Origin of the sequence: Mesorhizobium sp. LNJC394B00 (assembly GCF_000502555.1) — a bacterium.
GTDB lineage: Bacteria > Pseudomonadota > Alphaproteobacteria > Rhizobiales > Rhizobiaceae > Mesorhizobium.
Genome location: NZ_AYWH01000017.1, coordinates 1 through 45,247, shown reverse-complemented (window position 1 = coordinate 45,247; position 45,247 = coordinate 1). Strand labels below are relative to the sequence as shown.

At 59.1% G+C, this 45,247-nt stretch carries 39 protein-coding genes and 5 pseudogenes; 11 read left to right on the top strand and 33 right to left on the bottom strand.

Annotated elements, in window-relative coordinates:
• Positions 1–227: 227 nt before the first annotated feature.
• The 11 genes and pseudogenes from X751_RS136100 to X751_RS136135 all read right to left on the bottom strand — a co-directional run bounded on the left by X751_RS136100 (position 228) and on the right by X751_RS136135 (position 10,250).
• Positions 228–1,019: a hypothetical protein gene (locus X751_RS136100; protein WP_023690711.1), complete on the bottom strand. Its 792-nt coding sequence runs from the start codon at positions 1,017–1,019 to the stop codon at positions 228–230.
• A 395-nt stretch (positions 1,020–1,414) separates the two neighbouring features.
• Positions 1,415–1,657, bottom strand: a pseudogene (locus X751_RS1000000168280) (HlyD family type I secretion periplasmic adaptor subunit); the annotation flags it as partial.
• Positions 1,632–3,574: pseudogene (locus X751_RS1000000166475) on the bottom strand (type I secretion system permease/ATPase). The pseudogenes X751_RS1000000168280 and X751_RS1000000166475, both read right to left, overlap by 26 nt.
• Before the next feature lie 398 nt (positions 3,575–3,972).
• Positions 3,973–4,947 carry a LysR family transcriptional regulator gene (locus X751_RS136105; RefSeq protein ID WP_023685036.1) on the bottom strand — a complete coding sequence of 325 codons (975 nt, stop codon included), beginning with the start codon at positions 4,945–4,947 and terminating at the stop codon, positions 3,973–3,975.
• A gap of 64 nt (positions 4,948–5,011) precedes the next feature.
• Positions 5,012–5,800 carry an ABC transporter permease gene (locus X751_RS136110; protein WP_023687364.1) on the bottom strand — a complete coding sequence of 263 codons (789 nt, stop codon included), beginning with the start codon at positions 5,798–5,800 and terminating at the stop codon, positions 5,012–5,014.
• A gap of 3 nt (positions 5,801–5,803) precedes the next feature.
• A pseudogene (gene nodI, locus X751_RS01000000164475) lies at positions 5,804–6,660 on the bottom strand (nodulation factor ABC transporter ATP-binding protein NodI).
• Between the two features lie 54 nt (positions 6,661–6,714).
• A pseudogene (locus tag X751_RS136115) lies at positions 6,715–6,948 on the bottom strand (carbamoyltransferase N-terminal domain-containing protein); the annotation flags it as partial.
• Positions 6,949–6,985: 37 nt separating this feature from the next.
• The gene (gene nodS, locus X751_RS136120; RefSeq protein ID WP_023746298.1) at positions 6,986–7,615 is read right to left on the bottom strand and encodes a nodulation methyltransferase NodS; all 630 of its coding nucleotides are present in this window, start codon (positions 7,613–7,615) and stop codon (positions 6,986–6,988) included.
• A 13-nt stretch (positions 7,616–7,628) separates the two neighbouring features.
• Complete coding sequence (nodC, locus tag X751_RS136125; RefSeq protein ID WP_023687361.1) at positions 7,629–8,987, bottom strand: chitooligosaccharide synthase NodC; 1,359 nt, start codon at positions 8,985–8,987, stop codon at positions 7,629–7,631.
• Between the two features lie 13 nt (positions 8,988–9,000).
• The gene (gene nodB / locus X751_RS136130) at positions 9,001–9,660 is read right to left on the bottom strand and encodes a chitooligosaccharide deacetylase NodB (protein ID WP_023685030.1); all 660 of its coding nucleotides are present in this window, start codon (positions 9,658–9,660) and stop codon (positions 9,001–9,003) included.
• Positions 9,657–10,250 carry a NodA family N-acyltransferase gene (locus X751_RS136135; protein ID WP_023685029.1) on the bottom strand — a complete coding sequence of 198 codons (594 nt, stop codon included), beginning with the start codon at positions 10,248–10,250 and terminating at the stop codon, positions 9,657–9,659. Before X751_RS136135 ends, nodB begins: the two co-directional genes overlap by 4 nt.
• Positions 10,251–10,487: 237 nt before the next feature.
• Between X751_RS136135 and X751_RS136140 the strand changes: the two genes are divergently transcribed.
• On the top strand, positions 10,488–11,513 hold the full coding sequence (locus tag X751_RS136140) for a LysR family transcriptional regulator (RefSeq protein ID WP_023746297.1): 1,026 nt from the start codon (positions 10,488–10,490) through the stop codon (positions 11,511–11,513).
• A gap of 598 nt (positions 11,514–12,111) precedes the next feature.
• Here X751_RS136140 and X751_RS136145 read toward each other — a convergent pair.
• Together X751_RS136145 and X751_RS136150 are read right to left on the bottom strand one after the other, a co-directional pair.
• Entirely contained in the window at positions 12,112–13,143 is a 1,032-nt protein-coding gene (locus tag X751_RS136145; protein WP_023703127.1) for a LacI family DNA-binding transcriptional regulator, read from the bottom strand.
• Between the two features lie 304 nt (positions 13,144–13,447).
• The gene (locus tag X751_RS136150) at positions 13,448–14,776 is read right to left on the bottom strand and encodes a dicarboxylate/amino acid:cation symporter (protein WP_031209948.1); all 1,329 of its coding nucleotides are present in this window, start codon (positions 14,774–14,776) and stop codon (positions 13,448–13,450) included.
• A gap of 1,137 nt (positions 14,777–15,913) precedes the next feature.
• On the opposite strand from X751_RS136150, the gene nifA reads away from it, so the two are divergent.
• The 3 genes from nifA to X751_RS1000000166470 all read left to right on the top strand — a co-directional run bounded on the left by nifA (position 15,914) and on the right by X751_RS1000000166470 (position 20,187).
• Positions 15,914–17,680: a nif-specific transcriptional activator NifA gene (nifA, locus tag X751_RS136155; RefSeq protein WP_023703128.1), complete on the top strand. Its 1,767-nt coding sequence runs from the start codon at positions 15,914–15,916 to the stop codon at positions 17,678–17,680.
• 232 nt (positions 17,681–17,912) lie between these two features.
• The gene (hisC, locus tag X751_RS136160; protein WP_031247381.1) at positions 17,913–19,052 is read left to right on the top strand and encodes a histidinol-phosphate transaminase; all 1,140 of its coding nucleotides are present in this window, start codon (positions 17,913–17,915) and stop codon (positions 19,050–19,052) included.
• Between the two features lie 88 nt (positions 19,053–19,140).
• Positions 19,141–20,187, top strand: a complete 1,047-nt coding sequence (locus X751_RS1000000166470; RefSeq protein ID WP_084558351.1) for an LLM class flavin-dependent oxidoreductase — start codon at positions 19,141–19,143, stop codon at positions 20,185–20,187.
• 588 nt (positions 20,188–20,775) lie between these two features.
• Here the strand turns inward: X751_RS1000000166470 and X751_RS136170 are convergent.
• The 17 genes from X751_RS136170 to X751_RS136250 all read right to left on the bottom strand — a co-directional run bounded on the left by X751_RS136170 (position 20,776) and on the right by X751_RS136250 (position 35,951).
• Complete coding sequence (locus X751_RS136170) at positions 20,776–22,668, bottom strand: ABC transporter ATP-binding protein (protein WP_023746295.1); 1,893 nt, start codon at positions 22,666–22,668, stop codon at positions 20,776–20,778.
• Positions 22,668–24,536 (bottom strand): ABC transporter ATP-binding protein, encoded by a 1,869-nt coding sequence (locus tag X751_RS136175; RefSeq protein ID WP_023712675.1) that lies wholly within the window; start codon positions 24,534–24,536, stop codon positions 22,668–22,670. Before X751_RS136175 ends, X751_RS136170 begins: the two co-directional genes overlap by 1 nt.
• A gap of 85 nt (positions 24,537–24,621) precedes the next feature.
• Positions 24,622–25,515, bottom strand: coding sequence for an SIR2 family protein (locus X751_RS136180; protein WP_023712674.1), 894 nt, complete (start codon positions 25,513–25,515; stop codon positions 24,622–24,624).
• A gap of 32 nt (positions 25,516–25,547) precedes the next feature.
• Positions 25,548–25,760: a putative nitrogen fixation protein NifT gene (gene nifT / locus X751_RS136185; protein WP_023672220.1), complete on the bottom strand. Its 213-nt coding sequence runs from the start codon at positions 25,758–25,760 to the stop codon at positions 25,548–25,550.
• Positions 25,757–26,077, bottom strand: coding sequence for a nitrogen fixation protein NifZ (locus X751_RS136190; protein WP_023703134.1), 321 nt, complete (start codon positions 26,075–26,077; stop codon positions 25,757–25,759). The genes nifT and X751_RS136190 overlap by 4 nt, the downstream gene beginning before the upstream one ends.
• A 98-nt stretch (positions 26,078–26,175) precedes the next feature.
• Entirely contained in the window at positions 26,176–26,370 is a 195-nt protein-coding gene (locus X751_RS136195; protein ID WP_023672218.1) for a 4Fe-4S dicluster domain-containing protein, read from the bottom strand.
• 31 nt (positions 26,371–26,401) lie between these two features.
• Complete coding sequence (gene nifB / locus X751_RS136200) at positions 26,402–27,880, bottom strand: nitrogenase cofactor biosynthesis protein NifB (protein WP_023703135.1); 1,479 nt, start codon at positions 27,878–27,880, stop codon at positions 26,402–26,404.
• Positions 27,881–28,253: 373 nt separating this feature from the next.
• Positions 28,254–28,568 carry a hypothetical protein gene (locus X751_RS136205; RefSeq protein WP_023672216.1) on the bottom strand — a complete coding sequence of 105 codons (315 nt, stop codon included), beginning with the start codon at positions 28,566–28,568 and terminating at the stop codon, positions 28,254–28,256.
• Between the two features lie 51 nt (positions 28,569–28,619).
• Positions 28,620–28,919: a ferredoxin family protein gene (locus tag X751_RS136210; protein WP_023712673.1), complete on the bottom strand. Its 300-nt coding sequence runs from the start codon at positions 28,917–28,919 to the stop codon at positions 28,620–28,622.
• Positions 28,920–28,930: 11 nt separating this feature from the next.
• Complete coding sequence (locus X751_RS136215; RefSeq protein ID WP_023712672.1) at positions 28,931–30,238, bottom strand: FAD-binding protein; 1,308 nt, start codon at positions 30,236–30,238, stop codon at positions 28,931–28,933.
• Positions 30,239–30,248: 10 nt separating this feature from the next.
• Positions 30,249–31,358 carry an electron transfer flavoprotein subunit alpha/FixB family protein gene (locus X751_RS136220; RefSeq protein WP_023685019.1) on the bottom strand — a complete coding sequence of 370 codons (1,110 nt, stop codon included), beginning with the start codon at positions 31,356–31,358 and terminating at the stop codon, positions 30,249–30,251.
• A 17-nt stretch (positions 31,359–31,375) separates the two neighbouring features.
• Positions 31,376–32,227 (bottom strand): electron transfer flavoprotein subunit beta/FixA family protein, encoded by an 852-nt coding sequence (locus X751_RS136225; RefSeq protein ID WP_023672212.1) that lies wholly within the window; start codon positions 32,225–32,227, stop codon positions 31,376–31,378.
• Positions 32,228–32,410: 183 nt separating this feature from the next.
• On the bottom strand, positions 32,411–32,791 hold the full coding sequence (gene nifW, locus X751_RS136230) for a nitrogenase stabilizing/protective protein NifW (protein ID WP_023687348.1): 381 nt from the start codon (positions 32,789–32,791) through the stop codon (positions 32,411–32,413).
• Positions 32,788–33,996, bottom strand: a complete 1,209-nt coding sequence (gene nifV / locus X751_RS136235; protein ID WP_023712671.1) for a homocitrate synthase — start codon at positions 33,994–33,996, stop codon at positions 32,788–32,790. The genes nifW and nifV overlap by 4 nt, the downstream gene beginning before the upstream one ends.
• Positions 33,997–34,021: 25 nt before the next feature.
• The gene (gene nifS, locus X751_RS136240; protein ID WP_023685015.1) at positions 34,022–35,188 is read right to left on the bottom strand and encodes a cysteine desulfurase NifS; all 1,167 of its coding nucleotides are present in this window, start codon (positions 35,186–35,188) and stop codon (positions 34,022–34,024) included.
• Between the two features lie 15 nt (positions 35,189–35,203).
• The gene (locus tag X751_RS136245; RefSeq protein WP_156935585.1) at positions 35,204–35,575 is read right to left on the bottom strand and encodes a hypothetical protein; all 372 of its coding nucleotides are present in this window, start codon (positions 35,573–35,575) and stop codon (positions 35,204–35,206) included.
• 55 nt (positions 35,576–35,630) lie between these two features.
• Positions 35,631–35,951, bottom strand: a complete 321-nt coding sequence (locus X751_RS136250; RefSeq protein ID WP_023672207.1) for an iron-sulfur cluster assembly accessory protein — start codon at positions 35,949–35,951, stop codon at positions 35,631–35,633.
• A 500-nt stretch (positions 35,952–36,451) separates the two neighbouring features.
• Here X751_RS136250 and hemP point away from each other — a divergent pair, with 500 nt between their 5' ends.
• From hemP to X751_RS136265, 5 genes are all read left to right on the top strand, one after another.
• Positions 36,452–36,592 (top strand): hemin uptake protein HemP, encoded by a 141-nt coding sequence (gene hemP / locus X751_RS1000000167290; protein ID WP_023687345.1) that lies wholly within the window; start codon positions 36,452–36,454, stop codon positions 36,590–36,592.
• 30 nt (positions 36,593–36,622) lie between these two features.
• Positions 36,623–37,714, top strand: a complete 1,092-nt coding sequence (locus tag X751_RS136255) for a hemin-degrading factor (protein ID WP_023712668.1) — start codon at positions 36,623–36,625, stop codon at positions 37,712–37,714.
• An 844-nt stretch (positions 37,715–38,558) separates the two neighbouring features.
• Positions 38,559–39,776: a cytochrome P450 gene (locus tag X751_RS136260; RefSeq protein ID WP_031209857.1), complete on the top strand. Its 1,218-nt coding sequence runs from the start codon at positions 38,559–38,561 to the stop codon at positions 39,774–39,776.
• Between the two features lie 40 nt (positions 39,777–39,816).
• Positions 39,817–40,008, top strand: a complete 192-nt coding sequence (locus X751_RS1000000166465) for a ferredoxin (protein WP_081725572.1) — start codon at positions 39,817–39,819, stop codon at positions 40,006–40,008.
• A 329-nt stretch (positions 40,009–40,337) separates the two neighbouring features.
• Positions 40,338–40,949, top strand: a complete 612-nt coding sequence (locus tag X751_RS136265) for a nitrogen fixation protein NifQ (RefSeq protein ID WP_023687343.1) — start codon at positions 40,338–40,340, stop codon at positions 40,947–40,949.
• 1,918 nt (positions 40,950–42,867) lie between these two features.
• On the opposite strand, the gene X751_RS136270 is transcribed toward X751_RS136265, so the two are convergent.
• Complete coding sequence (locus X751_RS136270; RefSeq protein WP_023702834.1) at positions 42,868–43,110, bottom strand: hypothetical protein; 243 nt, start codon at positions 43,108–43,110, stop codon at positions 42,868–42,870.
• A gap of 22 nt (positions 43,111–43,132) precedes the next feature.
• On the opposite strand from X751_RS136270, the gene X751_RS136275 reads away from it, so the two are divergent.
• Positions 43,133–43,801: a hypothetical protein gene (locus X751_RS136275; RefSeq protein WP_023702833.1), complete on the top strand. Its 669-nt coding sequence runs from the start codon at positions 43,133–43,135 to the stop codon at positions 43,799–43,801.
• A 55-nt stretch (positions 43,802–43,856) separates the two neighbouring features.
• Here the strand turns inward: X751_RS136275 and X751_RS01370 are convergent, their stop codons facing one another.
• Positions 43,857–44,060 (bottom strand): DUF6471 domain-containing protein, encoded by a 204-nt coding sequence (locus X751_RS01370; RefSeq protein ID WP_023698275.1) that lies wholly within the window; start codon positions 44,058–44,060, stop codon positions 43,857–43,859.
• Positions 44,061–44,150: 90 nt separating this feature from the next.
• Between X751_RS01370 and X751_RS1000000166455 the strand changes: the two are divergent.
• Positions 44,151–44,621, top strand: a pseudogene (locus X751_RS1000000166455) (IS1595 family transposase); the annotation flags it as partial.
• A gap of 332 nt (positions 44,622–44,953) precedes the next feature.
• Here the strand turns inward: X751_RS1000000166455 and X751_RS136280 are convergent.
• Positions 44,954–45,154, bottom strand: coding sequence for a hypothetical protein (locus X751_RS136280; RefSeq protein WP_023746293.1), 201 nt, complete (start codon positions 45,152–45,154; stop codon positions 44,954–44,956).
• Positions 45,155–45,247: the final 93 nt, after the last annotated feature.

Here is a 45,247-nt window from a genome sequence, read left to right as displayed (position 1 = left end):
GCTGAAGGTTTGGAAGGGATTCATCGTGGTCGGCCGCAAGGGCCCGAACAGGCTCCCGCCTCCACACCTTCAGTGGGATTTCGGTGCACGACCAGCGCGACGCGCAGGGCTTCGTCACTGTACACGCTGACTGCTCCCGGGCGCCCCGGCCCATGGCAAGTAGCGGAAACGGGAAAGCGCCCGCCCAGGGGGGCGGGGCGGGCGCGGTTCCGTATGGGTTTTCTGGATCAAACGAAGGTGAAGTCGGACGCGGTCAGGCCCAGGTCTGCCACGGTGACCACACCGCCCAGGTGGGCGAACTCGTGCGCGCTGCCGTCGGCGGTGACATAGGCCAGAGTTGCGAGTCTGTCGGTGTAGCTGCTTTGGTAGACAATGATGTCGCCGGCGTGCTCGCCGGAGATCGCACTCGCCGCCTCATTAGCAGAGTTGAAAGATTCGCCAGTGATCACCACGACGTGTTCGCCGTTCGCACCCGAGGCCGCACCGCTGTAGAAGCTGCTCACCGGGTAGCCGGACTGTATGCTGGCGTTGTTGACGAAGTTCGCGCCAAAACCATCGTTGTAGAGGCCCACCGCATCGAAGGCGAACTTGTCCTCCGCCGGGTTGAAATCGGTGATAGTGGTAATGTCCGACGTCGACCCGACAACCCCAGGCACCGGATTGTGGAACTGGAACACGAACGTGTCACTGTCGCTGCCCCCGGTCAACGTGTCCTGGCCGTCACCCACGTAGAGGACATCCTGGCCGGGTCCGCCGCTGAGCCTGTCATTGTCCTCACCGGAGACGCGCGCGTTGAAGCGGCCGTTGTCGCCGGAGAGATCGTCCCAGCCATCTCCGCCGAAGATGCGGTCGTTACCCTTGCCGCCGATGGCTCGGTCACTGCCCGCGCCACCCGAGATCTCGTCGTTGCCGCCACGACCGTCAAGCCAGTCACCGCCCTGGTAACCCTCGATCCAGTCAACACCCTCGGTGCCGAGGAGTGTTTCGGAACTCGGGCCACCTTCGATAATCTTTGCCATTGAAAATACTCCTAGTGATGCCCCTGCCTGACGCGTTCATATTCGTCATCGGACAATTTGAGAAATCGATTGCTTGGATAGGCATACATTTACGAAATGGATGCATTCTCGTTCACTTCGCGCTTCTGCTGAGCAGTTGCGGGCTCGCAGGCGGCGGGGACGCGCCCAGGCAATCGGCCCGAACATTCACACTCAAAGAACGGTCCAGGAAACTTTGTAACCGGTCGTTCTGGTTGGGCCGCCCTCGGAAGAACGGGCATGGGGCTGTGTTGCCGAGTTGCGCCGGCACTGCCCATTGCGAGCAATGGAACGTTAGGGAGCGCGTTCGCGCGAGCCGAGATCGGAACCGACAGGCGCACCAGGTAGTACGAAATGCCGGGTTTTTCATCCGTCGCCAGATCGGCTGCGATCCGGCTTTCGCGCACCAGGATTTCTCCGACCACCCCGCCAGTCGGGTGCTGTATCTTCTCACTAGGAAACGACGACAAAGTGTCCGGACGCTACAACCGCACCGGAGAGATTCGTGAAGGTCGCCCAGGCTCCGGCTCCTCCCACAAAGATCACGCTCGCCAGAAGGCCCGCCACCAGGTGCCGGCGAATGGACTCGAAACGTCATTGTTCTGATGAATGCCGGACACCGGGATCCTCCATGTCAGCGCGCTCTGCCACGTGATCCTGTGTAGACTCGATGGCCTTCAGGACTTTGGAACGCGCACCGAATGATCGCTGCCGTCCACCTTCCATCACCAACACCAAATCCACGGCGCGGATGGCGCTCGGCCGATGGGCGACGACAACCGCAATGCCCTTGCGCTCGCGCACGGAGGCGATCGCATTAACGACTGCAGCCTCGCCTTCCGCGTCGAGATGGGCATTGGGTTCATCCAGCACGACAAGGAAAGGGTCTCGATAAAGGGCCCGGGCAAGACCGATAAGCTGACGCTGCCCGGCGGAAAGTGCCGATCCGGCCTCACCAATCGGAGTTTCGTATCCGTGCTCAAATCGGAGGATCAGTTCGTGCGTGCCCGCTGCTTTCGCCGCGGCGACAATAGCCTCAGGGTCAGGATCATCTTCAAAACGAGCGATGTTTTCGGCAATGGTGCCNGCTTTCGCCGCGGCGACAATAGCCTCAGGGTCAGGATCATCTTCAAAACGAGCGATGTTTTCGGCAATGGTGCCATCGAACAATTCAACACCTTGTGGCAGATAGCCGATGTGACGGCCTAGTGCTTCCCGGTCCCATTGATCGAGGCTTGCGCTGTCGATGCGAACCTTCCCGGCGACCGGCGTCNTGACGGCCTAGTGCTTCCCGGTCCCATTGATCGAGGCTTGCGCTGTCGATGCGAACCTTCCCGGCGACCGGCGTCCATGCGCCGACGATGGCGCGCGAGAGTGTCGACTTGCCCGAGCCCGACGGGCCGATGACCCCGAGTGCGCTTCCCGCCTGAATGGCAAACGCAATGCCGGTCACGGTCGGCTTGCTTTCACCGGGCGGAACGATTGTCACGCTTTCGAGGCGCAGTTCGCGTTCAGGTGCAGGCATTAGCATAACAGGAGCGGTTTCAGGAACCTTTTCCAAGAGGTCCTCCAGCCGCGCCCAACCCTGGCGCGCCATGAGGAAGGGTTTCCAGCTTGAAATGGCGAGGTCGACCGGAGCCAGCGCACGCCCCATCATGATCGAACTGGCAATCATGACCCCGGCCGTAGCCTCTTCCCTGACGACAAGGTACGCACCGACGGCAAGAATGGCCGATTGCAGCAGCACGCGCAGCGACTTTGAAATGGCACCCAGCCCACCTGCCACATCCCCAGCTTTCCGGTTGGCGGCCAGACACTTGGCATTGGCCTTTTGCCATCGGGCAGCGATCCGCTTTCCAAGACCGAGAGCTTGCACGACCTCGGCATTGCAACGCGCTGCTTGCAGCAGACCATTGCGTGCCATGTTGTGGGCAACGGTATCGCTTATCGGCCCTNTCGGCATTGCAACGCGCTGCTTGCAGCAGACCATTGCGTGCCATGTTGTGGGCAACGGTATCGCTTATCGGCCCTTGCGAGAGAGTGTTGGCAAGGAGTGTCAGAGATGTGAGACCGACCGCCCCGATAAGTGCCGTCATGCCGATCCAGAAATGAAGGAGGAAGCAAATGCCAAGATAAAACAGCATCCATGGCAGATCGAAGAACGCTGTCGGACCGTTTCCACCTAAGAAGCCGCGAACATTGTCGAGATCGCGAAGCGGCTGCAAGCCGTCGCCCGGCATGCGCGTTGAAAGCGGAAGGCGAACGATCGCATCGTGAACGCGTCCGGAAAACTGTCCATCGAAACGCTCGCCAATCCGCAGCAGCACGCGGGCGCGCAAAATGTCGAGCAGGCATTGGAACGCATAAAGCCCCGCAGCAAGCACGACGAGCCCCACTAGNGTGGATACGCTGCCACTTGCCAGAACGCGGTCATAGACCTGAAGCATGAACAGCGGCGAGATGAGCGCAAGCACGTTGACCACGCCGCTGATCAACACAATGCCCCAAATCGCGGAAGTCAGAGGGAAGGGTCTCAAAGCTGAATCCTTTAAGGAATGGTTGTCACGTAAGTCTCCGGAGGCTGGCGACCCAGCTCCCTATATTGCTCCCCGACCGGCAACCGACTGCATCCGCTCGCTGGTTCAGGATCAGTGCTCCCGCCGAATATGTTTGGTCCCGGCATTTAATGGAGCGCGTCAACAACACCGTCCGGCTGAAGGTTTGGAAGGGATTCATCGTGGTCGGCCGCAAGGGCCCGAACAGGCTCCCGCCTCCACACCTTCAGGCGCGTTCATATTCGTCATCGGACAGTTGCAGAAATCGATTGCTTGGATAGGCACACATTTACGAAATGGATGCACTCTCGTGCGCTTCGCCCTTCTGCTGAGCAGTTGCGGGGTCGCAGGCGGCGGGGGATCGCCATCCATGCCTCCTCTCATAGTCGAGGGGGGGGCAGTTTCTCAATTTGGGGACAACTCAGACGTCCGGTGCTCTTAGGCAGAGGAATCATACGAGATCCCTCCTGCAACATCATTTCCCGCATCCACAGGCTTGCCGGATCACTATTGTGGAGCGCAGGCCATTGAACGGCCTCCGTGAATGCGGGAGGAAGTGGCGGCGGAAGTTTGACAATCCGCAGGGGTGTTGTTTTTGCGAAATGCTGCGCCAGCCGTAAGGGCATGGTCCCGATGCGGCTGGTGCCTGATACAACGGGCGGGATCAGGCTAAAGCCGTGTACGACAACTTCGATGCGTCTCTCGAAACCGTGCTCGAGCAAATACCATTCCTCCATGGAGAGCTGCCGGGTGTCCCCGAATTTGAACACAACCTGCCCCATCGATAAGTATCGCTCCAATGTAAGTGGCTCTGACAGCTGCTTGTTCGTGCCGCAGCCTACGCACACGAGCATATCTTCGAACAGGGCTGCGCGAGGATGTTTCGACATGAATACTTCCGGCATAATTAGAAAATCAACGTCGCCGCGCCGGAGAAGCTCCTCGGGGTCGTCGGAAATAGGGAGACATTCAAAGCGGACGGCGGGAGCTTCCCGCGCAGCACGTTCTACGATCTTCTTAAAAAATACGAGCGTGATGTAATCGGAAAGGATAATCCGGAAGCGACGATCCGATTGGGCTGGGTTGAAGGCGTCCCAGGAAATAATCGATAGCTGGATGTGCAGCAATGCCTCCCTGACTGCTGGGGCGAGCCCCTCAGCGCGAGGTGTCAAAATGAGCTCGCGGCCGCTCATCGTAAATAGCTCATCGCTGAAATAGGCGCGCAACCGAGCAACGGCGGCGCTCATTGCCGGCTGGCTCAGGTTAATACTGCGGGCCGCCGCGGTGACTTTACGTTCCCTGACCAGAGCGTCCAACACAACGAGGAGATTCAGATCGAGTCCCTTAAAACGCATGTCTTGATCTAGGCGGCGTGTGAATGGGTTGCGACCAAACATTCAATTCGAATGGTGAGTAGCGTCAACGCATCAGCCTTCGACGAAAAAGAGCAATCGAAAAGAAGAAGGGCAAAACTGTGTATATGCAAAGCGCGCCGATATGCAGGCCCATTTTGTCAATCGGACGGCCAAGCATCGCTGGACGAATGAGGTCGATTGCATGTGCGAGCGGTAATAAGGAGGCAGCATACTGAAAAGCGCCGGGCAATTGGTTGACCGGAAACATCGCGCCGCAAAGGAACAGCATGGGTGTAATAACAAGCGTATTATAAAATATGAAATATTCATAACTGGGCGCAAGCGCCGTGACGACCATCGCTAGACTCGCGAAGGCGAGGCCATTGAGAGCGATGACTGGCAGCAAGCAGAGGATGGATGGCCACGATGCGTAGCCGAGCGTGGTGGCAACAATAGTGATTGCTGTGCCCGCCATGAGGGCCTTCGTGGCTGCCCACGCCAATTCGCCGAGTAAGATATCGCCGAGCGTCAGCTGAGTGCATAGCATTCCTTCCCAGGTGCGCTGGTCGCCCATGCGGCCGAAACTCCCGTAGACCGTTTCAGCGGTCGCCGATGCCATCACGCTTGTGGCAACCATGCCAGCCGCGAGAAACGCAATGTACGAAGTGCCCTCAACAGGACCTATCATTGTTCCGATGCCAAAGCCGAGACCGAACAGATAGATCATCGGATCGGCGAGGTTGCCGAGAACCGATGCAAGCCCGATTTTCTTCCATCCAAGATAGTTGCGGCGCCAAACCGCGACCCAATTCCACGCATTGGCGGGCATGCCCGCCGCATAACGTTCGCCCATTGTTCAGTCCTCCATCTCGCGCCCGGTTAACCGCAAAAACACATCCTCGAGATTGGGGGGACGCTGCAGAAGGCGTAGACCCGTGCGCCCGCGTAGCTGCGCCAGCACCTGCTCCGGATCGGGTGCATAGCAAAAAAGCGTCTCACCGCTCACCTCGATGCGCTGTGCGTACGGCCGGATCAGCGCACCCAGTTCATGCGGATTGCCGCCGTAGACCTCCACCACGTCACAGCCGATCTGCTCGTCAATGAGTTCGGACGGGCGACCTTCGGCGATCTTGCGCCCCTCCTCCATAACGCACAGCCGATCGCACAGCCGCTCGGCCTCTTCCATGAAATGGGTAGTCAAAAGAATAGTCTTGCCCCGCGCCAGCAGCGACCGCAGCCGATCCCAGATCAGGTGGCGGGCCTGCGGATCGAGGCCGGTGGTCGGCTCGTCCATCACCAGCAAGTGCGGGTCATTGATGAGCGCACGCGCAAGCGTCAGGCGCCGCTTCATGCCGCCGGACAGTTCGGCGACGCGCGCATCCGCTTTGTTCTCGAGGCGGGCGAACTCAAGCAGCGATGGTATGACCGCATCGATCTGGCGTCTGCTCATCCGGAAGTAGCGCCCGAACACCAACAGGTTCTCGCGTACAGTGAACGCGGCATCAAGATTGTCGAACTGCGGGACCACGCCGATGCGCATACGTGCCAAACGCGCGCGCGCCGGCACTGGAGCGCCGAGCACAGTAATCTTCCCCGCATCAGGAGATGTCATGCCGAGGACNCCCCCGCCGCAACGCGGAACGACAGCCTGTCGACAACGAGCTTGTCATAAGTTTTGCTTACGTCAGTAAGGTCGATCGCTATCATGGACATGGGTTCATTTTACCGAGAGGGACGACAAAACTGGCGGTTGCTTGGTTCCCTGCCGACCTGAAACTGTGACTCGTCTTCGTCATCCCCGCCGTCGATAACGAACTGATCGACATCACAAGGATCTAGCCGCTGCTCCGCTAAAGCGGCGACAATTGCGTCGAGATTATCGATGGATTGGTATCGCGGATCGTTGTGCCGCTTTTCCTGGTCATCGCAGAAGACGAGCCGTCCATCCTGGACCAGGGCGATCGCCCCATCATGGGTCAGCTTGGTACCACAGATGCGCATAGTGTCTCCACGTTAACGGCGATAGATTCGAGATTCATCAGGAAGCGGAAATCGGATTCCGGAAACGGACGAGCAAGCAGTCTTCGTTGACCGACTCGCCCCGACACTCAAGCCGCTCTACCTCGATCAACGTTTCGTTCAGCATGGCGATGACCGGCTCAGCACCAGCGGCGTGACCCCAGCGACGGCAATTAGCATCCCTTGCCGATCCGAAGATCAGATGCCCGCCTGGCGCAAGCACCCGCACCAGGTTTTTGACGGCCGCGCGCATCTCGGCTATTTCTCCGAGGTAGTAGAGGACCTCCGCCACAACGATCACGTCAAACAACTCGTCGGTCGAAAACTGTTGAACATCGCAGACTATCCAGTTGATGCGCGACGGCTCCTTTATCCGTTGACGTGCTCGAGCAATCGCTTGCGCCACGACATCGATGACGGTGAGCCCTTGGCAGTAGGGGGCTAGTTTTTCCGTGAATGCGCCGGCAGCGCACCCGACTTCGAGGGCATTTGTAATGGAGCCTTGGGCAAGCGCCAGCTGGAGCATTTGCGTGTGGCGCTTCCGCTCGAATGGATTGCCGTCGAGGCCCCACGGATCGTCGGCGGCCAATTCCCGATCAAGCAACTGATGATTCACGTTCTGGGTCAAACTCGTGCACCTCTCGTCCATTAGGTATTTGCGATCAATCGTCGCCGCAAATGTTGTCCGACAGGACTAATTCCGAAGAATCCCGCGCAAGACTGAGCCTGCGAAGCGGAGCCGAATGGGGCGAGAGTTCTGCCCTGCTGGAACCAGTGATCGGAGCTTGGGTGGGGGCCTGTTTTCCCCCAGTGTTCGATGTAGCGACAGCAGAGCTTCGCGACAGCCAATCGCTATTGCTCAAGGTACACAGCGCGTAGGCCTTCAACGGAAGCAAGAGAAAGACGTTGATGAACGTGTGCAGCGAAAAGCCAAGAAATCGAAATTGTCGAGCACGAAATGCTACCACGCTGCATCGGAGCATGGTCATGGACACAATCATCAGTCCTGTCCACCAAGGCACAGTGCCTGTCAGTGCGAAATGTGCGAGGCCCGTTAATACCGATAGGGCGAGGAGTAGCGCGCCGAGATTCTGTCCGACCACGTCCAACGTGAGATAGCTATTTAGGCTAGGCAGCAAGCGCAGCCCAAGCAGTGTGTCCCGGAATGTGCTTCGTGCCCAACGGAGTTGTTGGCGCAGATACGGTCCGAGTCTGTTCGGAACGACTGTGGCCGCGATGGCGCTCGGAACGTATTCGGTTCGAAAGCCTGCTTTCAGCATCAGGATAGTGAGATGGCGATCCTCACCGAAGTCGCTTGGCTTGCCCCGAAAAAATTGCGACTCGTACTGGTCCAGTAACAAAAGGAGCGCAGACCGGCGGTACATGGCACATGGGCCGCAACAGCACATAACGGCACCGAAGCGAGCCTGTGCCGCGCGCTCCTCGTTGCAAGCCAGCCAGTACTCCATGTCTATCAGCCTGGTCAGCCAGCTCTCGGTTCGGTTACTGGCCGTCAACTGACCCATGACTGCGCCGACCGCTGAATCTCGCATCTTCGGTACAAGCTTGGAAATGACGTCGGGCGCGAGTACCGTGTCTGAATCAACGTTAAGCACCAGATCCCCTGATGAGCGTCGTATCGCGGCGATCTGCGCCTTGCGCTTTCCAACATTCTCGGGAAGCAAAATGATGTCGAACCTGGGGTCGCGCGCGTAGTCTTCGTGGACAGTTCCTAAGGCTTCGCGATTTCCAGAACCGTCATCAACCAAATAGACCCGAAGTCTTCCGGCGTATTCTTGGTCTGCAATGGAAGCCAGGCACTCTGAAAGCGTGCGCGGATCCTCGTTGAAGCAGGGGACGATGACATCGACGCTGGGCAGTTTGTCGGAGCCGGCGAGAACCTCCAACGCCGACGAATCCTTTGTCGGCATAGCATAAAGCCCTTGCATGCTCTTATAGGCAGTCGAGAGCAGTGCATAAAGCGAAATGGCCACAGTGCTGGTTGTACCAAGAAGAGTCATGGGATCTCGTTGTTCAGTGATGTTGAGGAAGTGAGCGGATTACAAATCCGCGCTCACGCAGTGCTGGAATCAGCCGGGACAGCGCCGTGACCGTCTGGTCGCGCATGCCGGCGTGAGCGCCCTGGCTCAACTCGCCGGGAGGGCACCCGTCGTGCAAGAGTACAATTGCGCCCGGCCGGACGGAGGCGAGCACTTTATCGATAATCGCCTCGACTCCAGGGCGAGACCAATCTCGAGGGTCGACGGACCAATGAAGGGCCGCCAGCCCGGCGATCTGTGATGCTGTGCAGACTTCTTCGCTCCAGGCGCCGTAGGGCGCGCGAACAAAGCGGACCGAGGCCTGCGGGCACGCTCTCATGATCGCGTCGTTCGCTTCAAAGACCTCACGTTGCACTTCGCCGAAACCGCATTGGTACGGATCCGGATGAGACATCGTGTGGTTGCCTACCTCGTGCCCTTCTGCGATCATCCGTTGGATTAGATATGGGTGCTCTAAGGCGTAGGCGCCGATGACGAAGAAAGTCGCCGGCACCCGCTGCTCTGCCAGCACGTCGAGAATCTCCGGTGTGAAAAGTGGATTGGGACCGTCGTCAAACGTCAGATAAACGCTTCGACGGCCGGTGCCGTCAGAGCACTCACGGCGCACTTCGTACAAGCAATCGGACCGGCTCATAGCTCTGGTCCGTTCCGATCTATCATCGTGCCCGTGGGCCATTCGCTGATCGGCCGTCCAACTGGCAGAACAATTGTGAGTGCGTCATCGATGCGTGTGGGCGGCAGGTCGAGGCGGGCCTCTGGTCGGGTGGAGCGCACGCGAATTCCCGACAAAACGGCCATAGGGCTGTATCGCCGTCCGAACCTCTCAACATGATTCCGCATCGCGTCCCTGACCGTTCCGAAAGCGAATGGAACGCCAAGCTCCTGCAGTATTGGAAGCATGACATGGATTGAATGGGCGATTCCCAGACCCTCAAGGTCCGGACGTACCCCGTACAGGCCCAGTTCAGCCACCAACAGGTCGACCGCGTCGACCTTGATGAAACGGCGCAGTATGCCCATGTGAGCCGCTACACCGCTTGAATCATAGGCGATTACGCGGAGTTCAGGCCTGGCTCCGGCCCAGCTTCGACTACCTTCGAACGGTTCTGCGTTGGACGCCCCAGTCGGCCCGTACGTATCACGAAAGAACTCGGCGAGCTTAACGTGATCGGAGAGCTGCAACTCGTTTTCCCAGCACAACTTCCACTGCACCTGATGGCGCATTCAGGACCTCTCTTCATATTGGTTTTTGCGGCCGCATTACTCGACCAAAGCGGCGTTGGTGGCTGCACTCAGCCGTTGTCGTTGGCGAAGGTGAGCCAGACGCTCTCTCGAGTTCCGGCCCGTGTCGTCGATTTGAGCTTGACGTCGCTCACTTTCCGTTCCTCTAATGCATGGCTCGTAAATTCGTAAAATTGATTGTTTGAATGATACGCATCCACACGTTGGATAGAACATGACATGCGTTTTAAAGGGCTGGATCTAAATCTCCTCGTTGTGCTGGACGCTCTGATGAGGGAGCGTAAAGTCACTGCCGCGGCTCGCAGTATCAACCTGAGCCAGCCTGCCATGAGCGCCGCCGTTGCTCGGCTACGCGCCTATTTCAACGATGAGCTATTTACGATGAACGGCCGCGAGCTCATTTTGACGCCGCGCGCCGACGGGCTCGCCCCAGCAGTCCGGGACGCATTGCTGCACATCCAGCTATCGATTATTTCCCCCGACGCCTTCAACCCGGCCCAATCGGATCGTCTCTTCCGAATCATGCTTTCCGATTACATCACGCTCGTATTTTTTAGGAAGATAGTAGAGCGCGCTGCGCGGGAAGCTCCCGCCGTCCGCTTTGAATGTCTGCCTATTTGCGACGACCCCGAGGAGCTTCTCCGGCGCGGCGACGTTGATTTTCTGATTATGCCGGAAGTGTTCATGTCGAAACATCCTCGGGCAGCCCTGTTCGAAGATAAGCTCGTAGGCGTAGGCTGCGGCACGAACAAGCAGCTGTCGGAGCCACTTACATTCGAGCGATACTTGTGCATGGGGCATGTTGTGCTCAAATTCAGGCACACCCGGCAGCCCACCATGGAGGAATGGTATTTGCTCGAGCACGGTTTCGAGAGACGTATCGAAGTTGTCGTACAGGGCTTTAGCCTGATCCCGCCCGTCCTGTCAGGCACCAACCGCATCGGGACCATGCCCTTACGGCTGGCGCAGCATTTCGCAAAAACAACACCCCTGCGGATTGTCCAACTTCCGCCGCCACTTCCTCCTCCTGCATTCACGGAAGCCGTCCAATGGCCTGAGCTTCACAATAGTGATCCGGCAAGCATGTGGATGCGGGAAATGATGTTGCAGGAGGCATCTCGCCTGGCGCCTTTGCCTGAAATCATTGAGCGTCTCGGGCACGCCGATCCGACCTTTCGTTTCTTGGTACCGACTGCCACCTCGAAATCGCGTGCGAAGTCCCGGAAGATGTTGAGCCCCACCTAATCACCGCCTGTAAGACAGGCTGATCAGCATGTTCGACAAGCGCCGGCGCGGCGCGTGTTACCTACGTTCTGGGGCTGATCTCAGGCGAGTTGCTCGTCGAGGGTGTGTGGCAGAGTGATGCCAGCTGCCTTGATTGCCCGCTTTGGCCGTAGGTGGTGACGACGCGAGCATTCTTTTCGATGGCGGCTTCTGGAGGCGGACGCGATCGCGTAGGAGCGGTTGCCCTTCGGGCGTCGGGCCTTTGGCCCGGCAGAGCGGCGCAGTTCCTTGCTAAGTGCGAGGGGCCGGAACGAGCAGAACACACGCCCGGGCTGCTACTGAATTGACTGCCGCCTCGATTTGCGTGCGAAGTCCCAGAAGATGGTTAGCCCGGTTAAATTCCTACCTTGCCGGCTGTGCCGCGGCTTTTCACGTGCAGCCAGGCGAGGAGATGGCGGTCGACGAGGTCGACCCCAAATGGACTGTGCTGGCCTCGCTCGGCTCTTGCCGTGCGGGATGATTGACCACACCCCCTGCACGAGACGTGGGGCATGTTGGCAAGTGAAGCCGGTGGAGGTTGACGCTGCGGATCTAGGCAATCCACCTCGCGCTTCCGCCTTCATATATTTTCCGGCAGATGGATGTCGAACGGCAGAAATGTCTGTCCGGGTGTTTCAGCGGTGCCGGTCTCGATAGCCCGTGTCATCAGCGTTATCAGCTCCTGGCAAAGCCGGCGCATTGGCGTGGCGACCGCCATCGTGACGATGTTATCTGCAAGCGCTGCCCGAGACTCAGGTGTGATTTCATTCACGATCGCGACGAGATCCCGACTTTTGCCCTCTTCTCGGAGCGCGGAGATCGCGCCCTCCATGCCGCCGCCGGCGACATAGAAGCCGACGAGCTCGGGCTCCCGCTGCATGAGATCAAGCGTTGCCTCGTAGGTGATCTGCCGTTTCTCGAGGTTCATGACCGGATCCAGCACCTCGAACGTGGGCGCGTTCTCACGGCAATAGGAGCGAAAGCCGACGTCACGGAGCTCGTGCCCCTGGAAACGATGGCTGCCGACAAACACCGCCACTTTGCCGGGCCGTTTTGCGACCTTGGACACCATCCAAGCGGCCGTGCGCCCCACCTTGCGGTTGTTAAGGCCGATATACCCCTGTCGCACGCCGGCGGCGAAGTCGGAAAGCAGCGAGAAAACCGGAATGCCCTTGGCCTTGAGGTCCTCAACCGCTGCTGTGATTTTCGGGTGGTCCGGTGCCACCATCGCGATTGCATGGCAGCGTGCGCCCAACTCCTTGAGCGGCGCGATCAGGTCGCTCGGCATATGTGACGGGGCGAATTCGACGAGCGGAATGCCGTGGAAGGACTGGGCCAAATTGACCGATGCTTCGACCTCGCGCGCTAAATCTTGGTAGAAATGCTGGGCCGGTTTTCTCAAGATGAAGCCCAGACGGTAGTGCGGTAGGTCTCGCCGCAACCGCTGCTTGATTAGCCCGGCAGCATGATAGCCGATCGCCTGGGCGGCGTCGTGGACCCGCCGCGCGGTCTCCTCGCGCACCGGATGGCGGGCGTTCAGAACCCGATCGATCGTTGCTACGCTGACTCGGGCTTCGCGGGCGAGATCGGCAATTGTGGGGCGCTTGGTCATAGGTCCTATTCTGATTGGTTTTTGACGCGGGCCGGCTCTCTGTCCGCCTAACGCGTTTCGGTTTCGGGTGGCAAAGTGAAGACGTCCCCATACGAATGGGCACAGCGTGTTGGACGAACATCATTGCAGACGTAAACCGGCCGGGTATACTGAAAGGCTCATTCGCTTAAAGGGCGGTGACGATTTGCACTCACACATTTAGCGCTTCTGATACATGGTCCGTGAGGAGCCGTTTAGAGGCTGCGGGTCGGTCGTTCAGTTATGTGACCAGCTAAGCGACTTCACAGGTCGTGGGCCGCCCATCTTACTTGCAGGAGGGTAGCCGGTTTGATGCCTCGGTAAGCTGATGACCGCTGAAGGCAGCTTTCATCTGTGCTCGGTCCAACTCTCCTTCCCAGCGTGCGACGACGAGGGATGCCACTGCGTTGCCGACGCAATTCGTGAGCGCCCGGCATTCGGACATGAATCGGTCGATGCCGAGTATCAGTGCCATCCCAGCAACGGGAACACTCGGAACTACCGCGAGCGTAGCCGCCAGGGTGATGAAGCCCGCACCTGTCACACCTGCAGCGCCCTTGGAGGAAAGCATTGCTACGAGCAGCAGCAGCACCTGATCGCCGATGGACAGATCCGTGTTCGTCGCCTGTGCGATGAAGAGAGCCGCTAGCGTCATGTAGATATTCGTGCCGTCCAGATTGAACGAATATCCGGCCGGGATGACGAGACCCACAACCGAACGCCTGGCGCCCGCCTTCTCCATTTTCTCCATCAGCGACGGGAGCGCCGCCTCCGAGGAGGACGTTGCGAGGACAAGCAGCAGCTCTTCTTTGATGTAACGAATGAGAGAACAAATCGAAAAGCCGTTGTAGCGGCAGACTGCGCCGAGAACCCCGAACACGAAGAGGAAGGCGGTGAAATAGAACGTCGCGACCAGCATCGCGAGGTTGACTACCGAACCGATGCCATATCTGCCGATGGTGAAGGCCATCGCGCCAAAAGCGCCGATCGGCGCGGCCTTCATCAGAATTCCGACGAGCTTGAAGACAGGCACAATGAGCGCCTGGAGGAAGGAAACGACAGGCTTGCCCGTCTCTCCGGCCATCGCAAGCGCCATGCCGAACAGAACCGAGAAGAACAGCACCTGCAGGATGTCGCCTTCCGCGAAGGCACCGACGATCGTTGGCGGGATGATGTTCATCAGGAAGCCGGTGACCGACTGCGCTTTGGCCTTTGCGGCATAGGTATTCACGGCCTGGACATCGAGCGAGGCCGGATCGATGTTCAAGCCGTCGCCAGGCTGGACGACATTGGCGACGATGAGGCCGACGATCAGCGCGAGCGTTGAGAAGGTGAGGAAATAAACCATTGCCTTGCCGGCGACCCGGCCGACCTTATGAAGATCGTTCATGCCGGCAATGCCGGTCGCAATTGTCAGGAAGATGACAGGCGCGATGATCATCTTGACCAGCTTGATGAAGGCATCACCCAGCGGCTTCAGGCTCTCGCCGGTCTCCGGATAAAAATAGCCAATTGCGACGCCGAGCGCGATGGCGGCAAGCACCTGGGCGTAGAGCTTGGTGTAGAAGGATTTGCGGGGCGCGGGACTCGCGCCGCGGACTTGTGCAGCTGACACTGTTTCTCTCTCCCTGACCGGATCGAGGTGGCGTGACTTCTCCCGGGCTTCTCCCTATCGCGGCGCTCCGGTCGAACGCTGCACCAACGCCGCCGCAATACCCATGCCAGATGAATCCGCATCACCTGAACTGACGTGGGCTCGCCAATGATGGAGGAATGCGGTGTCAGACCAGCGGGCAAGGTCGCGGTCCGAACGCCCTTGATGGTCTCTGGCAGAGTGCTGCCGGTCGATCCCTCTGGCTAGCGGTTTGCTGCACAGAGCGTGGTGGGTTCCTCGTTAGCCGGCTTTGGACCGGGCCCCATCGTGTCGCCTGTTCAAGGCCGTCCAGATGACAGGCTAACTTACCCCTGTTCGGAAGCGCTCGTTTCTGGACAGCCTACGACCGTGCAGCCACTGCAATGCACAGAATAAATTCGGACGGTCCTTTGGACGACCCATTTTGCAAATCAACGCCCGCAGCAGGGGCAGCCGTTTTCAAGCGGTCGCATCGTAATCTGTTCAGACTTTTCGATACGCTCATTGAGTGTGCCGATTTCGGCCCCAGGCTGGTGATGGTGCTGACCACGACGATGCGATTCAGAAGTTGCGAGCACCGCCTACGAAGTCGTACTCGACGCCAGCTTCGCGCCTTCACACCCGACATCGCCGCCGCCTGATCAACTCGAGAAAGATGGCGGTTGCCGCAACCGACCAGTGCCGTTGGCGGTTATTCTCGCTCCCGCCCCTCCTTCGCGGGCGCTGGTGAATGGCACGGCCCCGCATTTACACTCCGCGCGGTCAGCCGCTCGGGCAACGCATGGCCGGCCCAGGTATTTCTGCTTCAACGCAAAGATAGAACTGATGAATCCTATCATAGGCCGCGAGGTTTCCTTTCACAGATGAAAGAAAGCTCGATTGACTATGCCGCCTCGCTCCAGTCTTTTGAAAACAACGTGTGTTTGCCCGGGGCAAGCCAATAACATGGCCAAGCTTCGTGGAGGGAGTAGCCAAGCGATGCGTCAGGGCTAGACCCGCTTTGCACTCGACCACACGGCGGCGGCACGAGTTCACGTCGGAGAATATTCGCGCGTGCCCGCGACGTCGCGGGCGCACATGCCGCCAGCCTAGATTTGATGGCGCGAGATCGAGGATCACATGCACCACAACATTAGCAAGTCAGAACAGAATGCCCGCGACTGCGGCATATCGCTGCCGAATGCGATAAAGGGTTGTCCAAAGCCCGACACGAATCCTGCGAATGTGGCATTGCACGAGCGCGCGCTAACCGGCATCTTCGAAATATCGAAAGTACTCGCCGATGCCGCCCGGCTCGAACTCAAGTTGGCCAAGGTAGTCGACCTCCTGCACTCGTTTGTGCAGATGCGGCACGGCATCATCGCTCTCTGCGATGCCGAGGGCGGACTGGACATCACAGTGGCCAGCGGCTGCGGCACGAACGGCAATGAGCCCTCCCGGTCGCGCCTGCCGCGCAACGCCATCGATCAGATTGTGACGACCGACACGCCGCTCGTCGCCGACGACATAGCGATGCATCCGACCTTCACTGCCACTGATATCGAGGTGCTTGGGGCCTCCGACACCGTGTCGTTCATCGGCGTTCCCATTCGTGTTGATGGGAACGCCATAGGCGCGCTGACTTTGGACCGGGTTTTGGAAAGCAGGTCAAGCTATGGGCTCGACGATGATGTCCGGCTGCTCACCATGATTGCCAACATGGTGGGACAGACAGTCAAGTTGCATCGCTTCTCCGCGGCCGACAGCGAGCGAGCGCCGGAGCTGGAACATCGGCTGCAAACGAAATTTTCTGATGTTAAGCACCCTGCACCCCGGCGCAAAAAGGTTCACGTCGAGGGGATGATTGGTGACAGTCCGGCGATAAGCGCCCTGCTGGAGAAGATCGCGGTCGTAGCGAAGGCAAAAACCACAGTTCTGTTGCGAGGTGAGTCCGGTACCGGGAAGGAGCTGGCTGCCAAGGCAATTCACGAGTTGTCGCCGCGCGCCAAGCGGCCCTTCGTTAAACTCAATTGTGCAGCGCTCCCAGAGACAGTCCTGGAATCCGAATTGTTCGGTCATGAGAAGGGTGCCTTCACAAGCGCATTCAATTCCCGCAAGGGGCGCTTTGAGCTCGCTGACAAGGGGACGTTGTTTCTGGATGAGATTGGCGAGATCTCGGCCTCGTTCCAGGCAAAGCTACTGCGCGTGCTGCAGGAGCAGGAGTTTGAGCGCGTCGGCAGCAATCAGACCATCAAGGTCGATGTTCGCGTGATTGCCGCCACGAACAGGAACCTGGAAGAGGCGGTTGCAAGGAATGAGTTCCGCGCCGACCTGTACTACCGCATCAACGTGGTTCCCTTGCTGGTACCAGCATTGCGCCAAAGGCGCAGCGATATTCCGCTCCTCGCAGCTGAGTTTCTCAAGAAGTTCAACGACGAGAACGGCTGTACGCTCACCTTCGATCCGCGTGCGATTGAAGTGCTGATGAAATGTGAGTTTCCCGGCAACATTCGCGAGCTTGAAAATTGCGTGCACCGGACAGCGATCCTGGCCGAGGGACTGTCAATCGGGAGAAACGACTTTGCCTGCTCCCAAGGCCAATGCTTTGCCGAGGCGCTGTGGAAGTGCAGATCGGGCAAGGCCGCGCTGCAACCACCGCCGATCCTGCCGGAGTCAGCGAATTTGGCCACGCCCCCGGACGAGGCCGCCAGTTCGGCCGCGACTACAGGCCCGCTTGCCGGCGCAACCCACCCAATTGGCGCGAGGACGCCCGATATAGAGCGCGTCATTGCTGCCATGGAAAGATGTGGCTGGGTGCAGGCAAAGGCAGCGCGCTTGCTTGGGCTGACCCCGCGCCAGATTGGCTACGTGCTGAGGAAATACGGCGTCGAGATCAAGCGTCTTTGAAAGCATGACCCTGGGCATGAGCTGAGCCGCTTAGCGCCTTGGCGCCGCGCAGCGATGCAGATCCGCGTGCGCGTCAACTCGATTCGACCGAGGACAGCCTGGCTGAATTCCCATCTCAGCCGGCGCTGCGACCATTGTGTGAAAGGCAACCCTGCCATCGTCAATCCCGTCCGCCATGTTGCTCTCGTTGCGAGCTCATACGCATGCCCCCTGTACTGAAACGGAGTCAAATATGTCCGACGCAAAACTGCAAACTGTGCTTTCGGCTCTTTCGCAAGTGACACGACAGTTGGATGCTCTGCCGTCCAACGGACCAGCGCCGGACGCAAATTTTATCAAGCTGAATACGAATGAGAACCCGTTTCCGTTGCCGCCAATCATAATGCAAAGTGCAGTGGCGGCCCTCAAGCGCCAGTATCTATATCCGGATGACGATAACTTAAGATTGAGGGAAGCAGCGTCCAGCACCTATGGCGTTTCCAGGGATCAGGTCATCGCTGGCAACGGGTCGTCTGAACTGCTCGGACTGATCTACAGAGCTTTCCTCGCACCCGGCGACAAGGTTGCGATGATGTCGCCAGGGTTTTCGTTCAACCGCAAACTTGCCATGCTTCAGGGCGCTGAGTTCCTCGAAATCGGATGTCAAGCTCATTCCCTGCCAATGGAGCAATTGCTTTCCGGTGCGGCAAAAGACGCCAAGTTTATTATGTTGGCCAATCCAAACAATCCGACCGGAACATTCCTCCCGATCAGCGATATCGAATGCCTCGTAGCACAATCGGACCGCTTGATTGTCCTCGATGAGGCATACGTCGACTTTGCACCCGATCACGGACTGCGCCTCATCAACCGGTATTCGAATCTTCTGATCTTGAGGTCATTCTCGAAAAGCTATGCCGCCGCCGGCATTCGCGTCGGTTTCGGTTTCGGTCACCCTGAAATTATTGGAAGGCTGCGAAACATCCAGAACGTCTTCAACATGAACGTGATCGGGCATGCCGTTGGTATCAGCGTGCTTGCGCATCGCGGCGCCTACGCAGACAACCACAAGCACATCAAGGATGAACGAGAGCGAGTGGCAGTTGCACTATCGCAACTCGGATTTTCCGTAACACCCTCCCGCGCAAATTTCTTGCTGGCCCGTGTGCCCGCGGGACAGGACGGCTCATGGTGGCAAGCAGCATTGGAGAGGCAAAAGATACTTGTGGCGTTTTTTCCGGACAAAGGCTTGGAACACTGTATCCGCGTCAGCATCGGCACAAAAGAGCAGATGGATGAATTTCTTGCTGCCGCTGGCGACATTGCTGGAAGCTTAACGGTGCCAAGCTCCAGAGGCAGGGAAGCGTCAGGCTCTGCTTCTTCGTTACGCTGACGCTAATCGGCGATCACACACATCTCTTCCGACTTGCTGGTGATCCCAGCAAGAAAACAGCCTGCTTTTAAAATCGGGGACTTAAAGAGTGACAAACGTCTTTCCTTCAAACCTGGCTTTCGGCATCTTCGATCATTTGGATGAGGATGGCCGCGATATAGGCCGGCAGTACGAAGATCGCCTGATATTAGCAGAGGCGTGCGATCAGCTAGGGTTCTATGCCTATCATCTCGCAGAACACCACTGTACTCCCCATGGGAGAGGTCCATCGCCGAATCTGTTCTTATCGAGCGTCGCCCAGCGCACCCGGCGCTTGCGTCTCGGACCCTTGGTGATGCTGCTTGCGCTTTATCATCCGCTGCGTGCGTTCGAAGAGATCTGTATGCTGGACCAGTTGAGCGGTGGCAGGCTCGAACTGGGCATAGGGCGCGGTGCTCTCCCGACCGAATTGGGCTACTTCGGGATTGGTGCGGACGCGGTGCCGGGCCGTTATGCCGAAGCCAGCGAAATTCTTATGCAAATACTTTTTAATTCGAGGGAGGTCGGCACGCTATGCTATCAAGGCCGCCATTTTGATCTCAATGACGTTCCTTTGACGCTAAGACCTCATCAGCGTCCACATCCGCCCACATGGGTCGCTGCCAATCGACCCGAGTCCACAGCTTGGGCCGGTGCGAATGGAACAAATATCGCGTGTGTGGGACCTTCCTCTTCTGTTCGCAAAACTACTGATGCGTTCCGCGCCTATCGAGAGGACAACGCAGGCGCGGGGGATCAAGGGAGATTTGTCGGATTGCTCCGCATGGTCGTGATTGGGCGTTGTGACACACATGCCTATTCGCTCGCGGCACCTGCTTACGCACGCTGGCTCAAGAGCTTCCAATTCCTTTACGAACTTAACGCTATCCCCACTCCACCAAACTTGCCGCTGACCTTCGATGCGGCAGTCGAGAGTGAATTGTGCGTGGTAGGATCAGCAGAGTCTGTGCGAAAAGCTCTGCTAGATCAGTTGGAAGAGGCAGGTGCCAACTACCTGCTTTGTCAAATGGCATTTGGAAATCTGCCGCTAGATGCTTCCCTTTACACCGCGAGGACGATTCAGTCCGAAATCATGGCTCGACTTGGCTCACCATGAAATTCGCTGTCTGAGGTTAAATCGTTGTGCAGCGCTCTCACACTCACGTGATCGAGCGTGCACGTGGTGGGGCGGGCAATCGAGAGGAGGCCAAACTGACGACGAGCAGGCGGCACAGGTACCAGCTTGTGCGTTGGCTGGCGTCTGGGCCATCGTGTGAACATGCACGATCCTAAGGAGAGGGTAGCCGAGCGCGTCACGATGCCGGCACGCGTCTGCTCGTCGCGCTGGCGCTCCCATAGCCAGCCGCAGGAGGTTCTTCTCGCCCGGGGCGGCGTCGGTGCGGCGCCCACTAATCCAGCTTCATCAGCGGCCCGTCGGTGGCAAAGCCGTCACTCGCTACGGCGCTATTGAGGGCGCGCTCGCGAGCGGCTTTGCGACGCCCAGCCAACACCTCCAGCGAGCTCGCCCGATGATGGTGGTGCACCGCGGTCGGATACGATGCTGGAGGAAATCGTTCGCAGCCGGTCTTCACGAATTGCGAGGAGTGCTCGTTCTTGAATGGTGGCTGCTGGCCGGATGCGGTGGCCTGAGTGGTCTGCCGACACGCCCGAAAGTCAACGCCACTACCACAAGGCCGCCAAGATGTCAGGTCTGAGAGCCAGCTTGGACGGTGGTATCGTGTTCGGGAAGGTCGTCGAAGGAGGCGTAGTTGAGATAGTAGAGTTTGGAATACAGGCCGCCCATGGCTATTAACTCATCGTGGTTGCCAGTCGCAATAACTTGGCCATTCTGAAGCACGATGATGCGGTCGGCCCCCCGGACCGTGGCGAGACGGTGAGCGATGACGAGGCCAGTCCGCCCTTCAAGCAGCTTGATCAGAGCCTTCTGAATCTGCAATTCCGTGTAGCTGTCGATATTGGCGGTAGCTTCGTCGAGCACGAGGATCTTGGCGTCAGCGACGAGGGCGCGGGCGAAACTGATAAGCTGGCGCTGGCCGAGAGATAAGTTGTCGCCGCGTTCGCCAAGTTGGGTCTCATACCCGTCGGCGAGGCTCATGACGAAGTCATGCGCGCCGACAGCCTTGGCCGCCTCGATCACCTTGTCGCGCGTGGCTTCCGTCTTCTGGTATCGAATGTTCTCGAAGACCGTCCCGGTGAACAGGAATGGCTCCTGCAGCACCATGGCGACCTGGCGGCCGAGCGATTCCTGGGTGAGGTCGCGTACATCATGTCCGCCGACCAGCACCTGACCCTGCTGAACATCATAGAAGCGGTGGACCAGGGCCATCGCACTCGATTTGCCAGAACCGCTCGGTCCGACTAGTGCGACCGTCTCGCCCGGATTGACCTTGAACGAGACATTTTTCAGAACCGAACGGTTCGGATCGTAGCCGAAGGTGACGTCCCTAAACTCGACCGAGCCGTCCATTTCGGGCGAAAGCACCTCGGCATTGGGTTTGTCCTTAACATCGATCTTGACGTCGAGCACATCCGTCAGGCGCTTGCCTGAGGCCATGGCGCGCTGCATGACCGAATATTGCAGGGTGAGTGAGCGGATCGGGTCAAAGAAGCGCTGGATGTAAAATAGGTAGGCTACCAACACGCCCACATCTATACGGCTATTCATGACCATCGAGCCGCCGACCACAATAACGGCGGCCAAGGCGAGGCCTGTGATGCCATCGACGATGGGCACCATGACCAGTGCATATCTGGCAGCGATCAGGTGGGTCCTGAGGTTGGCATGGGCCCGATCGTCAAAAAGACTGAAATTCACCTGCTGGCGGTCCATTGACTGTATGGTCCGCACGCCGTGAATGGCTTCGGCCAGCGCGCCATTGACGACGGAATTGGTTTCGTGTGCAGCCATGAAGGCGTCGCGGGCACGCGGCAACCAGACAATGCGGACGATCACCAGGATCGGCAGAACCGATAGCGTCAGGAGGCCGAGGCGAAAGTCGAGCCACAGCATTACGAAAACGATGCCGAAGAGAAGCGCAACATCGCCTAGGGAATATACCGAGGTTTCCAGGAACTCCTGTATGGAGTTAACGTCGCCTTGCAGGCGCGACATCAGGCGTCCGACCTCGGTCTTGTCCATGAAAGAGAGCGAAACCTTTTGCAGATGGCCAAACATGGCGCGGCGGATGTCGAACAGGACAGTTTCGGCCATTTTCCCATCCAAGGCTTCCTGCATGTAGCCGGCGGCGAAATTGACCAAAATCGCCGAAAAAAACGCGCCGACGGCCGCAAGCTGGGCTGAGCGATCGGGCCTTGCCGGGTTCATGCCGAGGTCGATCGCGTAGCGGATGATCAAGGGGATGAGAAGCTGCGTCCCGGTGAAGATCAGCATCGCGACAATCGTGACAACTACCTTTGCCCGGTAGGGATGGACGAAGCCCCAGATGCGACGGAGGATGCTCTTGTCGAAAGCCCGGCCGAACATCTCCTCCTCGATCCGGTGCGAGCCGACGACCGCGCGCGGAGGGCGTCTCCCGTCGTCAGGTTCGGCTTCGAGTTCGCCGCGGCCCTGGTCCATCAGCGGGCGCCCCCATCCTGGCTAATAATGCTATCACCCGGGCACGTCTGGAGATCGTAAAGGGCCCTGTAGCGTCCCCGCTTCGCAAGAAGCTCTTCATGCGTGCCGCGTTCTACGATTTCGCCGTTATCGACAAAAAGGATTTGATCGGCATGCTTAAGCGCACTCAGCCGGTGCGCGATGATGATCGTCACCCGATCCTTTGCGAAGCGCCGCATCGCCGCGCGAATGCGCAGCTCGGTGCCGGCATCGATCGCGGCCATCGAGTCGTCGAAAATGATGACGGAGGGGCGCAGCATCATGGTGCGAGCAATCGTGAGACGCTGGCGCTGGCCGCCAGAGAGAGAAACGCCGCGTTCGCCCACGACCGTCTCATACCCTGCCGGGAGCCCGAGGATGTAGTCGTGGAGCTGGGCGAATTCTCCAGCGCGTTCAATTCGCTGTCTCTTCGCCCAGGGATCGCCATAAGCGATGTTGTTCTCGATCGTTGTGGTGAATAGGAACGCATCCTGCTGTACAACCGCGACCGCCTTGCGAAGGCTCTCGAGGGTGACATTGCGTATGTCCTGGCCGTCCAACGTGATGGCGCCACCGGTCACGTCGTAAAAGCGGGGGACCAGATGAGCCATCGTCGATTTGCCGGAACCCGGCGGACCGACGATCGCGATCGTCTCGCCTCTCCGGGCCTCAAAGCTGAGGTTCTTCAGAATGGCGCGGTTTTCGGCGTTGGGGTAGGCAAATGAGACATTGTGGAAGCGCAGAGTGCCGTCACTTATCTCAAGCGGTCTGGCCTCGAGAGCATCCCTGATGGTGATCTCCTGATCGAGGAGACCGAAAAGCCGCGAACCGCAGCTAGAAGCGCGGGCAAACGCATTGACCATGAGACCGATCTGGCGGACTGGCATTTGCAGCATGGTCATGAAGGTCAGGAAGGTCGCCATGGTTCCGACGCTGATCTCGCCAGCGACGAGCTTGTTGCCACCGATCCCAAGCACCAATCCCATTGCGAAAAAGTAGGACAAGGTCATCGCCGACGTGTTGGGTACGTAGATGTCAACGAGATCGTTGGCGAGGTCGAGCGCGTTCTTGGAAGCGCCGTCGAACTTCAGCATCTCATAGGATTGAGCCGCAAAAGCGCGGACCACACGGATACCTGCGAGATTTTCCTTCATCACGCGGCTTAGTACCGAAAGGCGCTCATAGAGGTCGAGCCAGGTGGCGCGCAGCCTAAGCTGTGTGGTCGATGAGCGCCAAGCGACAAAAGGCACGAAGCTGAGCGCGGCCAAGCCGAGCACGGGATCGGTCGAGATCATCATGTAAGCGCCAATCCCGATCAGCATCGTCAGCAGGAGCACCCGCATGAGCCCGGTGGAAAAATACATCCGCACGCCTTCGAGATCGAGCATTCCGGCGGTTATCAGATCGCCTGAATGGGCCCGGTCGTGAAAGGAAAAGCTTAGACGCTGGATCTTGTCGTAGTAGGCGAGCCGCAATTCGTACGCGACATGATGCCCGACGGCTTCGGCAAAATAGTTCTGCGCCATCGTGAAAACGCCGCGTAGCGCGCTGACGGCGAGCAGCAGGAGAGCCGGGGCCCAGAGCGCTTGTCCTGCCGCAGCCCCCGCGACACCGCCCCCGATAGCTGTCTGGGTCTGGTCGACAGCCCGGCCGAGAAGCTGGGGAATGAGCAACTGGAGGATTGCCGCCATGATCGTCGAGCCCATAGCGAGGGCAACCTGCCACGGATGGCGCAGATTCATACGCGTGATGCGCAACAGCGTACTCAAATCCCGGCCCCAGCGCGCCGCTTCAACATGGGCCAACGAATTCAGTGCGTTCGTTGCGCCGCTGACAGCTTCACTGTTCACGGGTGTATTCCCGACTGCATTTTGCGCCTTCGAGGAAAGCCGAAGCAGACATCATCAAAGGCATCCGCCATTGTTAATCCCGTCCTCAACCTGCAGCCGTGCCCGTTCCCACAAGCCGAGCCGCCGCTTGACTTAGTGGCATGTCGATCACCGTGATTCCGCTTGCCGCAAGAAAACGCGCTTCGTTTCTGGTCAGGGTTTCCGCGTCCATTACGGTGCAATAGGGACCGCGGGAGCGCTTCATGATCTGTCTGGCGTAGGTGCGCAGCATCTGATCGTTGAAGCGGCAGCCAACGAAGAAAAATCCACGGGTGATGCGCCGTTCCTTCACAGCGTCTGGGATCGGTGTCTGGATATCAATTTCGGACAGGACTTCGACGTAGTCGGAATCTGCGACGAGAAAGTTTTGCGCGGGCGTAATACTCCCGTGAGGTGAATAGAGAACCGTCTTGGCCCCCAATCGGGGGTCGAGCTCCCTCCCGGACAAATCGTAGGTTTTCGTCCAAATGTTGCCGATTTCATTCGCGCGCGTGACGCCTTGTATCTCAACGACGTCCGTTCGGCCGGTCTCTACCAGAGCCGTGCGCATCGCGCTGTCATACCAGCTGTCGATGATGAGGGAAAGTGGCAGCCTTGCGAGCCAGGCGTGGAAGGGGGTCGGCCCCACCGGCGCTGCGAATATGTCGGTCATCCAAGCTTGAAGCGTCCGGCGATGCCGGCGCTGTTCGATGAACTGCGCAACCGACCACATATTGGTGCGGATCCTGGAAGGCGCTGGAGCCCGTGCATTGAGTGCCGCGGCAACAACCTCCGGGGTATGCGGCACAGGCGGTTCCACACAGTTCAACTCAAGAAGACCCGGACCGAGATAGGGGATCACCTCATCGGCGGCGAGCGCTCCCTTCGCCAGGTCAAGCAGCTTTTCAGCAAAACTGTCCCGCACAATGACGAGGTGGCCCGATGTCAGGATCGTGTTCATCTCGTTTCCTCGCGACGCACCTAGGGGCAGCATCAGCCCTCTTCGGAAATCTTCCTTGCCTCGACGGTGATCGGCAGACGCGTATCATGTGGGAGATCGGGTAGGAGGAGCCGCCACCCGTTCCTGAGCGTGACCGTTCCGCCCCACAACTCTTCCTTCTCGAGTTTGATGATCGGCTCTTCGAGGTCCTTTTTGGGGACATACGCTGACAAACCAGCATCGGTCCTGCGGATCATGACTTTCATCTGGCCATCCCTTCATTGGTATTGCTTTCAGCACTGCAGGGCGCCTCGGCCTCGTCGAGGCTCATCAGTTCACGCGCTCGCATACCGACTACGGTGCCACGGTCGATCCACTCGACCGCATAGATGAAGAACTGCTGGAGAAAGGTGCCAATGTCGCGCACATATCCCTCGTCCCCCTTCCGCACGAGATTTTCGCCGATCTCCCTGCCAGGATAGGTGCCGTCATTCTTTATGTGGCGAGTGGCACGTACCCGCTCTCCCGGCATGAATCGTGGAGGCCTGCGGATTTCGATCTCCTCTTCGCGTCCGAGCGACATGTCCGTTCCCTGATTTCTCTTGCGGCTGAGATTGCGAACAAGGCGTTCCAGGCGTCCTGCGTAGGCAGCCCCCAACCATGTCGGCAGTCCAATGTCCGTTACGCAGGAACGCAGGTCTTCGGCACCGGACATACCGAGGCACATTGCTGCGCATCGAAGACCCCCTCGCATTCGGTGCACTTCTGTGACTCGATCACGTAGCTCTCGCCTTTGAACTTGATCGCGCCGGAAGGACATTCGAATTCGCAGGCGCCGCATTGGGTGCATTGGGATGCGATGATCTTGAAAGCCATTTTAACTCCTGGTCCGAATGAATGAGACAGCTCAGGCCGTCGCCGCGAGTGTGGGGGTCCCAGATGCGGCGATGTAAATCGCGCTGATTGCTGTCTCGATATAGTCATGGGCACAGGCGTCGGTGGCTCTGATTCCAGCCTCCGCGAGCTGATCCTGCGGGCAATTTCCAATCTTGGCGCACAGCACGATATCTATGCCTTGAAGCGCTGCGATGACGCCATCGAGGGCGGCTTCTGCGCCCCAGCCGCCAAGGCAATACTTGTCCACCTTCCGATGCCCGACGAAGCTGATCCCTTTCAGCGAGGCTTGATAAACCTGGAATTCCTTCGCATGGCCGAAATGCTCATTGACGCGGCCGCCGCCCTTGGTCGCCACCGCGAAGAGAAGGGACTTGCCGGGGCTCGCTGCCTTGACCAATCCGATCGCTTCTCTCCTAGCCTCGACGTGATCACGGCGCTCCTCCGCGACCAGCTCCCAATAGGCCTTGCGTTTGCTGGCATCGTAGGTGACCTCGCCGGGAATCCGGTCGACTGTGAATTCCTGGCCACGATCTTCTCCGAGCAGGCCCACGGCATCTGCCCGGCACTGCCGGCAGTGGCGCATCAACTGGGCGCCGTTTTCGACACGATCCTGAAGAGCCTTCATCTCCATTGCGTTTGGGCCGCGCTGCCCGCTCAGACCGTAGTGCGTGCCGTGGGCCGGGTCCGAAATCAGCGGCATAAGGTTGTGCAGGAACGCGCCTCGCTCCTTAATCCATCTATTCACCTCGATCAGATGCTCATCATTCACGCCCGGGATCACCACCGAGTTGATTTTGGTGAGGATGCCCCGCGCGGTCAGCATCTCCAGGCCCAACATCTGCCGCTGGTGCAGGATCCGGGTGGCTTCAATGCCGACGTAGCGGCGATGATCGTGAAAGATCCAAGGATAGATCTTTGCACCGACCTCAGGGTCGACCATGTTGATCGTGATCGTCACGTGATCGACATTCATGTCAGCAAGCTCATCGACATGGTCGGGCAGCGCCAGCCCATTCGTGGATATGCAAAACTTGATGTCTGGGATTTCCCTGGCGACCCTGGCGAAGGTCGCCTTCGTCTTCTTCCAGTCGTAGCAGGCGTCGCCCGGTCCGGCGATGCCGAGCACGGAAAGCTGCGGCACCTCATTGGCGACCGCGATCACCTTGCGTAGCGCCTGATCGGGCGTCAGCTTTTCAGAGGCCACCCCAGGCCGGCTTTCATTGGCGCAGTCATATTTGCGATTGCAGTAGTTGCACTGGATGTTGCAGCCCGGCGCGACCGCGACGTGCATACGCGCGAAATAGTGATGAGCCTCTTCTGAAAAGCAGGGGTGATCCTTGATCTTCTCCCAGACAGCCGGATCCGTGTCGTCGGGCTTTGTCGACGAGCCGCAGGACGAAGACGCGCAGCCCCCGAGTTTCATGGTGCCAAGCAACTGGTCACCGAATGTCGTGCTGAGGCTCTCAAGCGAAATTGCCGGTGCAGACATGAACGGCTCCGTTGCTGCGTGATGTCGCAGTTCAAAGCGCAAGAGCTATGCCAGCCCAAAGAGCTGTTTCGGTTCATGAATAGGCTTCCCGTGTCACATTCCTTCGGATTGCTCCGACACACCTGTCGGGCTTACGACAGTGGACAGGCAAATAGGGTCGCGAGGCTAGCAGCCTCGGGCGCGCAGAGTGTGAGCGAGACCACTCCGGGCTGCTTACGCTTGACGTCATCACGACGTCCCGAATTTCTTAACCTTGATACCATGCCGGCGCAGGGCGTAGCCGATTATCCAGGGCGTGAGGCCAGGGATACGAGCCGCCCTGGCAAAACCCAACCGGCCTTGTCAATCGCGTCGATCAGCCACTAGCGTTCCGTCAGATGCGGGCGACAAGCGGCATGGTTCGGACGCCGGCCGTAAGGGGAGATACCTTGCTGCGGAGGCGCCGATGCGACTGGCCGGCAGCCGCAATCCGCTCGATCTGGTACAGCCTGTGGTATGAGGCGGCGAGTGCCTGATTGAGGTGCGTGGGTGTTGCCGGCAGTGGCGGCAATCTCCGGCTCTCCTTCAGCGTCCAGACGACGACTTCTCCATCACCCGTCTGCAGAAACGTGGGCAGGACGTTCACGACAATTGCCCAGCGTATGGCGAGCGTAATCTCCAGCTCGCTTGGCGCGGTCAGCACCTTCACATATCGTAGAGTCCCTGAGCGCGGTATCTGCTTAGGGCATGCGTGCGCCGGTCATCCGAATTTGAAGAGGATTCCGAAACCGCCGCGTGGATAGTTCCACTCGATCTCACCAGTCGTCCCGCACAAAATACGGCAGGTGCCGCACTCCATGCAGCCGTCGGCAGTGATCTCCACTTGACCCTTGTCGTTCAACTCATAACATTTCGCCGGGCAGACGTGGGTCAGCGCGAGCAAATTCGCGCTCGGCTTCTGGTGCGGTCGCACTTTGATGTGCGGGCGGCCGGAATCCACCAAGTAGCGGTTCTGGTAAAGCTTGTCCTCGACACGTGACTTCGTCGCTGCGCTGCTCATTTCGTCTCCCCTCAGCGCCACGCCAATGCAAGGCGGACCGCGTCGCTGACCAGCCCCCAGCGCGAGCGCGCCTTGATGAAGGCCGCCGTGGTCGCCTTTTCCTTCTCGATCTTCGGCGTGCCGTCGACACGCATGAAGTTCTGCGCAGCTTGCGACATCAACCGCGGATAAGTCGTGAAATAATTGCATGAATTGGTGTGGAGCAAGGCCGGCATGTCTTTGTATTTCCTCAGGTCCTTGACCACGAAGGACTTGTCCAGCATGGCTTTGTAAAGGGCGAGATTCCGTTTGTTCATCGGACCGTTGCGGCTCTTGACCTCGACGATTGCCTCAGCCGCAATGCGGCCGGAGGTCATGGCGAGGTTCGAACCCTCGCGGTGAATGGCGTTGTTCAGTTGCGCGGCATCGCCGACCACGACCCAACCATCGCCAAAGAGCTGCGGAATAGCCTTGTAGCCGCCTTCGGGAATGAGGTGTGCGGAATATTCTTTCACTTCCGAGCCGGCGATCAGCGGCCGGATCGAAGGATGGCTCTTCAAGGCATCAAGGAGAACGTAGGGGCTCTCGACCATCGCCGCAAAATCGGAGACGAGGCAGCCAATGCCCAGTGAGATGGACTCCTTGTTGGTATAGAGGAAGCCGAGCCCGGCCATGCTGCGGGAGGTCGTGCCCACCGCCTCGATCACGCAGCCCTCATCGCCCTTTACGCCGAACCGCTGCTCAATGACCTCTTCGGGCAAGAAATGCATTTCCTTGACGGCGAGGGCCACGGTTTGCGGCTTTGGCATCTCGCGCAGGCCGGCTCGAGTGCCAAGCAGTCCGCAGACACCTTCTGCGAGAACGACCACGTCCGCGTAGATGGCTCCGCCCGCCCGGTCTGTGCGGACGCCGATCACCCTGTCATTGGCATCACGGATGAGTTCCGTCACGGTCGTCTCGCACAGAACGGTCGCGCCGGCCGCGCGCACCTTACGCGAAAACCATTTATCGAACTGGGCACGGATGATCGTGTACCGGTTGGGCTTCGCCTCATTGAAGTCGTCCGACCTATAGTGAATCCCTGTATGGGATGTGTCGTCCATCACCCAAAGCCGCTGTTCAACCAAATGCCGCTCGAGAGGCGCATCATCCCGGAAATCCGGGATGATCTTCTCCAGCATGTTCGCGTACATGATGGCACCCTGGACATTCTTGGAGCCCGGATATTCACCCCGCTCCAACTGCAGCACCTTCAGGCCATGGCTGGCCATGGTGTAAGCAGCTGCGTTTCCGGACATGCCTGCCCCAACAACAATGGCGTCGAAGTTTTCCTCGATCATGTCCATCCCCTTAGCTCGAAAGCTTATCGCGACTGTGGGGCGACAGCCGCCGGGTGAAGGCTTCCGTCAGTGCGGGCAGGAAGCGGATCGCGTCGGTGACGATTCCGAGGTGAGCGAAATCGAAAATCGGCGCGTTCGGGTCGGTGTTGATGGCCACGATGAGATCCGCCCCCTCCACGCCAACCCGATGCTGGACGGCGCCGGAAATCCCGGCCGCTATGTAAAGCTTCGGCCGGATCGTCTTGCCAGTTTGGCCGATCTGCCGATCAGCTGGCATCCAGCTCTTCTGGACCAACGGACGCGAACAGCCGTGCTCGGCGCCGATTGCTCGTGCGAGGTTCTTCACAAGCTGCAGGTTCTCCGCCGCGCCAAGACCAAGGCCTCCCGCAACCACGACGTCGGCATAGGCAAGGTTTGCCTTCGCCGACTGATTGTCCGGCAGGAAGCCGAGGACTTTGGTAGCGATCTCGTCCTCGGCAAGCGAAAGCTTGTGCCGGATGACACGCCCGACCGGTTTATCCGTCCGCTGCGGCATGGGCATGACCCTCGGCCGCACGGTCGCCATCTGCGGGCGGAAATTGAGCGTATAGATCGTGCACAACAAGGAACCGCCGAAAGTCGGACGCGTGGCGGCGAGCGAACTGTCGGTATCCACATCGAGTTCGGTGCAGTCGGCCGTGAGCCCCGTCTGCAAGGTCGTCGCCACGGAGCCGGCAAGATCCCTGCCCAGTGTGGTGGCACCGAGAAGAAGGATTTCGGGTTTGTGGGTATCGACCAGATCCGTCAGCGCCTTGGTGAAAGGTTCATTCCGATAGTCGGCGAGCAGGGGCGCCTCGGCGATGTAGACAAGGTCAGCGCCATACGCGAATGCTTCGGCAACGGCGTTCCCGACGGCCTCTCCCGGCGGTCCAAGCACGACGCCTGCAAGCTGGACCTGAAGCTTGTCTGCTAAGTTGCGGCCTTCGCCGAGCAGTTCGAATGATACCGGATGGACCTCGCCACGTTCGAGCTCGATGAAAACCCAAACGTGCCGATAGTCCTTGAAATGGGCGGGCAATTCCTTCTTTATGCCGGCGCGGCCGGCGGCAGGGCGAGGGGTTTCTCCGTTCGCGGTCGACATCGTTTTGCTCCTTGCCGTCACGCGCCGCCGTTAAAGGCGAGCTCATGTTCCAGCGCCGGCTGGCGGGTGAAGATTGCGGTGATGAGTTCGTCAGCGACATCGCGCAAGGCCTTCTCGGCGGTGTCGATTTGTGCCGCCTTTTCAGCTCGAGCAGGAGGGGCGAAAACACGTTTGACGACCGTCGGTGAACCGCGCAGGCCGCATTTGGTGAGATCCTCAATGCCGGCGTCGGCCGCGCTCCATTTCAAGACCTGGCTGCGCGCGGCGCACAAGGCGTCCTGGATCGAGCCCCGGCGGATCTCGTTTGTGCCTTCCAGCATGGTGATGAGGCAAGGGAGCCTGCTCTTCAGCATCTGTGTGCCGCCTTCGGAACGGCGCTCGACCTTGATCTCGCGTGCAGCAAGGTCGACAGAAGGGATCTTCGCGACATAGGTCAGTTGCAGGAGTCCGAGGCGCTTGGCGATGCCGGGCCCGACCTGGGCGGTGTCGCCATCGATCGTCTGCTTGCCGGTGAAGACGAGGTCTGGCGTGCCGAACGTCTCGCCAATCTTCGCGATTGCCTGGGAAAGGGCGAACGAGGTTGCCAGCGTGTCGGAGCCGGCAAAATAGCGGTCGGTCAAGAGCACCGCTCGGTCGGCGCCGTAACCGAGCGCCTTGCGCAGCGCGTCCTCTGCCATGGGCGGACCCATGGTGAGCACAGTGACTTCGCCGCCATGTGCGTCGCGCAGTCTGAGCGCTTCTTCGAGGGCGAACAGGTCGTAAGGGTTGATGATGGTCGGAACACCCTGGCGCATGATCGTGTTCGTGACCGGATGGACCCTTATCTGTGCCGAGTCCGGCACCTGCTTGATGCAGATTACGATGTGCATTGGCGGTTTCTCTAGGCTCCTGTCCGGGTCCGGCATTGCGGTTTCTCCTTTGTCCGCATTATTCGTGCCAAGTCTCTTGCGCTCCCCTTTCCTACAACTTCGGCTGGTTGCTTCTGACGGCGCTGTGGTGATGACCGCATTTGGCGGCTGCTCGACATTGTCGCGTCGCACCCTTGTCGCCGATCATTCCCGTCCGAACCGCTTCAGTACCGAGTCGAACGGAACAAAGGTGTGACCCGGCGCGGCAGGTTTGTTCGGATCGTGGTCCTTGAGCACCTTGAAAATCCGATGCGTGAGCGGCGAGGAAATCGCAAAGTCCTCGTAAGCTCGTTCGAGCGTCGCGCGCACCCTCGCGGCAATCACCTGGTCGGGCAGACCGGAGAAATCTTCTTCGGCGAGGTATTGGCCCACACGCTTCATGATATGGAGCCGCGAGACATTCAGTACCTTCGGGTCATAGGCGACGCCTAGGACTGAGAAGAATTCCTCTGCAGCCGACAAGCGCTTCAGTCGTGCGAGGATGTCGGTGACATCCATGGGGCGGCTGTCAGCGGAACAATTCATTGCATTCTTCCTGGTCGCAAAACTGTGGCCTCTGTGCGCTCGCGCACGGCTGACTTGGACCCGCACAGCTCGATGAGGGATGGCTCGCTGCACATTCCATCGTAGAGCTCGACCAGTCGAGTTGCAGTGACGGTCGATTTGGTCTCGGCCGCCTCGCGTCGGACGCGGGCCACCATCGCGGCTGCCAGATCCGGGTCGAGATCGCGACCGCTTTCGCTCAGCACATGGGCAATCGCAGTGGCGCCGGAATGCTTGCCGATGACGATCCGCCGGCAGCGGCCCACGAGAGTCGGATCGAGCCCCTGATAAGTACGCGAGTCCTTCAGCAGCCCTGCGACGTGAATGCCGGATTCGTGGGTGAAAACATCGGCGCCGACGACCGGCTTAGTGGCTGCGGTCTGCCGGCGGGCGGCCCAAGCCACCTGGGCGGCGAGGCCGGGCAATGCGGTCAGCTCAATGCCGGTGTCTGCGCCGTCGAAGACTGCCATTGCGGCGGCCACCTCCTCCAGCGCGGCATTGCCCGCACGCTCGCCGAGCCCCAGGACGGTGACGGAGGCATGGCGCGCGCCTGCGCGGATCGCCGCCAGCGTGTTGGCGCCAGCAAGTCCGAGATCGTTGTGCGCATGAAATTCAAGGTCGATTGGAGACTGCACCACGAGCTGGGCGACAAGTTCGAAGGTCGAAAACGGGTCGAGAACACCGACTGTGTCGGCCAGCCTCACGCGGCTTGCGCCGGCGCGTGCGGCCGTCTCGATGACGCGGGCGAGATGATCCCGATTGGCCCGCGAGGCATCCTCGCAGCCCACCGCGACGAAGAAGCCGGCATCGGCGGCGCGCCTGACCATATGATCGATGACCTGGAGCGCTCCCGCCTTGTCGAGGCCGAGCTTGGCGGCAAGTTGGATGTCCGACGCAGGCAGCGACAAATTGACCGCTTGGACGCCGCTCTCGATCGCTGCATCGAGATCCAACGACGTCATCCGGCACCAGGCCATGAGCCGAACCGGAAGACGCCGCGCTACCACGGCGCGAATTGTTTCCATCTCGTCGACGCCCATGACCGGCGTGCCGATCTCGATCTCTGTCACGCCAGCCGCCGCAAGAGACTCAGCGATCTCCAGCTTTTCCGTCGTGGTGAAGGCGACGCCCGGCGCCTGCTCGCCATCGCGCAAGGTCGTATCGTTGAGGGAGACATGACCGGTCATGACAGGCAGCCTGTTCTTCTGCGGCTCACGCATAGACCGGACTACCCGGCCCAGAACCGGAAAAGCTGCGCAGCTTCCCCACGATTCCCGGCATGACCTCGAGCACCCGGTCGATGTCCTCTTCGCTGTTGTCCCGCGCCAAGGAGAAGCGGACTGCCGCGTGTGGCGTTTTCATCGCGCTTAGGACATGGCTTGGTTCCAGAGAGCCGGAGGTGCAGGCCGAGCCAGAGGAACACGCGATGCCAATGCGGCTGAGGAGAAGTGGAATTCCATCACTTTCGACATGTTCGAAGGAGATGTTTGCGGTGTTGGGCAACCGTTGCAAGGGATCACCAGTGACACAGGTGCTTGGGATGCGCTGGAGGATCCCGCCCTCCAGGCGATCGCGGAGCGACTTTACCCGTGTGGTCTCGTCGTCCATGAATTTCAAGGCGAGTTCGGCCGCCGTGCCGAGCCCGGCTATGCCGGGCGTATTCTCGGTTCCAGCACGCCGGTTGTGCTCTTGGTGACCCCCCTTGATCAGCGAATGGAAATCGACGCCACGTTTTACGAAAAGCGCACCGATCCCTTTCGGCCCGTGCAGCTTGTGGCCGGAGAGCGACAGCATGTCGATTGCGGTCGACTTCAGGTCCATCGGAAGCTTGCCGACCGCCTGCACAGCATCGGTATGGAATAGGGCGCCCACTTCCTTGGCCAACTCGGAAAGCCTTGCCACGGGGAAGATCACACCAGTCTCGTTGTTCGCCCACATTATTGACACGATTGCAACCTGTGGGGTGAGGGCGGCCATATAGGCGTCGAGATCGAGCCGACCACGGCAATCCACCGGGATCCTGTGCACCTTGAGGCGGCGGGTCTTCTCAAGATGCGCGCAGAGCGTCAGCACGGCGGGATGCTCGACCGCGGACGTCACGATCTCGGTTCGGTTGGGCGCCGCCTCGAGCGCTGAAAGAAGCGCTGCATTGTCGCTTTCTGTCCCACCCGAGGTGAAAGTGATCTCATCCTCGAACTCCGCGCCGATCAGAGCTTGCAACTGCCTCCGCGCCTTTCTCACCGCCGCACTGACTGAGGCGCCAAGAGCGTGTGCCGACGAAGGGTTGCCGAATTGATCCCTAAAGAACGGCAACATCGCTTGCACGACCTCAGGATCGACCCGTGTGGTTGCGTTGTTGTCGAGGTAGACAGGCTTCATAGGTGCGATCCTCAGTTAAACAGAATGACGCGAGCGGTAGACCGACTCGTTGAGCCTCTGGCGCATGCCGTTGATGATCATTTGAACTGGCAGCGCGCGCAGGCGCCCGGAGTGTTTGACGTAAACCGGATCTCCGTCGATATGGACATGTTCGCAGTGGCCGTAGGTCAGCCCGCAGGTAAGGACGCCCGAACGCGATAACGCTACCGATGAGCCGAATTTGGCGCAGCGGCGCGATTTGTCCGCAAGCAGCTCGGGTGCCACCAGGAACCGAGCTGCTTCGGGAGGCGACGTTCTTTGAATCCTACTGGGAGCGAATGGCGGTCCCGAGATCGGCTTTGACCTTGTCTTTTTTTTTAGGACGGGGACATCTGTTGTGCCGGCCATATAAGTCTCCTCTGCCGCAAAATCACTCTGTCGGCCGCACAGACGCTTCGGGCGTTTAACTGAAGGACTTGCCGCAGCCGCACTTTTCGCGCGCATTGGGGTTATCGAAGACAAAACCGGAAGATTGGAGCCCGGTGAGGAAGTCGACGGTCATGCCGGCTACATGGGGTTGGGAGCCCGCGTCCACGAACAGCTTGACCCCATCTGTGTCAGTGATCGCGTCGCCCTCGCGCGACACGCTCTCCAGGCCCATTAAGTATTTGAAGCCTGCGCAGCCGCCGGCCTCGACCATAATGCGAAAGCCTTCCGCCGGCTCGCTGGCACGGCAAAGAGCAGTCTTGAAGGCGGCAACAGCGTTGTCGGTGAGCGTAATCATGGCTCCATTCTCCTCAGTCCGCGACCTGCTTGCCCATCACGTTGCATGCACCGTGCCAAAGCCAAAAAACGTTTCAACACAGCGCGGCATCTCTCGCACTGGTGCCTCTTGATTGCTGATAAGGTGTCGGCCAATCGACACGTGCTGTCGGGTTTGTCGGGTCCGGCACGAGGGATGTTGGCCTGAGTTCTTGGGTGAACTCACATCACCAAGGACAGAACTTCTTCTGAGCTTGCCTCGGCGCAATTGGCACGGTTTTTGAAGCTCCGTTTGGCGAGACGGCAAGAGCATGCCGATCCACAACCATGCCGTGGGTGCCATCGCGATGGATGGGGCGAAGCAAGGGAGTAACATGTCAGGACCGTGGTCAGATACGCGTTGTTGGCAAAGCAGCGGCGCTCGTGGCATCCGAATGCCCGCTTGGCCGATTGCGACAACATCCATACTGGCTCACCACCGCCCAGTAGCCGCCGACCGGCTCGATGGGATGCCATCGGCATGTGGCTGCTCGCCGGTTTTCGCATTGGTGCGACGCCGTGCGCACGCTGTCCAGCGACACCTTGTTCATGGGCCAGCAGCAGATCAGGATCGAGCATTTCGGCGCGCCTTATCGGCTGAAGGTTCCCGGGCAGGGCAGATGATCCTCACACGTCGTAGAAACAGGGGTAAGCATGGACCAACGCGAGAAACCGTCGCCCGACGAAATCCGGCGGGCGTGCAAAGACAATCCGAAGATCCGGGAGCATGATCTCGCCGCTCGATTGGGCATTTCGGAAGCCGAGTTGGTCGCGGCGCATTGTGGTCACGGCGCGGTGCGCATCGAGCCGCGCGTCGATGATCTGCTGACCGGCCTCGAAGCGGCCGGCGAGGTGATGGCGGTCACCAGCAACGAAAGTGCCGTGCACCAAAAGATTGGCGTCTACGGCAAAGTGGTCACCGGCAACCAGCATGCCATACTGCTCGGCGACGAGATCGACCTGCGCATCTTCCCGAAAGCCTGGGCGTATGGCTTCGCCGTCGAGAAGCGCGAGGGGGCCGAGATCCGCCGCAGCCTGCAATTCTTTGATGCCACCGGCGAGGCGATGCACAAAGCTCATCTCACGCCCGCCTCGAACCTGCAGGCCTATCAGGATCTGACGGCAGAGCTTGTATCCCCCGACCAGGAGCCGATCATATCGCTCGAGGCGAGCGGGGCGCGCGATAACGCAGTGAGTCCAGACCACGCCACCACGGTCGACGACCTACGCGAGCACTGGGGCCGGCTAAGCGACGTGCATCAGTTCTACCATATGTTGAAGACACTGAAGCTCAGCCGCTGCCAGGCGATGCGTATGGCCGACGAGGATGACGCCTGGCTACTCGACAATGATGCCATTGGCGCCCTGTTCCAACAGGCGGCCGAAGACGAGATGCCGATCATGTGCTTTGTCGGCAATCGTGGTTGCATTCAGATCCATTCCGGCCCGATCAGGTCGGTCAAGCAGATCGGGCCGCGGATCAATGTGCTCGAAGAGACCTTCCATCTGCATCTTAGGACCCATCGCATCCGCGAGGTCTGGGCCGTGCGCAAGCCGACGAGGGATGGTCACGTTACGTCCATTGAAGCCTATGGCGCGGACGGCAAGATGATCATCCAGTTCTTCGGCACGCGCAAGGAAGGCGAACGTGAGGGCAGCGACTGGCGGTTTCTGGCCGAGAGTCTGCCACGCGTTCCCGGTCCGACCTCCAGGGGTGTGTTGACTACCGACAGGTCCTCGGATTGAATTGGCCGCGATAGGACTCAGCACCACGTTCCGACAGCGGCTCGCGAGCAAATCTAGGTCCATGAGCGGAAAGGATGCCGTCGTAGCGCATGCGCATGGTCAGGTGATGCACGCCGGAATGGACCGCATCTATACAGTCAAGCTGGTCGCCGGTCGGCACCGGTGCGCACGAGTGCATCGCCGTCTGCCGGAAAAGCCTTGCAGCGCCTGCGAGCGATAAAACGCATACGCCATCAGCGCCGAACCGAAGCGCGGCTTGACCTTTTTGATATTTCCGATCGTCTCGCGCAAGCGCCGTCGGGTCTTCTCGGACCGCACCCGATCCTTGCGCTGGATCGCGTCATTGCTCAATCCGGGCCGTGCGAGCGATCTACTCGCTCGTCGACCGGCAGGCTGTGCAGCAACAGCCAAGCCGAACAGCCCGATGTCGCGGGCTCGACAAAACCGACCACGGATGTCGGTTGTCGGACGTTGTCATAAGAATGATGGACAGGTGATCATCAGCGGCAGACCCAGCGCAGGCTGGCATTGCTTGGTGCACCGCCATGGCTACCCTATCCGGCACGCGACTTGCTTCGACAATTTGATCAGCAGGGCAGAGGTGATTGACCAGTCTCTCAACCCTAACGGGGAAGCAGCCGCTTTGCTTCATGACCGGAGCGCGGCGGAGATGCCCCTCTGATCGACTTCGCAACCCATCTCATCCGCGCTGGTGCAGGTGGGCTGTATCAGGCGACAGAATCTAGAAGGCGCCCGACAAGAGACGTGCCCATGCTGGAAATCGACTTTATGAACAGCGGTGCAATCTCAATTGAGCCATGAACGCCAATGTAGAGAAAACAAAATGGCGACCAACCCCGTTCCAGATCATGTCCCGCCCGAAATGGTGAGGGACTTCAGCCTGTTTACATCGCCAGGGATGCCACCAACACCCAACGGGGATCCACACGCAGCTGTCGCTTGCGTACATGACGGGCCTCCGATCTTTTACTCCCGCTACAACACGCAAGATGGCCGGGGTACCTGGGTCATCACCCGTGCCGCGGACCAGCGGAAGGTGCTGCAGGACGCAGAGACTTTTTCCAGCCATCGCAGCATCTTCTCCTCCATACTGGGTGAGAACTGGCCGACGATCCCGCTTGAGCTCGATCCACCGGCCCATGGCGTCTTTCGCTCACTGCTTAATCCGCTGCTTTCGCCAAAGCGGGTGTTGGCTTTGGAACCGGCTGTCCGCGAACGGGCGGTCGAGCTGATCGAAAGGATCGCCGCGTCGCGCACAAGCTGCGACGTGATGAAGGATTTTGCCTTTCCTTTCGCGGTGAGCACCTTTCTTCGCTTTCTGGGGTTGCCTGATGACCGACTCGATACATTCGTCGGCTGGGGGAAAGATCTGCTCCACGGCGACGATAAGGAACGACCTGTGGCTGCCCGGACGATCGTGGCATTCATCGACGAACTTGCAGCCATGCGCCGCGATGAGGCGGTTGACGATTTCATGACCTTTATAGTGCAGGCACAGGTCGAGGGCCGCCGGCTGACTGACACCCAAGTCCGCGGCATCGGCGTGCTTGTCTTCGTCGCTGGGCTCGACACGGTCGCAGCAGCTATAGGCTTTGACTTGGCGTACCTCGCACGCAACCTCAAAGATCAGCAATTGCTGCGGAGCGAACCGGACCGCATCCCGCTCGCAACCGAAGAATTGCTGCGGGCCTATCCGCCCATTCAGTTGATCCGCGTGGCCACGAAAGATATCGACTTCGAAGGCGCGCCGATCCGGAAGGGGGACTATGTTTCCTGCGCCACGATGATTGCCAATCGTGACCCGGCGGAATTCGAATGCCCCAACACGATTGATTTGGAGCGGGGGGACAACCGCCACGCAGCGTTTGGCTATGGTCCCCACCGTTGCCTTGGCTCACACCTTGCCCGGCGCGAGATTGTCATTGGCCTGGAGGAGTGGCTGGCGCGCATCCCGGCTTTCAGGATCAAGCAGGGTACGGCGCCGATAACTTCTGGCGGCCATGTGTTCGGGATCGAAAATTTGATCCTGGACTGGTCTTAGGCCCGCCCCGAGCCCGGGCACAGACAATGGAGGCAGCGCCATGCGCATCATCGTCCAAAAGGCCAAATGCCAGGGCCACGCGCGATGCGCGGCGCAAGCGCCGGACATCTTTAAACTCGATAATGACGGTTACATCCTGCCTGGTGACATTGAAGTTGCGGAAGGGGAGGAACTGCCTGCATCACGAGGCGCGCGATCCTGTCCTGAACGTGCGCTGGAACTCACCCGCTGACGCTCTGGATGAGACGGCATTCAACCGTGAGTCTGGCTTGAACCATGTGGCCGCACTCAGCACGCGACCTCTGTCCCGCACGGTTCACGTCCAACTCTGCGGGGCAAATTCCGGCGCCAGTGTTCCCCGTGAGGCGCAAACGGCAGGGCCGGGGTTCGCGAACCTCTTCGAATCACAGAATTTGCGCCAGAGCCGATGGACCAGACGAGAATTGCCGAACTACTCGACGCGAGGCGACCCGGAGTGCCGTACCGAAGAACTGCCCGACCCATGTTGCGGCAGGCCGGGTCTCTGCATGATTTGATAGGGCGAAACCAGGAGAACGCACCATATTTGCCCAACATTATGCCCGGCTCAGCACCGGCCAATGGCCGCAGCTGGAGAGAAGGTTCGACCAGCATGTGCTTGCCTGTGTGCTTTCACGTGCGCTCGAGGAGATCGAGGCCGGCGAGGCGACGGCGACGGAGGCAACCGGACTTTCGCGCGCCGAGTTGCGCGATGTCCTGTCCCGCTGTTTCCCTGCTTTTCCTATCAACGCGTTTGCCTTGGAAGAGGGGAGCGAGCCTGAGCCGGATCTGGAAGAAGAACTTCTGCGCGGACTGCTGCTGGCGCATGCCCGGCCCGACGACAAGGCAAGCGCCCGCTTCGCCAAGATCATCGCCCGGCGTGCCATGCGCAATGACCACCTCTGGCAAGACCTTGGCCTTTTTAGTCGAAGCGACCTCGGCCGCCTGCTCGCCTCGCATTTTCCGACGCTGGCGGCCGGCAACACCCAAAACATGAAATGGAAAAAATACTTTTACCGAAAGCTCTGCGAGGCCGAAGGCTTTTCGCTGTGCAGCTCCCCCAGTTGCCGGGACTGCAATGATTTCGAAAGCTGCTTCGGCCCGGAGGAAGGCGAAAGCCGCCTCACACGGACCAAGGACAACGCCCAGGATTGAGAGCCGCTTGCGTCAGTCGTACAGCGTCAGAGCTCGCGCCGCGCCATCTGTCTGTTGTCAAATCTCGACGGACGCCTTGGGGGATTTGAATACTGTGCGCTCGCGATGCTCGCTTCGGCGGGTCGTCGTCATGGCAGGCGCGAGTCGAATGTTTGTTAGATGCCGCCACAACCTAAGCCGGCATCATCAATCGCTACAAGCGCAAGGAGTTGAAGGACACGTTGCGCGATCTTGAGCAGGCCGGACTTGGTGACCAGCTCGTTAGGTTTTCCAATTCATGAGTGGCTAGAGCGATGGCTGTACTGGCGTTCGATCTCGTTTATTTTTCCGGCCTGACGGCAGACCAACTGCTAGGCAGCGTCATCTCACTTCTGGCGTGTTTGCTCCTTTATAACGCTCTGGCTCCGGACCGAGTTAATCGATAGGTCGGCGGCCGCTCGGCGTCACTGCTAATGCCCTGATACGATTTTAGGAAACGGGGTCTGCAGTGTTTTCTTCCGCTTCGGCGCCACATAGCTTTCAACCAGGCGAAATGCTCGACGTCGACAGTTACCAGCGGCCGTAGGTTGATGGTCACCGTGTTTGGCGCTCAGAACTTCCTGCGTGCTAGTCAATGGCGAGCATCGGAAGCGATTTTGCAGGTTTTGCGCTGACGGGATTCTGGCTCGGCCCGCCGGTCGGGTTCGTCAAAAGGTGCTAATATAGCGTTGTATGTCCGATCGGCGGTAGTAGCCGCTTACTGATCGCCGGACGGTCATCCCTGAACCTTGTTGCACCGCACCTGGAGTGCTTAGGGAATGATATTATCTGACAAATGGAAAAATCACGTAGGAGCCAAAGTAAAATTTTATTATATCTGACTCCTGAGAATTACCAAGTACTGATCCAAGAACGAATCTTTCGCGGGCCGTTAAGTTGTTTTTCAACTCTAGTGCGTCACTATGGGGTCCGTAGGTCCCAAAAAATGTCCCATCCTTTGCAGGGCAAAAAGGAGGCGTACTATGGCAAGAATTTTTGAAATTCTTACGGGCAGTCTGACTGCCGGATCTGTTCTCGTAATTCTTTGCATGCCAGCGACTGCAGCTGAATTAATGTCGGAGGCGTCGGCGGGGTATCCGTCGGCAGCGGAGGCGCCAGCGCTAATGTGGGCGGCAACAGCGGCGCTACGGCTAGCGTNGTCGGCGGGGTATCCGTCGGCAGCGGAGGCGCCAGCGCTAATGTGGGCGGCAACAGCGGCGCTACGGCTAGCGTATCCCTAGGCGGTTCTGGGGCAAATGCCGCAGCCTCCGTCGGCGGCACTGGCGGAGCGACTGCTTCCATCGGCACCGGCGGCGCCAATGTCGGTGTCGTCACCGGGGTCGGTACCGACGTAAATGTCGGCGTTGGAACCAATCCAGCCGCCAACCCCAGCAACCCGACCGCTTCGAGCAACCCGAATCTGGCTAGCGTTGTCGGCGATATGTCGAACGCCCAGGTCACTCGGATGAAGAAGCGCTGCNTCGAGCAACCCGAATCTGGCTAGCGTTGTCGGCGATATGTCGAACGCCCAGGTCACTCGGATGAAGAAGCGCTGCGTCGAAGTGCTTAGCAACGAAGATACCTATGATCGTGAGCTGCGCCGGCTCTGCTTGCTGATCTCGCGCCGCTAACCAGCGACCCCTTTCCGACCTGTCGGGGCTGTCGACATGACACTCTCCAGTTCCGGCAGTGGAAGCCCGCCCGCCGAAAGGTTGGCGGGCTTTTACAGTCAGCGTTTTTCCATCCGCAGCAGGCAGGATTTTTAGGCACTTTCGCGTATGTAAACGTTGACACTTAAGGCGCTTTCGCCTCGTAGGCAAGTTGTGTAACGCCTTGTTCTTGAACAAAAAATGTGAGAACGCCTAGTTGCTTAAGCGAAAAGCGCCTTACCGAGCGGATATCAAAAATAAACATTGTAGCGATCTTGCAACCGCCCGAGGCCGCTTTTACGCGTTCGGAGCAAGTCTAAGGCCGATAAGTCATCGTTTTGCTTATGTTTCTTCACGTCACGGTGGCGGTAGGTGTAGCCGGGAATGTCCTGCAAATGGAACGTATTGCCGGGAGGCGAGTAGCGGTAGATAAATCCGAATTGGTCGGTGATCCCGTTGACGCTCGAATAAGTGATCTCGCCATACAGATACATATGGAAGGGAACCCGCCCCTATGTGAGTATCGGACAGGAAAAGCTCATTCAGCACATTGTTTGTGATAGGGCCGCCGCGATCAAAAGCTGCAGGGCTAAGAGCATCGTCTGCCCCGAGCACCCGTTCAACGTCATTGATTTCTCCGGGATGGTAATGCGGAGTTGGCGGCAAGTTGCAAAGCCGGAGGCTCGCCCGAATCTCGTTTATGATGGCAGGAGTGCGTCCGAAATTCTTGATCGAGTATGCCGCTTCCGGAATTGGTCTTTTGTTGTCGGGCTTGTCAGCCCAATCGTGCGTCACCCCCACCAACGGTTTGGTGGCGGTGACGAACAAATACGGGCGCTCGATATCGAGCAAAGCCTTTTCGGCAATGTCGGCGCTGCGCTGGGTGTGCCTAGCAGCCTCTTTGGCGTAGTAAGCAGCGGCCATAGCAGCGGCGAGCGTGAAAGCACCCACGATAGCGCCAATGGTGGTCCAGTTCGCCGACTGTTGGGCAGCGTCGGCAGCGTTCCACTGGGCACACAGATCGGAACTGCGATCATCGTGACCTGCTTGGCATGGGTTAGTGTAACTTGGGGGTTCATTTGCCTGTTGGACTGGCGGAGGGCTTGCCGCAACAGGGTTGCCTATGGTCTCTTGATGCTGTTCGGAATGTTGGGGCTGAGTGCTCTTGCGCTCGTCTGGCGGTAAAGCCGCCCCGAGTAAAACTACTCCGAAAGCCGCAATGAGGATGCCCCGATAGCGTCTAAGCATTGCAGTAAGAACGCAGCGCTAAAGCCCCCGGGCTTATTTTGTTGTTCAAAATACGCTCGGTTTCGTGAATGTCCATAGTCGCCAATTTTTCGGCGAGTTGGGCATAGGTAACGCCCTTCCGCTTCAACTCTGACTTCAAAAGGTTCTTGGCTTTCGTCTCGTATTCGACGGTCTGCGGGTCGTCCTTGCCTGCCATAGCCTCGCCTCAAAAAATATCATCACAGTCGGTGGTACAGGCCCCTGTATTTGGCGATACAAGCCCCGCATATAACCGGATATGATGACAATAGCCCAACACTTCCTCCTTTCCGCCGAAAGCCGCTCCCTTTCTCTGAAAGAGATTTACAAGGGTGGCGAGGAAAAGGCTTACGACGCGTTCAAGCGCCTTCGCTGCGCTTCGACTCAAGGCGAGCCTGTTTGCCGGAAATGCGGGTGCCTGGATCATTACGACATTCCGACCCGTCGCAAGTTCAAGTGCGCCGCTTGCGGGGGCGCAGTTCTCGGTTACGAGGGCACGATCTTCGCCTTGGCGCAAGCTGTCGTTTGTCGATCTGCTCGCCGCGATCTGCCTGTTTGTTAACGGCGCGAAGGGCATGTCGGCGGTCCAGTTCTCTCGCGATCTGGACGTGCAGTACAAGACCGCCTTTGTGCTGGCTCACAAGCTGCGCGAAGCCTGTCGGCTGAAACCAAGAACGAAACCCTTGAAGGCGAGGTCGAGATTGACGGCGCTTACTTTGGTGGCGTGGTGCGCGCCGAGGGCGCGCGCTTCTGCTACTGCGCGAACGCCTCTGGAGTCGATTTTTAGCAGCTCATTGGCGTGATCTTCAGTTCCTTCGCCACAAAGCCCGGCGGAGAAGAGTATGCTGCCTGGCCTATTCATTGGCCCAAGTCCGCTTGCCACGGCAGCTATCGTTGTCATTTTTACATCAGACGATCGTCTCGTGAGCAGTGGACCGCAAAGTTGCGAAGACGCAGTTGCCCTTTGCTTCTACTGTGCATAGAAGCCATTTGTGCGGGCAGAGGTAAAAAAATGGGTGCGGTGCTGTGGGAATAAAATTCGAAAAGCTAAATAAACTGCGGGAGTCTCTACTAGAGGCAAATCACGATTTCCGCGCCAGCACCCAATTGTTCAATAGCTTGGATGTCGCGAAAATTGATCGCGAAATGGATCTTGAAGGTCGTGGAACGCAGCGAGGCGAGGCTAACCAGCCCCCGAAAACGGCCAAGAATTTCGACGATATAGAGCACACAGTTATCGAGAGGGTCGAGGACGAAAAGAAGGCCGCACATCACACACTCGAAGACAGCTGACCTGCTACTGAACTGTCATCCAGCTGCGATTAGAGCCTCGACCGTTTTTGTTACGCCTTGTGGCGCGGGTTG

Bases quoted from the DNA above. Each gene is read 5' to 3' on its own strand.
- X751_RS136100 (WP_023690711.1), bottom strand. From the start codon at position 1,019: ATGGCAAAGATTATCGAAGGTGGCCCGAGTTCCGAAACACTCCTCGGC.
- X751_RS136105 (WP_023685036.1), bottom strand. From the start codon at position 4,947: ATGCGTTTTAAGGGACTCGATCTGAATCTCCTCGTTGTGTTGGACGCT.
- X751_RS136110 (WP_023687364.1), bottom strand. From the start codon at position 5,800: ATGGGCGAACGTTATGCGGCGGGCATGCCCGCCAATGCGTGGAATTGG.
- nodS (WP_023746298.1), bottom strand. From the start codon at position 7,615: ATGGACGAGAGGTGCACGAGTTTGACCCAGAACGTGAATCATCAGTTG.
- nodC (WP_023687361.1), bottom strand. From the start codon at position 8,987: ATGACTCTTCTTGGTACAACCAGCACTGTGGCCATTTCGCTTTATGCA.
- nodB (WP_023685030.1), bottom strand. From the start codon at position 9,660: ATGAGCCGGTCCGATTGCTTGTACGAAGTGCGCCGTGAGTGCTCTGAC.
- X751_RS136135 (WP_023685029.1), bottom strand. From the start codon at position 10,250: ATGCGCCATCAGGTGCAGTGGAAGTTGTGCTGGGAAAACGAGTTGCAG.
- X751_RS136140 (WP_023746297.1), top strand. From the start codon at position 10,488: ATGCGTTTTAAAGGGCTGGATCTAAATCTCCTCGTTGTGCTGGACGCT.
- X751_RS136145 (WP_023703127.1), bottom strand. From the start codon at position 13,143: ATGACCAAGCGCCCCACAATTGCCGATCTCGCCCGCGAAGCCCGAGTC.
- nifA (WP_023703128.1), top strand. From the start codon at position 15,914: ATGCACCACAACATTAGCAAGTCAGAACAGAATGCCCGCGACTGCGGC.
- hisC (WP_031247381.1), top strand. From the start codon at position 17,913: ATGTCCGACGCAAAACTGCAAACTGTGCTTTCGGCTCTTTCGCAAGTG.
- X751_RS136170 (WP_023746295.1), bottom strand. From the start codon at position 22,668: ATGGACCAGGGCCGCGGCGAACTCGAAGCCGAACCTGACGACGGGAGA.
- X751_RS136180 (WP_023712674.1), bottom strand. From the start codon at position 25,515: ATGAACACGATCCTGACATCGGGCCACCTCGTCATTGTGCGGGACAGT.
- nifT (WP_023672220.1), bottom strand. From the start codon at position 25,760: ATGAAAGTCATGATCCGCAGGACCGATGCTGGTTTGTCAGCGTATGTC.
- X751_RS136190 (WP_023703134.1), bottom strand. From the start codon at position 26,077: ATGTCGCTCGGACGCGAAGAGGAGATCGAAATCCGCAGGCCTCCACGA.
- X751_RS136195 (WP_023672218.1), bottom strand. From the start codon at position 26,370: ATGGCTTTCAAGATCATCGCATCCCAATGCACCCAATGCGGCGCCTGC.
- nifB (WP_023703135.1), bottom strand. From the start codon at position 27,880: ATGTCTGCACCGGCAATTTCGCTTGAGAGCCTCAGCACGACATTCGGT.
- X751_RS136210 (WP_023712673.1), bottom strand. From the start codon at position 28,919: ATGAGCAGCGCAGCGACGAAGTCACGTGTCGAGGACAAGCTTTACCAG.
- X751_RS136215 (WP_023712672.1), bottom strand. From the start codon at position 30,238: ATGATCGAGGAAAACTTCGACGCCATTGTTGTTGGGGCAGGCATGTCC.
- X751_RS136220 (WP_023685019.1), bottom strand. From the start codon at position 31,358: ATGTCGACCGCGAACGGAGAAACCCCTCGCCCTGCCGCCGGCCGCGCC.
- X751_RS136225 (WP_023672212.1), bottom strand. From the start codon at position 32,227: ATGCACATCGTAATCTGCATCAAGCAGGTGCCGGACTCGGCACAGATA.
- nifW (WP_023687348.1), bottom strand. From the start codon at position 32,791: ATGAATTGTTCCGCTGACAGCCGCCCCATGGATGTCACCGACATCCTC.
- nifV (WP_023712671.1), bottom strand. From the start codon at position 33,996: ATGACCGGTCATGTCTCCCTCAACGATACGACCTTGCGCGATGGCGAG.
- nifS (WP_023685015.1), bottom strand. From the start codon at position 35,188: ATGAAGCCTGTCTACCTCGACAACAACGCAACCACACGGGTCGATCCT.
- X751_RS136245 (WP_156935585.1), bottom strand. From the start codon at position 35,575: ATGGCCGGCACAACAGATGTCCCCGTCCTAAAAAAAAAGACAAGGTCA.
- X751_RS136250 (WP_023672207.1), bottom strand. From the start codon at position 35,951: ATGATTACGCTCACCGACAACGCTGTTGCCGCCTTCAAGACTGCTCTT.
- X751_RS136255 (WP_023712668.1), top strand. From the start codon at position 36,623: ATGGACCAACGCGAGAAACCGTCGCCCGACGAAATCCGGCGGGCGTGC.
- X751_RS136260 (WP_031209857.1), top strand. From the start codon at position 38,559: ATGGCGACCAACCCCGTTCCAGATCATGTCCCGCCCGAAATGGTGAGG.
- X751_RS1000000166465 (WP_081725572.1), top strand. From the start codon at position 39,817: ATGCGCATCATCGTCCAAAAGGCCAAATGCCAGGGCCACGCGCGATGC.
- X751_RS136270 (WP_023702834.1), bottom strand. From the start codon at position 43,110: ATGTATCTGTATGGCGAGATCACTTATTCGAGCGTCAACGGGATCACC.
- X751_RS01370 (WP_023698275.1), bottom strand. From the start codon at position 44,060: ATGGCAGGCAAGGACGACCCGCAGACCGTCGAATACGAGACGAAAGCC.
- X751_RS136280 (WP_023746293.1), bottom strand. From the start codon at position 45,154: ATGTGCGGCCTTCTTTTCGTCCTCGACCCTCTCGATAACTGTGTGCTC.